Annotated in this window: 47 protein-coding genes (1 of these 47 running past the window's edge); 24 read left to right on the top strand and 23 right to left on the bottom strand. The window is 71.4% G+C overall.

The genetic code is table 11. The features are described 5' to 3' along the window. Positions 1 to 806, top strand: the 3' portion of a protein-coding gene (locus ABT053_RS26430; protein ID WP_350972248.1) for an alpha/beta fold hydrolase. Its footprint begins 13 nt before the window's first position; the window shows 806 of its 819 coding nt (coding positions 14–819); the start codon falls outside the window, past its left edge; its stop codon occupies positions 804 to 806. Beyond that, a complete protein-coding gene (locus ABT053_RS26425) occupies positions 806 to 1,519 on the top strand; it encodes a GntR family transcriptional regulator (protein WP_350972247.1) in 714 nt (237 codons plus the stop codon). Before ABT053_RS26430 ends, ABT053_RS26425 begins: the two co-directional genes overlap by 1 nt. Here the strand turns inward: ABT053_RS26425 and ABT053_RS26420 are convergent. Continuing rightward, positions 1,480 to 2,697, bottom strand: a complete 1,218-nt coding sequence (locus tag ABT053_RS26420; RefSeq protein WP_350972245.1) for a CaiB/BaiF CoA transferase family protein — start codon at positions 2,695 to 2,697, stop codon at positions 1,480 to 1,482. The two genes, ABT053_RS26425 and ABT053_RS26420, sit on opposite strands and share 40 nt — an antisense overlap. Next, positions 2,694 to 3,692, bottom strand: a complete 999-nt coding sequence (locus ABT053_RS26415) for an MBL fold metallo-hydrolase (protein ID WP_350972244.1) — start codon at positions 3,690 to 3,692, stop codon at positions 2,694 to 2,696. Before ABT053_RS26415 ends, ABT053_RS26420 begins: the two co-directional genes overlap by 4 nt. A 444-nt stretch (positions 3,693 to 4,136) precedes the next feature. Here ABT053_RS26415 and ABT053_RS26410 point away from each other — a divergent pair, with 444 nt between their 5' ends. The 3 genes from ABT053_RS26410 (at position 4,137) to ABT053_RS26400 (ending at position 11,412) form a co-directional block, all read left to right on the top strand. After that, the gene (locus ABT053_RS26410; RefSeq protein WP_350972243.1) at positions 4,137 to 6,461 is read left to right on the top strand and encodes a serine/threonine-protein kinase; all 2,325 of its coding nucleotides are present in this window, start codon (positions 4,137 to 4,139) and stop codon (positions 6,459 to 6,461) included. 1,283 nt (positions 6,462 to 7,744) lie between these two features. Continuing rightward, positions 7,745 to 9,910, top strand: a complete 2,166-nt coding sequence (gene recD2, locus ABT053_RS26405) for an SF1B family DNA helicase RecD2 (protein WP_350972242.1) — start codon at positions 7,745 to 7,747, stop codon at positions 9,908 to 9,910. 200 nt (positions 9,911 to 10,110) lie between these two features. After that, on the top strand, positions 10,111 to 11,412 hold the full coding sequence (locus ABT053_RS26400; RefSeq protein ID WP_350972240.1) for a ThuA domain-containing protein: 1,302 nt from the start codon (positions 10,111 to 10,113) through the stop codon (positions 11,410 to 11,412). A 181-nt stretch (positions 11,413 to 11,593) separates the two neighbouring features. Here ABT053_RS26400 and ABT053_RS26395 read toward each other — a convergent pair whose 3' ends face one another. Continuing rightward, a complete protein-coding gene (locus ABT053_RS26395) occupies positions 11,594 to 13,942 on the bottom strand; it encodes a galactose-binding domain-containing protein (RefSeq protein ID WP_350972238.1) in 2,349 nt (782 codons plus the stop codon). Between the two features lie 1,054 nt (positions 13,943 to 14,996). Here ABT053_RS26395 and ABT053_RS26390 point away from each other — a divergent pair. The 4 genes from ABT053_RS26390 (at position 14,997) to ABT053_RS26375 (ending at position 18,604) form a co-directional block, all read left to right on the top strand. Beyond that, positions 14,997 to 15,404 (top strand): TOBE domain-containing protein, encoded by a 408-nt coding sequence (locus ABT053_RS26390; protein WP_350972237.1) that lies wholly within the window; start codon positions 14,997 to 14,999, stop codon positions 15,402 to 15,404. A gap of 289 nt (positions 15,405 to 15,693) precedes the next feature. Further along, positions 15,694 to 16,428, top strand: coding sequence for an ABC transporter permease (locus ABT053_RS26385; RefSeq protein WP_350972571.1), 735 nt, complete (start codon positions 15,694 to 15,696; stop codon positions 16,426 to 16,428). Beyond that, positions 16,425 to 17,456, top strand: coding sequence for an ABC transporter ATP-binding protein (locus ABT053_RS26380; protein ID WP_350972235.1), 1,032 nt, complete (start codon positions 16,425 to 16,427; stop codon positions 17,454 to 17,456). Before ABT053_RS26385 ends, ABT053_RS26380 begins: the two co-directional genes overlap by 4 nt. 290 nt (positions 17,457 to 17,746) lie before the next feature. Then, positions 17,747 to 18,604: an NAD(P)-dependent oxidoreductase gene (locus ABT053_RS26375; RefSeq protein WP_350972233.1), complete on the top strand. Its 858-nt coding sequence runs from the start codon at positions 17,747 to 17,749 to the stop codon at positions 18,602 to 18,604. Between the two features lie 436 nt (positions 18,605 to 19,040). On the opposite strand, the gene ABT053_RS26370 is transcribed toward ABT053_RS26375, so the two are convergent. Both ABT053_RS26370 and ABT053_RS26365 read right to left on the bottom strand, forming a co-directional pair. Beyond that, positions 19,041 to 19,553 carry an anthrone oxygenase family protein gene (locus ABT053_RS26370; RefSeq protein ID WP_350972231.1) on the bottom strand — a complete coding sequence of 171 codons (513 nt, stop codon included), beginning with the start codon at positions 19,551 to 19,553 and terminating at the stop codon, positions 19,041 to 19,043. Between the two features lie 248 nt (positions 19,554 to 19,801). Then, complete coding sequence (locus ABT053_RS26365) at positions 19,802 to 20,638, bottom strand: NmrA family NAD(P)-binding protein (protein ID WP_350972229.1); 837 nt, start codon at positions 20,636 to 20,638, stop codon at positions 19,802 to 19,804. 80 nt (positions 20,639 to 20,718) lie between these two features. Here ABT053_RS26365 and ABT053_RS26360 point away from each other — a divergent pair, with 80 nt between their 5' ends. Then, positions 20,719 to 21,711 (top strand): AraC family transcriptional regulator, encoded by a 993-nt coding sequence (locus tag ABT053_RS26360; protein ID WP_350972228.1) that lies wholly within the window; start codon positions 20,719 to 20,721, stop codon positions 21,709 to 21,711. A gap of 79 nt (positions 21,712 to 21,790) precedes the next feature. On the opposite strand, the gene ABT053_RS26355 is transcribed toward ABT053_RS26360, so the two are convergent. Continuing rightward, the gene (locus ABT053_RS26355) at positions 21,791 to 22,618 is read right to left on the bottom strand and encodes a hypothetical protein (RefSeq protein ID WP_350972227.1); all 828 of its coding nucleotides are present in this window, start codon (positions 22,616 to 22,618) and stop codon (positions 21,791 to 21,793) included. A 534-nt stretch (positions 22,619 to 23,152) separates the two neighbouring features. Between ABT053_RS26355 and ABT053_RS26350 the strand changes: the two genes are divergently transcribed. Continuing rightward, positions 23,153 to 25,054 carry a glycoside hydrolase family 15 protein gene (locus ABT053_RS26350; protein ID WP_350972225.1) on the top strand — a complete coding sequence of 634 codons (1,902 nt, stop codon included), beginning with the start codon at positions 23,153 to 23,155 and terminating at the stop codon, positions 25,052 to 25,054. Between the two features lie 667 nt (positions 25,055 to 25,721). Here ABT053_RS26350 and ABT053_RS26345 read toward each other — a convergent pair. The 4 genes from ABT053_RS26345 to ABT053_RS26330 all read right to left on the bottom strand — a co-directional run bounded on the left by ABT053_RS26345 (position 25,722) and on the right by ABT053_RS26330 (position 28,522). Next, positions 25,722 to 25,994: a hypothetical protein gene (locus ABT053_RS26345; RefSeq protein WP_350972223.1), complete on the bottom strand. Its 273-nt coding sequence runs from the start codon at positions 25,992 to 25,994 to the stop codon at positions 25,722 to 25,724. 291 nt (positions 25,995 to 26,285) lie between these two features. After that, complete coding sequence (locus ABT053_RS26340) at positions 26,286 to 26,951, bottom strand: phosphatase PAP2 family protein (RefSeq protein ID WP_350972221.1); 666 nt, start codon at positions 26,949 to 26,951, stop codon at positions 26,286 to 26,288. Positions 26,952 to 26,991: 40 nt separating this feature from the next. Next, positions 26,992 to 27,684, bottom strand: a complete 693-nt coding sequence (locus ABT053_RS26335) for a phosphatase PAP2 family protein (RefSeq protein WP_350972220.1) — start codon at positions 27,682 to 27,684, stop codon at positions 26,992 to 26,994. 454 nt (positions 27,685 to 28,138) lie between these two features. Continuing rightward, on the bottom strand, positions 28,139 to 28,522 hold the full coding sequence (locus ABT053_RS26330; protein ID WP_350972218.1) for a hypothetical protein: 384 nt from the start codon (positions 28,520 to 28,522) through the stop codon (positions 28,139 to 28,141). A gap of 186 nt (positions 28,523 to 28,708) precedes the next feature. Between ABT053_RS26330 and ABT053_RS26325 the strand changes: the two genes are divergently transcribed. From ABT053_RS26325 to ABT053_RS26305, 5 genes are all read left to right on the top strand, one after another. Further along, positions 28,709 to 29,179: a GAF domain-containing protein gene (locus ABT053_RS26325; protein WP_350972217.1), complete on the top strand. Its 471-nt coding sequence runs from the start codon at positions 28,709 to 28,711 to the stop codon at positions 29,177 to 29,179. 45 nt (positions 29,180 to 29,224) lie between these two features. After that, complete coding sequence (locus tag ABT053_RS26320) at positions 29,225 to 29,932, top strand: GAF and ANTAR domain-containing protein (RefSeq protein ID WP_350972216.1); 708 nt, start codon at positions 29,225 to 29,227, stop codon at positions 29,930 to 29,932. Beyond that, complete coding sequence (locus ABT053_RS26315; protein ID WP_350972214.1) at positions 29,929 to 30,273, top strand: STAS domain-containing protein; 345 nt, start codon at positions 29,929 to 29,931, stop codon at positions 30,271 to 30,273. The genes ABT053_RS26320 and ABT053_RS26315 overlap by 4 nt, the downstream gene beginning before the upstream one ends. 11 nt (positions 30,274 to 30,284) lie before the next feature. Continuing rightward, complete coding sequence (locus tag ABT053_RS26310; protein ID WP_350972213.1) at positions 30,285 to 31,394, top strand: quinone-dependent dihydroorotate dehydrogenase; 1,110 nt, start codon at positions 30,285 to 30,287, stop codon at positions 31,392 to 31,394. Between the two features lie 445 nt (positions 31,395 to 31,839). Beyond that, a complete protein-coding gene (locus tag ABT053_RS26305) occupies positions 31,840 to 32,043 on the top strand; it encodes a heavy-metal-associated domain-containing protein (protein WP_350972211.1) in 204 nt (67 codons plus the stop codon). Positions 32,044 to 32,225: 182 nt separating this feature from the next. On the opposite strand, the gene ABT053_RS26300 is transcribed toward ABT053_RS26305, so the two are convergent. Further along, entirely contained in the window at positions 32,226 to 33,866 is a 1,641-nt protein-coding gene (locus tag ABT053_RS26300; protein ID WP_350972209.1) for a beta-N-acetylhexosaminidase, read from the bottom strand. Positions 33,867 to 33,997: 131 nt separating this feature from the next. On the opposite strand from ABT053_RS26300, the gene ABT053_RS26295 reads away from it, so the two are divergent. Next, positions 33,998 to 35,536: a N,N-dimethylformamidase beta subunit family domain-containing protein gene (locus tag ABT053_RS26295; protein WP_350972207.1), complete on the top strand. Its 1,539-nt coding sequence runs from the start codon at positions 33,998 to 34,000 to the stop codon at positions 35,534 to 35,536. A gap of 38 nt (positions 35,537 to 35,574) precedes the next feature. On the opposite strand, the gene ABT053_RS26290 is transcribed toward ABT053_RS26295, so the two are convergent. The 3 genes from ABT053_RS26290 to ABT053_RS26280 form a co-directional block, all read right to left on the bottom strand. After that, on the bottom strand, positions 35,575 to 36,507 hold the full coding sequence (locus tag ABT053_RS26290) for an N-acetylmuramoyl-L-alanine amidase (RefSeq protein WP_350972205.1): 933 nt from the start codon (positions 36,505 to 36,507) through the stop codon (positions 35,575 to 35,577). 61 nt (positions 36,508 to 36,568) lie between these two features. After that, positions 36,569 to 36,817, bottom strand: a complete 249-nt coding sequence (locus ABT053_RS26285) for a hypothetical protein (protein WP_350972203.1) — start codon at positions 36,815 to 36,817, stop codon at positions 36,569 to 36,571. Between the two features lie 127 nt (positions 36,818 to 36,944). Next, positions 36,945 to 37,925 (bottom strand): LacI family DNA-binding transcriptional regulator, encoded by a 981-nt coding sequence (locus tag ABT053_RS26280; RefSeq protein WP_350972201.1) that lies wholly within the window; start codon positions 37,923 to 37,925, stop codon positions 36,945 to 36,947. Between the two features lie 243 nt (positions 37,926 to 38,168). On the opposite strand from ABT053_RS26280, the gene ABT053_RS26275 reads away from it, so the two are divergent. Then, positions 38,169 to 38,894 (top strand): TetR/AcrR family transcriptional regulator, encoded by a 726-nt coding sequence (locus ABT053_RS26275; RefSeq protein WP_350972199.1) that lies wholly within the window; start codon positions 38,169 to 38,171, stop codon positions 38,892 to 38,894. A 396-nt stretch (positions 38,895 to 39,290) separates the two neighbouring features. Here ABT053_RS26275 and bldC read toward each other — a convergent pair whose 3' ends face one another. Beyond that, on the bottom strand, positions 39,291 to 39,494 hold the full coding sequence (gene bldC, locus ABT053_RS26270) for a developmental transcriptional regulator BldC (RefSeq protein ID WP_013133571.1): 204 nt from the start codon (positions 39,492 to 39,494) through the stop codon (positions 39,291 to 39,293). Positions 39,495 to 39,812: 318 nt separating this feature from the next. Then, positions 39,813 to 40,670: a DUF8083 family protein gene (locus ABT053_RS26265; protein ID WP_350972197.1), complete on the bottom strand. Its 858-nt coding sequence runs from the start codon at positions 40,668 to 40,670 to the stop codon at positions 39,813 to 39,815. A gap of 179 nt (positions 40,671 to 40,849) precedes the next feature. Here ABT053_RS26265 and ABT053_RS26260 point away from each other — a divergent pair, with 179 nt between their 5' ends. Continuing rightward, a complete protein-coding gene (locus ABT053_RS26260) occupies positions 40,850 to 41,953 on the top strand; it encodes a Leu/Phe/Val dehydrogenase (protein WP_350972194.1) in 1,104 nt (367 codons plus the stop codon). Positions 41,954 to 42,102: 149 nt separating this feature from the next. Beyond that, complete coding sequence (locus ABT053_RS26255) at positions 42,103 to 42,336, top strand: DUF3073 domain-containing protein (RefSeq protein WP_344747622.1); 234 nt, start codon at positions 42,103 to 42,105, stop codon at positions 42,334 to 42,336. Between the two features lie 382 nt (positions 42,337 to 42,718). On the opposite strand, the gene purM is transcribed toward ABT053_RS26255, so the two are convergent. Both purM and purF read right to left on the bottom strand, forming a co-directional pair. After that, positions 42,719 to 43,744: a phosphoribosylformylglycinamidine cyclo-ligase gene (gene purM, locus ABT053_RS26250; RefSeq protein ID WP_350972192.1), complete on the bottom strand. Its 1,026-nt coding sequence runs from the start codon at positions 43,742 to 43,744 to the stop codon at positions 42,719 to 42,721. A 28-nt stretch (positions 43,745 to 43,772) separates the two neighbouring features. Next, positions 43,773 to 45,218 (bottom strand): amidophosphoribosyltransferase, encoded by a 1,446-nt coding sequence (gene purF / locus ABT053_RS26245; protein WP_350972191.1) that lies wholly within the window; start codon positions 45,216 to 45,218, stop codon positions 43,773 to 43,775. Between the two features lie 160 nt (positions 45,219 to 45,378). On the opposite strand from purF, the gene ABT053_RS26240 reads away from it, so the two are divergent. Then, positions 45,379 to 47,202 (top strand): hypothetical protein, encoded by a 1,824-nt coding sequence (locus ABT053_RS26240; protein ID WP_350972189.1) that lies wholly within the window; start codon positions 45,379 to 45,381, stop codon positions 47,200 to 47,202. A gap of 96 nt (positions 47,203 to 47,298) precedes the next feature. On the opposite strand, the gene ABT053_RS26235 is transcribed toward ABT053_RS26240, so the two are convergent. Beyond that, positions 47,299 to 47,754 carry a sterol carrier family protein gene (locus ABT053_RS26235; RefSeq protein ID WP_350972188.1) on the bottom strand — a complete coding sequence of 152 codons (456 nt, stop codon included), beginning with the start codon at positions 47,752 to 47,754 and terminating at the stop codon, positions 47,299 to 47,301. 427 nt (positions 47,755 to 48,181) lie between these two features. Between ABT053_RS26235 and ABT053_RS26230 the strand changes: the two genes are divergently transcribed. Further along, positions 48,182 to 50,275, top strand: coding sequence for a PhoX family protein (locus ABT053_RS26230; protein ID WP_350972569.1), 2,094 nt, complete (start codon positions 48,182 to 48,184; stop codon positions 50,273 to 50,275). Positions 50,276 to 50,425: 150 nt separating this feature from the next. Here the strand turns inward: ABT053_RS26230 and ABT053_RS26225 are convergent, their stop codons facing one another. Further along, positions 50,426 to 51,862 carry an MFS transporter gene (locus ABT053_RS26225; protein WP_350972186.1) on the bottom strand — a complete coding sequence of 479 codons (1,437 nt, stop codon included), beginning with the start codon at positions 51,860 to 51,862 and terminating at the stop codon, positions 50,426 to 50,428. Positions 51,863 to 51,944: 82 nt separating this feature from the next. Here ABT053_RS26225 and ABT053_RS26220 point away from each other — a divergent pair, with 82 nt between their 5' ends. Beyond that, positions 51,945 to 52,610 (top strand): TetR/AcrR family transcriptional regulator, encoded by a 666-nt coding sequence (locus ABT053_RS26220; protein ID WP_350972567.1) that lies wholly within the window; start codon positions 51,945 to 51,947, stop codon positions 52,608 to 52,610. Here ABT053_RS26220 and ABT053_RS26215 read toward each other — a convergent pair. The 3 genes from ABT053_RS26215 to ABT053_RS26205 all read right to left on the bottom strand — a co-directional run bounded on the left by ABT053_RS26215 (position 52,596) and on the right by ABT053_RS26205 (position 57,040). Beyond that, the gene (locus ABT053_RS26215) at positions 52,596 to 54,089 is read right to left on the bottom strand and encodes an MFS transporter (protein ID WP_350972184.1); all 1,494 of its coding nucleotides are present in this window, start codon (positions 54,087 to 54,089) and stop codon (positions 52,596 to 52,598) included. The two genes, ABT053_RS26220 and ABT053_RS26215, sit on opposite strands and share 15 nt — an antisense overlap. A 173-nt stretch (positions 54,090 to 54,262) precedes the next feature. Beyond that, complete coding sequence (locus ABT053_RS26210) at positions 54,263 to 54,895, bottom strand: Crp/Fnr family transcriptional regulator (protein WP_350972182.1); 633 nt, start codon at positions 54,893 to 54,895, stop codon at positions 54,263 to 54,265. A 93-nt stretch (positions 54,896 to 54,988) separates the two neighbouring features. Further along, complete coding sequence (locus ABT053_RS26205) at positions 54,989 to 57,040, bottom strand: adenylate/guanylate cyclase domain-containing protein (protein ID WP_350972181.1); 2,052 nt, start codon at positions 57,038 to 57,040, stop codon at positions 54,989 to 54,991. A gap of 241 nt (positions 57,041 to 57,281) precedes the next feature. On the opposite strand from ABT053_RS26205, the gene ABT053_RS26200 reads away from it, so the two are divergent. Further along, on the top strand, positions 57,282 to 57,479 hold the full coding sequence (locus tag ABT053_RS26200; RefSeq protein ID WP_350972179.1) for a hypothetical protein: 198 nt from the start codon (positions 57,282 to 57,284) through the stop codon (positions 57,477 to 57,479). Positions 57,480 to 57,671: the final 192 nt, after the last annotated feature.

The following is a 57,671-nucleotide window of genomic DNA, read 5'->3' as shown; positions in this document are numbered from 1 at the left end:
CCAACCGTGTTCTGCTCCTGCACACCCTCGGAGGCAACGCCCGCACGTGGGCGCCGGTCGTGGGCGCGGGGAGCGATCCGGCGCGGTTCCTCGCGGTCGACCTGCCCGGCCACGGCGCGCACGGGGAGGACCCCTTCGACCTGCTCACCGCCCTGACCTCGGTCCACGCCGCGCTGGACGAGTGCGGCCCGGCACCGGCGCACCTCGTCGGCTCGGGTCTGGGAGCCCTCGTCGCGCTGCGGGTCCTCGCCGACGCGCCGCACCGCCTGGCCTCCCTGCTGCTCGCCGGTTTCCCGCCCGGCGGGGATCCGGGCCGGCTGCGCGCCACGGCCGAGGCGCTGCGCGAGAAGGGGATGGCCGGGTTCGCGGCCGACTACCTCGCCACCACGCTGGTGACCGGCGGCGGTCCAGGCGGCGGCTCCGGCAGTGCCCCCGGCAATGACATCGGCCTCGCGGAGCTGACCGCGTCGATGACGGGCATGCGGCCCGAGGCGTTCCTCGGCTCCCTGGAGGCGGCGCTCGGGTGGGAGACGCCGGTGTCGCCGGGCCCGGTGCCGTGCCGGGTGCTGCGCGGCGAGCACGACGTCCGGGTGACCGAGCAGGCGGCGCGATCACTCGCGACTCGTCTCGGTGCCGACTACATTGGTCTTCCCGGAGCCGGTCACATCGCGTACGTGGACGATCCCCGAGGTTTCCGTGAGCTGATGGACGCCTTTCATCGGGTCGTCGAGGCGCGCACGACCGTACCCGGCACTGTCAGTCCAGGCTCTCCTGCTGAGCCCGTTCTCTCGCAGGAAGGAACTTGATGGCCAAGCCCCCCTCGTCCGCCTCGTCAAGTGGACCCGCCGACAGTCCGCGCACCAAGCGCGACCGCATCGTCGCGGAGCTGCGCCGCATGATCGCGGAAGGTGAGCTGGCGCGTGGCAGCAGGATCAGGCAGGACGTGATCGCCGCCCGCTTCAAGACCAGCATCACCCCCGTACGCGAGGCGCTGCGGCTGCTGGAGGCGGAGGGAATGCTGGTCAGCGAGCCGCACCGGGGAGTCCGCGTCGCGGACGCCGACTACGAGCGGGTCAAGACGGTCTACCTGCTGAGAAGGCTGGTCGAGCCGTACGCCATGCGCCGGGCCGCCCGGCGTCTCTCCCCCAAGGACCTCGACCTCGCGCAGCGGCTCGTGGACGACATGGAACGCGTCGCGGCCGAGGGCGACCGGGCGACGCTGAACGAGAAGAACCGCGAGTTCCACTTCCTGTTCTACGACAGGACGGGCAACGAGGGGCTGACCGAGGAGGTGGCCCTCCTGTGGCAGCAGTTCCCGTGGGACGTGCTCCAGGTGATCGCCCACCGCGCAGACGAGGTGTCGCAGGAGCACCGGGCGATCCTCAAGGCCGCCCAGGACGGCGACCCCGACGCGCTCGCCCGCGCGACGGAGGAGCATCTGGCGAGCAGCTTCCTCGCGCTGGCCCGCCATCTCACCGGCTACGAGGTCACCGATCCCTTCGAGATCGACAACGACTGACGGCAGACTCCGGCGGCGAGCAGGCCGTCGATCTCGGTCTCGGGCACGCCGAGCTCGCGGAGCACCTCCACCGTGTGCTCCCCGAGGGCGGGCACGGCCCGCTCCTCCTCCTCGACGCGCGCGGGATGGAACGGCGACGTGACCACCGTCGCCGTCTCGCCGTCGGGCAGGATGGCCGACGACCACCGGCCCGTGGCCCGCGCCTGCGGATGCGCGAGGACCTCGGGGAGGCCGTTCAGCCTGGCGTGCGGCACGTCCGCCAGGTCGAGCCGGGAGACCAGCGTCTCCGTCGACAGCGCGCGCAGCGCCTCCTGGATCAGGGGCTCCAGCCGCGCCCGGTTGCGCAGGCGCTCGCCGTTCGAGGCGAAGTCCGGATCGGCCGCGAGGAGCGGGTCCTCGATCACCCCCGCGCACAGGCGGCGCCACTGCCCCTCGTTCTGGACGGCGATGAGCACCTGGTCCCCGTCGCCTGACAGGTAGGGGCCGTACGGGGCGATGCTCGCGTGGCTGAGGCCCGCGGGCTGGGGCGCCGTGCCCGCGTGCGACTGGGCGAGGAGCAGGGGGCTCATCCATTCGAGGAGGACGTCGAACATGGCGACGTCGATGCGCCGGCCGACGCCCGAGCGTTCCCGCGCGTAGAGCGCCGCGTTGATGGCGGCGAGGGCGTAGGTGCCCCCGGCCAGGTCCGCCAGGGACACCCCCGGCTTGGCCGGCTGCGCCGGGGTGCCGGTCGCCGTGACCGTGCCCGCCTCCCCCTGGATGAGCATGTCGTACGCCTTGCGGTGGGCGTAGGGTCCCTGCGTGCCGTAGCCGGACAGGAAGCACCGGATGAGCCGGGGGTTGAGCCCGACGAGGTCGTCGTCGGTGAAGATCCGCTCGAAGGCGCCGGGCGCCAGGTTGCACACCAGCACGTCCGCGGACCGCAGCAGCTCTCCCAGCAGCCGCTTGCCCTCGGACGTCTTGAGGTCCAGGGCGACGCTCCGCTTACCGCGGTTCAGCCAGACGAAATGGCTGGAGTGCCCCTGGACGAAGTCGTCGTAGTCGCGGGCGAAGTCGCCGCTGAGCCGTTCCACCTTGATGACGTCGGCCCCCAGGTCGGCGAGGTGGCGGGAGCACAGCGGGACGGCGACGGCCTGTTCCACGGCGACCACGCGCACGCCTCGAAGGTCGTCGGTCACCGCGCACCTCCGCCGAAGCGGAACACCGTGCCGACGGCGGGCTGGACGTAACGGTCGCTCAGCGACGCCGACATGTGCGCGTGCGAACGCAGCCCGCTGCAGTGCATGGGCACGACCGTGGCGACGTCGAGCTCCCGGAAGGCGTTCGCCGTGCGCTCGACGTTCTCCGCGGGGGTCGTCGGGAAGCCGAGGTGGAACCCGCCGATGACCGCCCTGATCGGCTTGTCGCCGCAGACCCGCCGGGCCTGCTCCAGGGTGTTGACCACACCGGCGTGCGCGCATCCCGTCAGCACGACCAGGCCCTCCCCCTTGACGTCGATGACGAGGCCCATCTCGTCGATCACCTCGTCCTGGCGCAGGTCGCCCTCCCGCGACACCTGGTACAGGCCGGGCGCTCCGCGCTCGAACGGCCGGGAGACCGACTCGAACGGCACGTTGCGCGGGATCTCGCCGGTCGTCCACACCCCCCAGCCCAGATCCAGCGGGTCCCTCGTCAGGACGGGCGCCCCGCCGGACGCCTCCACCTGCTCGAAGGTGAACGCGGAGTTGTAGACCGAGGACGTCCGCCCGTCGCCCATCACCGCGTAGCGCGGCAGCTCGGCGTCGTGGTGCGTGGCGACCGGGATCCGGCGCCCGGCCAGCCCCAGGAACCGGTGGACGCCCCCGAAGTGGTCGGGATGACCGTGGCTGATGACCACGTGGTCCATGCCGGACGGGTCGACGCCGAGCACCCTCATGTTGTGTTCGAGCACCGTGCCGGTCAGGCCCACGTCGAACAGCACGCGCAGGACGTGCCTGCCGCGGACGGCCTCGACCAGGAGACTGATCCCGTTCTCGGCCTGCGGCGGGACGCGCTTGCCGTCGAAGTGCTCGATCAGCCCGTAACGGCTGACGCAGTGGTCGTCGGACCCCAGTGGACTCGCCTGATCGGGCAGCAGCATGTCCACCCAGTTCTCCACGAGAACCGTGATCGTGACGGACTCGGCCTGGAACACGAGGCAGCTCCTTCCTTTGTACAACCAGGGGGTCACATTACATTAGAGAAGCAGATAATGCATCATATACAAGATCGTGTTTTATTTGCCAGGTTGATGTGAACGAGCAGGTCGCCGCGAGGGCCTGCCCGCGCGCCGGAACCGCCGATCACGGCGGTGGCGGAGGTGGTGGTGAAGGTGAGAGACGGAGGCCGGGGGGAGGCGATGGTGAACCGTGCCGTCCAGGACACTCCGGTGCCCGGTGTCCGGGGCTCGGTGGTTGTGGCGCGTGGCATACGTCGCGGGTGCGGGTGCGGGATTCTGGCCTGCGGGAAACTTCGGGAGGACGGGAGATTGCCGATGCGTGAATTGACGACCCGCGATCTCACAGCCCTGGGTCCTGCGGCTTCATCATTGAGTCGTTGACGGAACCGCGTTTCGCCCGGGCTTGGGAAGAGGTGGGCATTGCCTCGTACCGAGCCAGGTGATCCGGGTGACCTCGGGCGGGTGGGCGACTACCGGCTGACCGCCAGGATCGGGCACGGCGGCCAGGGTGAGGTCTACCGGGCCGTGACCCCCGCGGGCGCCGACGTCGCCGTCAAGGTGCTGCTCGCCCGGTTCTCCGAGGATCCCGACGCTCGCCGCCGGTTCTTCCGCGAGGTCGAGCTGGCCAGGCGGGTCGCCCCCTTCTGCACGGCGCGGGTGCTCGACATGGGCCTCCACGGCGAGCGGCCGTACATCGTGAGCGAGTTCGTCGCCGGCGCGTCACTGCAGCACGTCGTGCGGCAGGACGGTCCGCGGTCGGGCGGCGGGCTGGAGCGGCTCGCGGTCGCCACGGCGACCGCGCTGGCCGCGATCCACCGGGCCGGGATCGTGCACCGGGACTTCAAGCCGAGCAACGTCATCATGGGTCCCGAGGGCCCGGTGGTCATCGACTTCGGTATCTCGCGCGCCCTCGACAACACCGCCACGCAGACCGGGGCGATGGGCACACCCGGCTACATGGCGCCGGAGCAGATCGGTGCCGGGCCCGTCGGTCCGGCCGCGGACGTGTTCAGCTGGGCCGCCACGATGGTCTACGCGGCCACGGGCCGACCGGCCTTTCCCGGCGCGTCGGTTCCCGCGATGCTGTACGCGATCATGCACGGCACCGCGGACCTCTCGGGCCTGCCGGAAGGGCTGCGGTCCCTGGTGGCGGCGTGCCTGGCCAAGGATCCCGGCGGCCGTCCCACCGCGGCCGCCCTGGTCCGGACTTTGACCGGCGACGATCTCCCGAGCCCGGGTCCCGGCCTGAGCACCGGTTCCAGCCCGAGCCTCGGATCGAGCCCGGGGTCCGGCCCAGGCCCGAGTTCAAGTGCCCCGAGTTCAAGTCCGAGCCCAGGTTCGGGCGCGACTCCGGGGTTCGGTCCAGGCCCGAGTCTCGGTTCCGCTTCGAGTCCGGTCCCGGGACCGAGTCCGTACCCGGGACCGAGCCCGGCTCCGGGGGTGAGCGGTGACAGGCCCACCGGCCCCACCGGCCTTACCAGCCCTACCGGTCCTACCGGTCCTACCGGTCCTACCGGCTCGACCGGCTCCGGTCGGGTGACCGAGGCCCTGCCCGTACCGGGGACGCGCGTGATCCCGCGTCGTGCGCTGGTCGCGGCCGGGCTGGCGGTCCTCCTGGTGGCGGGAGTGCTGGCCGTGCGGTTCCTGCCGCGTACGGACGACGTCGGCGCGGACTCCTCCCGGACGACCACCACACTCACCAGCACACCGGGCACACCGGGTGCATCGAGCGCGCCGGGCACGCCGAGCGCCGCCCCGTCGTCCTCGGTGCCGTTCGGTGCCCCGGTCGGTGAGCCGATGACCGCCCACGCCAACGACGTACGGTCGGTGGCGGCCGGTGTGCTCGACGGCACCCCCGTGGTCGTGAGCGGATCCGACGACGAGAGCGCCCGCGTGCTGGACCTCGCCACCGGTGAGCAGCGGGGTCCGACCCTGTCCGGGCACACGGAGTGGGTCCGGGCGGTCGCGGTCGGCCGTCTCGACGGCGTCCCCATCGCGGTGACCGGCAGCGACGACGACACCGCCCGGGTCTGGAACCTGAGAACCGGGCGGCCGATCGGTCCCGTCCTCGCCGGGCACGCCGGTGACGTCAAGGCGGTGGCCGTGGGTGAGCTGGACGGTGTCCCCATCGCGATAACCGGTGGTGCCGACGAGCGCGCACGGGTGTGGGACCTGCGTACCGGCCAGGAGTCCGGCGCGCCCCTCGCCGGGCACAGGGGCACGGTGTGGGCGGTGGCCGTGGGCGAGCTCGACGGCTCACCGATCGCGGTCACCACCGGCGACGACGGTACCGTCCGCGTCTGGGACCTCACCACGAGGAAGCAGCTCGGCGACCCCCTGACCGGCCACACCGGATGGGTGCGGTCGGTGGCGCTCGGCGAGCTCGACGGAAGGCCCGTCGCCGTCACCGGCGGCGAGGACAGGACCGCCCGCGTCTGGGATCTCGCCGCCGGGAAGCAGCTCGGCGCTCCCCTGTCCGGCCACACCGGCTGGGTCTGGTCGGTGGCGTTCGGGGAGGTCGGCGGGAGGCCCGTCGCCGTCACCGGGAGCGAGGACAGGACCGTCCGCGTCTGGGATCTCGGCGCGCGAAAGCAACTCGGCGGACCTCTCTCCGGTCACACCGACTGCGTCTGGTCGGTGGCCGTCGGCGAGCTCGGCGGGCTGCCCGTCGCGGTCACCGGCAGCAGGGACGAGACGGTCCGGGTGTGGAGCCTCGGCCCGCCCCTGCCCGCGCCGAGGTCCTGAAGAGCCGTCCGCCGGGCCCGGGCCGGGACGCTCCGCCCGTACTTCAAGCCTGCCCGCGACCGTCGCCGTCCGACCTGCCCGCGGCCGTCGCCGTCCGACCTGTCCGCGACCGTCGGCGTCCGGCGATTCGAGCCGCCCGGTTCGTGACGGTGTCATGACCGCGCGGGCGGGTGGTCACCACCCCGGGTCCCGGATTCCCCGCGTGTTCGTACCGGGCCGACGGCTTCGGAAAAGGGGGTGAATCGGTCGATTCCATCGGTGCGACGGCGTCGGTACCCGGCTCTCGGCAAGCCATCCGACTTGCAGGGATCCAGTTTGCCGTTAGCAGGTAAGGCCGGTGCAAGCATCGTCGGAGAGTCAGAACCGATCATGACATCTGGGGGAAAAATGCTTCGAAAACTGGTCCTGGCCGCGGTCATCGCGGCGGGATCACCGGCTATCACGACCACGGCCTGGGCGGAGGGGGCGCCGTCCGTCGCGGCGGCCGAGCAGGTCACGAGCGCCGAGCGGGCGGCCGGTACGTGCAGTCCCGGTTCGCCGTGCGCGGCGGTCAACTGCGGGCCGGGCCGCGTCTGCGTCCCCTCGCCCAAGCAGTGCTTCACCACACCGTGCCCGCAGTACGACTGCGTGCCCGCGTCGGGTTACCCGGGCGGTTACCCCGGCGGCTATCCGGGTGGATACCCCGGTGGCTACCCGGGCGGTTACCCGGGGCAGTGGGATCCGCCGTACCCGGGCTGGCGGCCGCCGTACCCCGGCTGGCGCCCTCCCTACCCGGGCTGGCGTCCTCCGTACCCGAGCGGCTACCCGGGCTGGCGGCCCCCGTACCCGGAGTGGCGTCCGCCGTATCCCGGCGTGCGTCCTCCGTACCCGGGTCCGCGTCCTCCGTATCCCGGTGTGCGGCCTCCGTACCCCGGCGTGCGTCCTCCGTACCCGGGTCCGCGTCCTCCCGGGCCGGGTCCCAGGCCCCTGCCCGGATGGCGGGTGGCGAGCCAGCCGGGGATCGCCTCCACCGGGGGTTCCTGACCTCTGACGGCGGCGGGCGACCGCCTGGGCCGGGCGCGTGACCGCCCGGCCGTCACCTTGAGCCGGTGGCTCGCCCGCGCCGCCTGCCGTACGCCACGCCCACCGGCCCCGGCGTGCCCGGCACCGCTCACCGCCTCCCGGGACGCCACGGCGGCGGCCCGGGGGGCGGGCGAGCCGTCACAGCTTGTGGGGACACCGGTTGAGCTGGTCTGATGTGCGAAGGATGAGGTGAGGCCAGTACGGAGGGGTTGCTTTCTGCCGTGGAGGCATCTGTCGAGCAGCTGGTGTACGTCCGCGAGGACGAGTACACGATCGCGCGGATGAGCGCCGAGGGCGTGCCCGGCTTCGTCGCCTCCGGCCGGGCTCTGGGCGGGGTCCAGCCGGGGGAGACGCTCAGGCTCGTCGGGGAGTGGGGCGAGCACCCGCGTCACGGCAGGCGCTTCGAGGTCGTCGCGTGCGAGCGGCTGGTACCGGCCACGGTCCGGGCCATCCGCATCTATCTGGGCTCCGGCCTGATCCGCGGCATCGGCCCGAGGCTCGCCCACGCCATCGTGAGCCACTTCGGCGAGGCGACGCTGACGGTCATCGACACCGAGCCGGGACGGCTCACCGAGGTTGTCAACATCGGTCCCGCGCGGCAGGCCCAGATCGCCGACGCGTGGGAGGAGCAGAAGGCGATCGCCGAGCTCATGGTGGTCCTGCAGGGCTTCGGGATCAGCCCGCTGCTCGCGGCGAAGGTCTACCAGGTCTTCGGGGCCGACGCGGGGGACGTCCTCACCTCCGACCCGTACCGGCTCATCGGCAAGGTGAGGGGCATCGCGTTCGCCACGGCCGACAGGATCGCGCTGCGGTCGGGGGTCGCCGAGCACAGCCCGCAGCGGGTGAAGGCGGCGATCCTGGACAGGCTGGAGACGGCGGCGAGCCGCGACGGGCACTGCTACGTGCGGCTGGTCGCGCTGATCGCCCAGTCCGTGGAGCTGGTCGAGCAGGACCACGAACTCGTCGCCCGGATGGTCGACGCCCTCGTCGCCGACCGCCGCGTGGTCGTCGAGGCGTCGCCGGACGGCCAGGGGACGGCCGTGGTCTATCTGAAGGAGACGCACAGCCGGGAGCTCACGCTGACCGCCCAGCTGACCCGGCTCTGGGAGGCCGCCTCGACGCTGCCCATGCGGACGTTCCAGGAGGACCCCGGGCTGGACGAGGACCAGCGGGCGGCGGTGAACATGGCGCTGACCAGTACCGTGTCCATCCTCACCGGCGGTCCCGGCTGCGGGAAGAGCCACACCGTCAAGACCATCGCGGCGACCGTGCGGGCGATGGGCGGCACGGTGACCCTCACGGCGCCGACCGGCAAGGCGGCCAAGCGCCTGTCGGAGCTCACCGGCCTGCCCGCGATGACCGTGCACCGGATGCTGGCCCACCAGCCCGACCCCGACAGCGGCACGCTGTTCGAGCAGATGCCCGCGCAGGCCGACCTGATCGTGGTCGACGAGGCGTCCATGCTGGACCTGAACCTGGCCACCCGGCTCACCGCGGCCATCCCGCCCGGCAGCCACCTGCTGATCGTGGGCGACAGCGACCAGCTTCCCAGCATCGCCCCCGGGAGCGTGCTGGCCGACCTGCTGCGGGTCGAGGCGATCGCGCGGATGCGCCTGACGAAGGTCTTCCGCCAGGCGGAGGGCAGCGGAATCATCCGGGCCGCCCGCCGGGTCAGGGCGGGCGAGGTGCCCGCGCTCCCCGGCGGGGGAGGCTTCTGGTTCGAGGAGGTCGACGATCCCGGGCAGGTCGCCGAGCGCGTGATGCACCTGGCGACGGTGGCGATCCCGCGCAAGCAGGGGGTGAGCCCGGACCAGGTCCAGGTCCTGTGCCCGATGCGCAAGGGCCTGACGGGGACCGCCGAGCTCGGCCGCATGATCCAGGAACGGCTCAACCCGGCCCGCGAGGGGGTCGCCGAGCACTGGTCGGGCGCCTCCGCCTTCCGGGTCGGCGACCGTGTCATGCCGATCCGCAACAACTACGACAAGGGCGTCTTCAACGGCGACACCGGCACGGTCACCGCCATCACCCCCGAGGAACGGCTCGTCGAGATCCGCACCGACGACGGGCAGACGGTGAAGTACGGCTTCGGCGAGCTCGACGAGCTGACCCACACGTACGCCATCAGCGTCCACCGTTCCCAGGGCAGCGAGTACCCCTTCGTGGTCGCGCCGCTCGTCACCGAGTCCGGGGGCGTCATGCTGCGCCGCAAGCTGCTCTACACCCTGCTCACCCGGGCGCGGTCGTGGGTGGTCGTCGTCGGCGAGCGCAAGGCCCTGGAGATGGCCGTCAGCCGGCTGGACCACCGCCGCAACACGGGACTCGCCCGCAGGCTCGCGCTGAGCCTCGGCGCGGATCCGTACTACGAGCCCGCCCCCGCCGCCGGGTGATGGTTTCGTCGCGTACGGGGGGCTTGTCCGGCTTGGCGATCTTCTTGACATTTTTTCTTCACATAACTTGAATTAAGTCAGACAAGAACCGTCCTCGGCTTGCCGAAGTTGTTGGTAACGCCGGTCTCCGTTATGCCCGTGGGCGGGGCGGGCTTCGCCTTTGTCGTTCGTCAGTTCGTCGCGAGACAGAGGAAACACACATGACCAGGGAAAACATGGTCAACTCGGCGCGGACGTGGGTGCGGCTACTCGCCGTGCTCGCTCTCGCGCTCGGCCTCACCACCCTTCCGGCCGGAGGAGGCGCGCGGGCGTCGATCGCCCCGAGTTTCAAGGTGATCGCCTTCTACAACGGGACGTGGGACGCGGCCCACATCAACTTCGTCCAGGAGGCCAACCGTTGGTTCCCGCAGATCGCCGCGCAGAACAACTTCACCTACACCGCGACCAACAACTGGAGCCAGCTGAACGCGAGCAACCTCCAGCAGTACCAGGTGGTGCTCTTCCTGGACGACCTGCCGCAGAACGCCGCCCAGCGGTCGGCGTTCGAGCAGTACATGCGTAACGGCGGGGCGTGGATGGGCTTCCACGTGAGCGCGTTCAACACCAACGCCGCGAGCTGGTCGTGGTACCACAACGAGCTCCTCGGCACCGGCGCGTTCAGGTCCAACACCTGGGGGCCCACCTCGGTGGTCATGCGCACGGAGGGCGGGGCGCACCCCTCCACGGCGCGGCTGCCCGCCACCTTCACCTCGTCGGTCAGCGAGTGGTACAGCTGGACCAACGACCTGAGGAGCAACACGAACATCAGGATCCTCGGGTCCATCGACCCGTCGAGCTTCCCGGTCGGCACGGACCCCAACCAGACCTGGTACAGCGGCTACTACCCGCTCATGTGGACGAACCGCAACTACAAGATGCTGTACGCGAACTTCGGCCACAACGCCATGAACTACAACAACAACACCCCGCTGTCGTCCACGTTCGCCAGCGAGGTGCAGAACCGGTTCGTCATCGACGGCCTGCTGTGGCTGGGCGGCGGGAGCACCCCGCCTCCGGCGGACACCATCTCGCCGACCGCGTGGTACAGCCTCGCCAACCGCGCCAGCGGCAAGTGCGTGGACGCCCGCGCGGCCGCCTCGGCGAACGGCACCGCGATCCAGCAGTACACCTGCAACAACACCCTCGCCCAGCAGTTCCAGGTCCAGCCGACCAGCGGCGGCTTCGCGCGGCTCAACAACCGCACCAACAGCGCGCAGGTCATCGACGTGACCAACGTCTCCAGCGCCGACGGCGCCCTCCTGCAGCTGTGGGCGTACGGCGGCGGCAACAACCAGCAGTGGCAGGCGGTGTCGGAGGGCGGCGGATACTTCCACTTCGTCAGCCGTCTCAGCGGCAAGTGCCTGGGCGTGCCGGGCTCCTCGACGGCCGACAGCGTCCAGCTGGCGCAGAGCACCTGCAACGGCGGCGCCGCCCAGTCGTTCCGGATCGTCCAGCAGCCGTAGCCTCCCCGCGGCCCGCTCGCTCGCGCGGGAGGCGTTCCCCCTCTGATCAGGACGGGTGAGCGCCCGGCGAGCACATGACGGAGGCCCAGGCCGGTGATCCCGGCCTGGGCCTCTGTCGTCGTCCCGGATGTCGGTCGTCCCGGATGTCGGTCGTCCCGGATGTCGCGGGCTTCCGCTTCCGTCAGGAGGCGTAGACCTCGAACTCGGAGAGCTGCGCGGCGGGCCAGCCGGTGTTGGCGGTCACGTTGACCCGCAGGTAGCGCTGGCTGGTGGCGGGGAAGGTGATCGTCACGGTGTTGCCGGTGGCGGGGTTGAAGACGCGGGGAGCGGACGCGGCCAGCGTGGTGAAGGCGGAGCCGTTGGTGCTGCCCTGGATGGAGAGGGTCTGGGTGCGGGTGGCCCAGGCGGCCGCGGGCGGCAGCTTGAGGGTGACCTTGCCGACGCTGGTGGCGGCGCCGAGGTCGACGGTGGCCCACTGCGGGAAGGCGTTGTTGGTGCTCTCCCAGTAGGTGTTGGCATTGCCGTCGACGACGTTGCCGGAGCCGTAGGACTGGGTGTGGCCGCTCTCGGTGGTGTTCTTGCCCCGGGCCAGGTTGCCGGTCGGGGGCGTGACCGTCGGGGTCGGGGTCGGGGTCGGGGTGACGGTGGGGGGCGGCGAGGGGTTGCCGCCACCGCCCGGGTAGATGTAGTTCGGCGGCGGCCAGGTGCCGGTGCAGACCTGGTCAGTGGGGCTCCAGCCGGTGTTTCCGGCGCCCGTGGTGATCGCGAAGGCAGCGCCGGTGCAGTTGTGGATCGCCCTGCCCGCGCCGAGGTGCGCGGCCCTGACGTTGGTGAACGACACGTTCGCGCCCGCCTGCGCCTGGATCATGTACGTGCCGGTGCCGTCGATGTTCACGTTGTTGAAGTTGACGGTCCTGGTGGTGCCCTCGATGAAGTGGATCGCGGCGTACGAGCTGTCCAGGATGTCGGTGTCGGTGACGTTGATGGTGGCGTTGACGCCCTCGTTGAGCCCGCTGAACCAGATGGCGCCGACGCCGAAGTTCCAGTTGAAGTCGGAGTTGCCCGCGCGGATCAGGGTGTTGCGGGCGACGGTGTGGGTCCCGGCGACCGCGGTGCCCTGCCCGGAGTTGACGCCCGGGTAGCGGTTGGCGATGTGGATGCCGCCGCCGTTGGTCACGCTGTCGGCCACCACGTTGTCGGTGATCTGGATGTCCCGGCCGCCGTACGTGACCAGGTGGTTGGCGAGCAGCGTGACGCCGATGGTGTTGAACGTGAATTTGTTGCCGACGTTCTGCACCCGCTCGGCCCACATGGCGAGGGCGTCGTCACCGGTGTTGCGGACGAAGGTGTTCGTCACGGTCGAGTTGGTGACCCCGATGTGGAAGTTCACCCCGTCGGCGGTCTGGTCGAGGATGCGGCTGTTCTTGATGGTGAAGTTGTTCATCGGGCCGTCCATCCAGGCGCCGACCTTGGTGTGCTGCATCCACACGTTGTCCACGGTGGAGTTGCTCATCGCGCCGCCGATGGCGTTGACCTGGTCGTTGTCGACGCGCTCCATGATCTCGCCGATGATGGCGAAGTCCCTGAGGTTGACGTTGACGCTCGGGCCGCCCTCACCGACGTACTTGCCGTAGACGCCGACGGCCTTGTTGCGCTGCGTGGGGTGGCGCCCGCCGAGCACGCTGTACCAGGGACCGGCCCCGCGCAGGGTCACGCCGTCCACGATCACGTGGTCGTAGAGGTTGTACGTCCCCTCGGGGATGTACACCTCCTTGCCCTGGGCCTTTCCGGCGTTGACCGCGGCCTGGAAGGCGGCCGTGTTGTCGACGCCGGTGTTGTTCTTGACGGCGCCGAAGTCGTCGACCGACAGGGACCCGGCCGGGCGGCCGATCGGGGCGCCGACGAGCTCGAAGTCGGCCAGGTCCACGGTGATGGAGTTGGTGACGGCGGTGGTGGAGACCTGGATGCGGACCTTGGTCCCGGCGGGGACCGTCGAGCCGAACATGGTCCGGGCCTCGTCGTAGAAGTGGTGCGGGTTGCTGCCGCCGGGGGTGTTGTTGAACGGGTAGCCGCCGTAGTACCAGCCGTACTTGGACGTGAAGCTCATGTCCTTGAGGTGGGAACCGTTGATGCGGAGGCTGACGGGGGTGGTGAGGCCCGTTCCCGAGGCGTTGTCCGGCACGCTGTAGCGCACGGTGACCGCGTTCGCGGGCTTGGTCAGCGTGAACTCGACGTACTCGCCCACGGTGTCCAGCTTCACGGCCCTGCGTCCCGAGGCCTCGGAGGGGAGGCGGCCGTAGATGCGGTCCGGCCCGATGACCTGGCCGTTCGTGGTGGCGTGGGCCGGGTCCTCGGCCTCGAACTCGGTGAACGGGACGGTCGCCCCGCGGCCGGGGATGTCGAAGATCGAGTCGACCGCCACCGCGGCCGAGGCTCCCGATGTCATCGCGGCGGGGACTGCCAGTGCCCCCGCGGCCAGTGCCAGGGCCGTGGCCATCGGCCAGCCGCGTAACCTGCCGGTTTTCCTCATCGGATGACCCTTCATGGGGGAAGAGCCGGACCTCGTCACGGTCGGGGGCGCGCTGACCGCCGCTTGCCCGGCAGAACTGCCCACACCATAAGATGACTAACAGGTTGCCGCAATGTTTCAACGAAAACATGCAAGGTAACGACTGAGTTACGGCATTTTGTGAGCCGCTGCGGGCCAGGTCGGCGCCGGATGGGCGGCTGTGCCGGGGCGCGAGGGCCTCGGCGGGCTTGACAGTTCCCTTTACCCTGGATGGTCATCCGGGGATGGTTGCAGTCAAGTCGTGTGTTCGAGGGGGCATCAGCAGTCAAGGCCGGGGAGGGGTGGGTGCGCTTCACGCCGGAGGTTCGCGGTCGGTCTCGCCGTGCCGATCGTTGTGTGAGGAGGGGTGTCCGGCCTTGACCGGTGAATTGTGCGCGTAGGGGGCTCGCAATTCGATGCGTCTGTGCGATAAATACGGCGATTTTCTTTCATGAGAATGTCTTTATTTTGCAGCGATCGTGGCCGGTGTATTGCGGACCGGTTTTGGCGGGCCGTTGCTTATGGGAGCTGTTCCCGTGGCCTCGGGGCGTCGTCCTTCCCTCCTGGTGGAGATCTATGAGGATCGGGATCGGGTTCTCCTCCGTGACGGGGTCGGCCGCACGTTGTGGGCCACCTCCGGGAAAGGGTGTCGGTCCTCGGGTGCCCATCCTGAAATACGGCGAAATGCGGCAAAGGATTCAGTGTGCCCAGGATCCGCGCCTCGCGATCCGGTTTCCGGTTTCCGGGGTGGGCCGTTCCCTCCTCCGAGGCCGGACGGAGCGGGCCGGTTCCGGGTACGGCGGCGTTCCGTGCTGTGCTGCTCCGGTGTCGCGGTGTCGCGCCGCATCGGTGTCCGGTGTCCGGTGTCCGGCGTTCCGGTGTGAACGTGTCTCGGGTGAGGGGAAAGATCCTCCAGGTCGTCCACGCTCGTAGGAACAGTGACTCGCAGGAGCGGTGTCGAGGTGGCGAATCCCGGTGCGGCTGCCACAGGGCAGGGGCGTATGGATACGAATATGCGAAGGTAAGGTGATTGTTCGTGACGACGTTTCGGATCAGCGAGGCCGCCGCCCTGCTCGGGGTGAGCCCCGACACGGTCCGCCGGTGGGTGGACGCCGGGCGGCTCGCGGCCCGGCGGGACGAGCACGGCCATCGGATGGTGGAGGGCACCGACCTGGCGGCCTTCGCCCGCGCCCGGATCGAGTCCGAGAACGGTACGGGGCACTCCTCGGCCAGGAACCGCCTTCGCGGGATCGTGACCGAAGTGATCAAGGACGCGGTGATGGCCCAGGTGGAGATCGCCGCGGGACCGTACCGGGTGGTGTCGTTGATGAGCCGCCAGGCCGCCGACGAGATGGGCCTGGAGGTGGGGGTGATGGCGATCGCCGTGATCAAGTCCACCAACGTGGTCGTGGAGATCGCCGACCACGCCCGTACGACGGGCTGACGACACCGTGAGCGGTCCGTCCGACGGCGCGACGGGTGACCCGTCCGGCGGTGTGCCGGACGGCGGCGGGCCGCGCGGCGCCGTGAGCGGTGCGTCCGGCGGTACGAAGGGTGGCCTGTCTGGTGCTGTGCCGGACGGTGGCGGGTCGCGCGGCGCTGTGAGCGGCGCGTCGGGTGGCCTGTCCGGTGTCGTGCCGGGCGGTGGCGGGTCGCGCGGCACCGTGAGCGGTGCGTCGGGCGGGGTGGCGGGTCGCCTGCCCTGGGTGCTGGTGCTGCCCGCCGTGGCGGGCATGCTCTTCCTCACGCTGCCACTGGCCGGGCTGCTGATCCGCGCCCCCTGGTCCACCCTGGCCGAGAGGCTCGGCGAGCCGCAGGTGCTGGAGGCGCTGCGCCTGTCGCTGGTGACCGCGACCGTGGCCACGCTGGTGTGCCTGCTGCTCGGCGTACCGCTGGCGTGGTTGCTGGCCCGTGTCGCCTTCCCCGGCCGCCGCCTGGTGCGGGCGCTGGTCACCGTCCCCCTCGTGCTGCCCCCGGTGGTCGGCGGGGTCGCCCTGCTGCTCGTCCTGGGGAGGCGCGGCCTGGTGGGCCAGTGGCTCGACACCACCTTCGGCGTCACCCTGCCCTTCACCACGGCCGGAGTCGTCGTCGCCGAGACGTTCGTCGCGATGCCGTTCCTGGTCATCAGCGTCGAGGGCGCGCTGCGCGCCGCCGACCTGCGCTTCGAGGAGGCCGCCGCGACGCTGGGCGCCTCCCGCTGGATCATCTTCCGCCGCGTCACCCTGCCGCTCATCGCCCCCGGCATCGTCGCGGGCGCCGTGCTGTGCTGGGCGCGCGCGCTGGGCGAGTTCGGGGCCACCATCACCTTCGCCGGCAACTTCCCCGGCCAGACCCAGACCATGCCGCTGGCCGTGTACCTCGCCCTGGAGACCGAGCCGGAGGCCGCGATCGTGCTCAGCCTCGTCCTGCTCGCCGTCTCGGTGATCATCCTGGCCAGCCTGCGCGACCGGTGGGTGAGCGGCCCGTGACCCTGAACGCCCACCTCGTCGTCACCCGGCCCCGCTTCCACCTGGACATCGAACTGGAGGTCGCCGCGGGCCAGGTCGTCGCCCTCCTCGGCCCCAACGGCGCGGGCAAGACGACGGCGCTGCGCGCGCTGGCCGGGCTCACCGCCCTGTCCGGAGGGTGGATCCTCCTGGACGGCGAGGCGCTGCACACCCTGGCGTCCGAACGTCGCCCGATCGGCATGGTCTTCCAGGACTACCTGCTCTTTCCGCACCTGTCGGCCCTGGACAACGTCGCCTTCGGGCCTCGCTGCCGAGGCGCCTCCAGGGCGGAGGCGCGGCGCGGTGCCGCCGCCTGGCTGGAGCGCGTCGGCCTGGCCGGGTACGTCGCGGCGAAGCCCCGGCAGTTGTCGGGCGGCCAGGCCCAGCGCGTCGCCCTGGCCCGCGCCCTCGCCGTGGGACCCCGCCTGCTGCTGCTGGACGAGCCGCTGGCCGCCCTCGACGCCCACACCCGCCTGGAGATCCGTTCCCAGCTCCGCCGCCACCTGGCCGACTTCGACGGCGCGACCGTCCTGGTCACCCACGATCCGCTGGACGCCATGGTGCTCGCCGACCAGCTGGTCGTCATCGAGAACGGCGCCGTCGTGCAGCGCGGCACCCCCGCCGAGGTCGCCCGGCGCCCGCGCACCGACTACGTCGCCCGCCTGGTCGGCCTCAATCTCTACCGGGGGCTCGCCACGGGACGGCGGGTCACCGTCGGCGAGGTGGGCTTCAGCGTCGCCGAGCACTTGGAAGGTCCCGCGTTCGTCGCCTTCAGGCCCAGCGCGGTCGCGCTCTACCGGACCCGCCCGGACGGCACCCCGCGCAACCTCTGGGAGGCGACGATCGAGGGCATCGAGCGGCACGGCGACAACGTCCGCGTCCACCTGGAAGGGCCGATCACCGCCTCGGCCGATGTCACCCCCGCCGCCGTCGCGGACCTCGACCTCACCTCGGGGCAGCGGATCTGGGCGGCCGTCAAGGCCACCGAGACCCACGCCTACCCGGCGTGAGTTCCCCTGAGCGGCGTTCACCCGGCGTGGGCTTCCGGGACGCGTGTTTGCCCGGCTTGAGGTTTCGGAACGCGCGTTTGTCCGGCGTGAATTCCTGTGACCGGTGTTCGCGTGGCTTGAGCCTTGTGACCCGTGCCCGCCTGGCTTGAAGTCTCGTGACCCGTGCCCGTCCGGCTCGAACCCCGTGACGTCGCTCGCCCGTACGGCCACCGTGATGCCGCAGGTCACCCGCGTGGCGGCCCGGGTCGTCCGGACCCTCGGGGGCACAATGGCGTGAGGGGGGATGATCTATGCACGTCGCTGTACTCGGGATGGGCATGATGGGGCGGGCGATGGCCCGGCGGCTGCTGGCGCGCGGCTTCCCGGTCACGGTGTGGAACCGCACACCGGGCCGGGCGGAGGAGCTGGTCGGCCTCGGCGCCGTCGAGGCGGCCTCGCCGGCCGAGGCCGCGCGAAAGGCCGAAGGGGTGCTGCTGTCACTCGCCGACGACCGGGCGGTTCGCGAGGTGATGTCCCAGCTGACCGGAATCGGTTCCGACGGGCCCGTCGTGGCCGACATGAGCACCGTCGCCCCGGACACGTCCCGTGCGCTGCGGGACATGGCGCCCGGAGGCCGGTTCGTGGCCGCGCCCGTCATCGGCTGGCCGCCGGCCGTCGCCGAGGGACAGGCCTCGGTCCTGGTGGGCGGCGAGCGTGAGGTCGCCGACGTACTGAAGCCGGTGTGGTCGGAGGTGTTCGCCTCCCACTCCTACTGCGGCCGGGATCCCGGCGCGGCGCTCGCCTTCAAGCTGCTGAACAACTACCTGCTGATGGCCGGGATCGCCGCGCTCTCGGAGGCGACCGCCACGGGGCTGGCGGTGGGCCTCGACGAGACGTTGCTGCACGACTTCCTGCTCACCTGGCCCACCGTCGCGCCCGCCCTGCACAACCGGGTCGACGACATCCTGGGCGGCGACCACCGGGGGTGGTTCACGACCAGGCTCGCCGCCAAGGACGTGCGGCTCGCCATCGACCTGGCGGGATCGGCCGGTCTCGACCTGCCGATCGCCCGGCTGGTCGAGCGGCGCTACGAGGAGGCGGCCGAGCGCGGCTGGGGCGACGAGGACATCGGCGCGGTCGTCGAGCTGCTGCGCGAGAAGCCGCGCTAGCGTCGTCCGTCGCGTTGTCCGTCATGGCGTCTGTCGTGGCGTCCGTCGCGTCGTCCGTCGTGGCGTCCGTCACGTCGTCCGTCGTGGCATTCGTCACGTCGTCCGTCGCTGTGCTCGTCATGGCGTTCGTTGCGTCGTCCGTCGCGTTGTCCGTCATGGCGTTCGTCGCCGTGCTCGTGCCGTGCTCGGGCCGCGTTCGTCGCTGTGTCCGGCCCTGGTGTGTTACCGCGCCCGGTACCTCTATATGTGTCCCACCGGGGCTGCCGGCCCCTGCGACGGCAGCCCCGGCGAGTCTTCGGGTGACGAGGTCCGAGGGGAAGCCGGGGATCGGGCGGACGCGTCAGGAGTACGGGGTGGCCGGAGCACGCGCACGCGTCACCGGCCGCCCGTCCCGATCCAGCGCCCGTCCCGGCCCAGGTGGTCAGGACCTCCGCGGTCATGACCCGTTCGGCAGGCCGGTGCGCCCGTACACGACGAGGGCCCAGGTGATGCAGCCGAAGGCGGCCACGCACACCAGCGTGCGGACGAGGTTCCAGCGGACCCACGCCCCCTCGAACCGCTCGCGCACCGCCGCGAGGTCGGTGATGCGGTCGGGGTCCCCGGCCGCGTTGAGCGCGTTGTTGAGCGGCACGTTGATCCCCATCGTGATGACGAGCATCACCACGTACAGGACGAGCGCGGCCACGATCCAGGGCAGTACGGGCCGCCCGTCCGCCTGGAGGTGGAGTATCGCGGCGAGGACGGTCAGCACCAGCGCGCCGCCGAAGCAGGCGGCGAACCAGCCGTTGAGGATCGCCACGTTGATCCGCTGCATCGCGCCGACGAAGGTCCGGTCGTCCGTCCGGGCCAGGCCGGGCATGACGGAGCAGGTGTAGGCGTAGAAGAGACCCGCTACGAGTCCCGTCGTGATGGCCGCCGCGATCAGCGCGACGCCTCGGAACATCAACATCACATTCTCCTGGGCTGTCGGGGAGATCCCGGCGCCGGGATCGGACATGCTCATCGCCGGGTGCTCGGGTGCTCGGGTGCTCGGGTGCTCGGGTGCTCGGGTGCTCGGGTGCTCGGGTGCTCGGGTGCTCGGGTGCTCGGGTGCTCGGGTGCTCGGGTGCTCGGGTGTGCGGGTGCTCGCGACGGAGGTGGAGTAGGGAGCGGGATGCGCGTGTGTACGCGTTTCCCGCTGTCCGCATGCTCCCGCCGTCAGCCCCAGACCCCGGTGGCGGCGGTCTCGCGCGCGTAGTCGCCGAAGTCGCGGGGCTCACGGCCCAGGGCGCGCCGGACCCCGTCGGTCAGGTGGGCGTTGCGGCCGTCCAGCACGGTGGTGAACAGCTCCGCCAGCTGCGTGGCGAACTCGGCCGGTACGCCGTGCTCGACCGCCCCGGTCACGTACTCCTCGGCGGAGACCGGTACGTAGCCGACCTCCCTGCCGGTCGCCTTGGAGATCTCCGCGGCGGCGTCGGCGAACGTCAGCAACCGGGGGCCGGTCAGCTCGTAGAGTTCGCCCCCGTGCCCGTCCTCCGTCAGCGCCGCGACCACGACGTCCGCGATGTCGTCGGCGTCGACGAACGGCTCGGCCACGTCCCTCGCCGGGAGCGCGATCTCGCCGGAGAGGACCGGCTCCAGCAGGTAGTCCTCGCTGAAGTTCTGCGAGAACCAGGCCGTCCGCACGATCGTCCACTCGGCCCCGGACTCCCGGACCGTCCGCTCGCTCACCTCGGCCTCCTCCTCGCCGCGGCCGGACAGAAGGACCAGCCGCCGGACGCCGCTCCCGACCGCCAGCGAGACGAACGAGCGGACCGTCTCCACTGCCCCGGGGAAGGCCAGGTCCGGGTAGTAGACGACGTACACCGACGCCACGTCCCGCAGCGCGTTCGCCCACGTCGCCCGGTCGTCCCAGTCGAACGGCGGTTCCCCCGAACGGGAGCCGACACGCACCGGCAGGCCCCGCGCGGTGAGCCGCTCCACCACGCGGCGGCCGGTCTTGCCCGTGCCGCCGAGGACCAGCGTCGTGTTCCGCTCACTGATGTTTTCTGTCATGGGACCAGTGAACCGGCCAGGGATGAGACGGGCCATGGTCGAGAAGCGCATCTCCATGTTTCAGCGTCTACAGTGAGGTCGTGGACGCGCTCACCGACTTCCTTGACGGTCCGAGGGCCAGGGGAGCGTTCCTGCTCCGCTCCGTCCTTGACCCGCCCTGGTCCCTGCGGATCCAGGACCGGGCGCCGCTCGCCCTGGCGGCCATGGTGCGGGGTGAGGCGTGGGTGGTCCCCGACGACGGCGACCCGGTGCGCATGGGGCCGGGGGACGTCGCGATCATCCTTGGCCCGGACCCCTACACGGTCGCCGACGATCCGGCCACGCCGCCCGATGTGGTGATCCATCCGGGACAGCATTGCACGACCCTCGACGGGCGAAGCCTGGCCCAGGAGATGAACCTGGGCGTCCGCACCTGGGGCAACAATCCCGACGGGTCGACGGTGCTCCTCACCGGCGCCTACCAGATGCGCGGAGAGATCAGCCGCCGTCTGCTGGAGGCGCTGCCCCCGCTGCTGGTCCTCCCGGAGGACGCCTGGGACTGCCCGATCATCCCGCTGCTCGGCGACGAGATCGTCAAGGACGAGCCGGGGCAGGAGGCCGTTCTCGACCGGTTGCTCGACCTGCTGCTCATCGCCGTCCTGCGGGCCTGGTTCTCCCGTCCGGAGGCCGGTGCCCCCGCCTGGTACCGCGCCCACAGCGACCCCGTGGTGGGCAAGGCCCTGCGCATGCTGCACGGCGACCCGGCGCATCCCTGGACGGTGGCCACGCTGGCCGCGAAGACCGGTGTCTCCCGCGCGGCCCTGGCCCGCCGCTTCACCGAGCTGGTGGGCGAGCCGCCCATGACGTTCCTCACCGGCTGGCGGCTGGCGATGGCCGCCGACCTGCTGCGCGAGACCGACGACACCGTCGGCGCGGTGGCCACGCGGGTCGGCTACGGCAGCGCGTTCGCGCTCAGCGCCGCCTTCAAGCGCGAACGCGGCATCAGCCCCCAGGAACACCGCGCCGGGGCGCATCGCTCCCAGTGGCCCCAGCCTCCCCGGAGCGACCACGCCCCCGGCACGCTCACGCCGTAGGTCTCGGCGGGCGTGACGGTACGAGTCCCGGCGCGCCCGGAGACGCGGGCGCGCCGCCGTGCCCCGGAGGCGTGGACGGTCAGAACAGCCAGTCGAGAAGGCCGCCCCGGCCGCCGCCGCCCGAGTCGTCGTTCGACCCGGTGTCCTGCGGCGGCGGTGCCGTCGTCGGCTGCTGGGTCGGGGTGGCGCTCTCCGTGGGAGCCTGGCTCGTCGGCGAGGGCGCGGGCTCGGAGGTGATCCGCGAGCTCGGGCCCGGGTTCGTCTGGGAGGTCTCCTCCTGCTCGGCGTCCTCGGAGGACGTCGTCGGGCGGGTCTCCTTCCGCGGGGTGCTGCGGGTCGGCGACGGACGGCTGGAGGGTTCCCGGGTCCGGGGAGCCTTGCTGGGCGCGGCGGTCGTGGGTTCGTCGGCCGTGGACGGTTCGTCGGACGGTTCCGCCGTCTCCTCCTCGGGCCGGGGTGCCGGCGTCTCCGAGGGCATCTTCGGCAGGTCGGCCACCGAGCACCGCACGCCGGGCGAGCACGTGGTGCCGGTCTTCCCCTCCAGGGAGGAGGAGAGCATCCAGCCGCCCGCGACCCCGGCGATCACGACGCCGCCCACGACCGCGAGCAGGGCCCTGCTCTTGCTCCTGCCCTTGCGGCGGCGCTCCTCGTAGGGATCGGGGTCCTCGCGCCAGCCCGACCCCAGGAAGCCGCGCGAGGGCGTCACGTCGTCCTCGTCGCGGTAGAGGGGACCGTCGGACGTGACGTCGGTGTCCCCTATCTCGCGACGCTCGTTGAGGTAGACCATCTCCCGGGACCCGTCGGCTCGGAGGATCTCCCGGGACCCGTCGACGTGGACGATCACCTGGGACCCGTCGCCCGGCGTGAGCTCCGGAAGGTCGATCTCGCTCCATCCGTCCGACAACACGTCGCCGGCGGGACGTTCGGGTTCGTACTGCGCCGGTCCGAGGGGACCGGTCTGCTCGCGAGGATCTTCCTCGTACGATCCTTGGATATCGTCGCGCCCCACGATGACCCTCTCTGACGTAAACCTTGGTCGGGCATCTTGATAGCAGATTCGACACTGACTTGTCCGAAAAGTTCACATACAGCTGGGAATAATGTGACTTATGGGGTCGCGCTGGGAACCGATGATGGACCGCGCCATTCCCCGCTGAGCGGCGGATATCCGTAGGCGTCTCCAGGCACCCAGAGGTATCCGGAGGCGGGAGGCGGCTCCCGTACCTACAGGGAATCCCGCACCGTGGCGGAGTACGGTCCCGTCACGGGAGGAGCGGTAGGAGCGGGAGGAGTCGCAGAAGGAGCCGCGCAGGACGGAGAGTGCGCGAGGACGCGCCCGGATCGGGTGGAAGACGTGCTTGATCCCGCCACCCGGGGTAGGAAGGGCGCCTGACCTTCTTCTCCGCTGGAAGACGGAGGTCCCCACGCTCAAGGAGGGCCGATGACACCGAATCCGACGGCGGACGCGCTACCGGGCCCTTCCCCCTTCCCGCCCATCGCCGACTACGGGTTCCTGTCCGACTGCGAGGTCACCGCCCTGGTCGCCCCGAGCGGGAACGTCGAGTGGCTCTGCCTGCCGCGCATGGACTCTCCCAGCGTCTTCGCCGCCATCCTCGACCGGGGCGCGGGGGGTTTCCGGATCGGCCCCGCCGACCTGCGGGTGCCCGCCGCGCGGCGCTACCTGCCCGGGACCATGATCCTGGAGACGAGCTGGGGCACCCCCACCGGCTGGATCATCGTGCGCGACCTGCTGCTCATGGGGCCCTGGCACCACCACGAAGAGCTCTCCCGCACACACAGGAGGGCGCCGACCGACTACGACGCCTCCCACGTGCTGCTCCGCACGGTGCGCTGCGTCAGCGGGGAGGTGCAGGTCACGCTCGACTGCGAGCCGATCTTCGATTACGGCCGCAGGCCCGCCCACTGGTCGTACACCGACAGGGGTTACCACCAGGGCGTCGCGACGGCCGAGGGGGAGACGCTGGAGCTGCGGCTCACCACGGACATGCTGCTGGGGTTCGAGGGAGGGCGCGCGACGGCGCGCACCCTCCTCAAGGAGGGCGACACGCGTTTCTGCGCGCTGTCGTGGACCCCGCACGAGCCGCCGTACACCTTCCAGGACGCCTACGAGCGGCTCGTGTGGACCGCACACCACTGGCAGCACTGGCTCGCCAGGGGCGCCTTCCCCGACCATCCCTGGCGGAGATACCTGGAGCGCAGCGCCCTCACCCTCAAGGGCCTGACCTTCGCCCCCACGGGCGCCCTCATCGCGGCGGCGACCACCTCCCTGCCCGAGACCCCGGGCGGCGACCGCAACTGGGACTACCGCTACGCCTGGATCAGGGACTCGACCTTCGCCCTCTGGGGCCTGTACACCCTGGGCTTCGACTGGGAGGCCGACGACTTCTTCTGGTTCATCGCCGACGTGGCGGAGCGGGACGAGGACCTCCAGGTCATGTACGGCATCGACGGCGAGCGCGAGCTGGACGAGCACATCCTCGACCACCTCCACGGGTACGAGGGCGCCAAGCCCGTCAGGGTCGGCAACGCCGCGTACCGCCACCGCCAGAACGACGTCTGGGGCGCCGTCCTCGACTCCTTCTACATCCACACCCGGTCGCGGGACCGCCTGGACGAGCGGATCTGGCCCATCCTGAAGCGGCAGGTCGAGTCCGCCATCAGGAACTGGCGGGAGCCCGACCGCGGCATCTGGGAGGTACGCGGAGAGCCCCGGCACTTCACCTCCTCGAAGGTCATGTGCTGGGTGGCGACCGACAGGGGCGCCAGGCTCGCCCGGCTCAGGGAGGAGCCGGAGCTGGCCGCGCGCTGGCAGGCGGTCGCCGACGAGATCCACGCCGACGTGTGCGCCCACGGCGTCAGCGAGAACGGGATCTTCAGGCAGCACTACGACACCGACGTCCTCGACGCGTCGCTCCTGCTCATCCCGCTGGTGCGCTTCCTGCCGCCCGACGACCCCAGGGTCCGCGCCACCGTGCTGGCCATCGCCGACGATCTCACCGCCGACGACCTGGTCCTGCGCTACGAGACGAAGAACACCGACGACGGCCTGAGCGGGGAGGAGGGCACCTTCGCGATCTGCTCGTTCTGGCTCGTCTCGGCGATGACGGAGATCGGGGAGCACACCCGCGCCCGCAGGCTCTGCGAGAGGGTCCTCTCCTTCGCCAGCGCCCTTGGGCTCTACGCCGAGGAGATCGACCCGGTGACCGGGCGCCACCTCGGCAACTTCCCACAGGCGTTCACCCACCTGGCGCTCATCAACGCGGTCATCCACATCATCCGCGCCGAGAGCGGGCAGGCCTCCCCGACCAGGTGGCCGTCGTGACCTCGCGGTCCCTCTTCCGTGCCGCCGCGTTTCTCGTCCAGCGCTCCGCGCGCGCCGGCGTGCGGGACCACCCGGATGCCTGGCTAGGCTTCCTGGTATGAACCGTCGGGTGATTGCCATCGTGGTGCTCGTCGGCCTGCTCGCGACGAGTGGTCTGTCCGTGGTGCTGGCCTGGGGGCTGAGCGGCTGACCGCCGCCTGGATGTCCCGCGTGATGTCGCGGTGAGCCCCGTGGCCGGTCCTGTGAACGCGCCGGGATCCGTGAGCGCGCCGGGATCCGTGAGCGCGTCGGGATCCGTGAGCGCGTCGGGATCCGGGAATGCGCCGGATGCGAAAGTGCGCCGGGATTCGGGAATGCGCCGGGATGCGAGAGTGCGGCGGGATCCGGAGGGGCGCCTGATCGGTGAGTGCGCCGGGGTCCGGAAGGGCGGCTGATCGGTGAGCGCGTCCGGAGCGGTCCGGAAAATTGGATGATCGAAGAGGTGTGTCCGGATCCAGAGGGTGGACGACCGGAGAGGCGTCCGGATCCGTGACAGCCGCTGATCGGCGAATATGACCAGATCAGTCAGGGGGGACGACCCACGGAGGCCCGGAGGCGGCGCGGGGTCGTCGAGGAGCCGAGCCGTCGCGTACGCCCCCCGACGTCGCGACCGCTCCCCGAGATGCCGCTAGGCGACCACCATCGAGTTCTGGCCCGCGGGCGCGCCCTGCTGCTGGGAGTGGGTGGGCTGCCGGTGCGAGACGGGCTGCTCCATGACGGGCTGAGGGTGCTGGGGGTGCTGCTGCCGCTGGACGACCTGCTCCACGGGGGCCTGCTCCGCGGGGCAGGTGCAGTAACCGTTGGTGAGGATCAGGCGCCCGCGCTGCGCCGTGTAGGTGCGGGAATCCGTGGCGAGGAGAACGCCCGAGCATTTCTGGCAGACAACGGATTGGCGATCCATGGTCGGCTTCCTTCCTTGAGGGTAGCCGTCGAACGTCTCTCGGTCCGCCGGCTGGCTGCTAGTGCCCCGACGGGAAGACTTGAATCTCCCCAGCGGAGTTTCCATCTTACTTCGTAGCGCATTGTGATCTTTGAGCCACGCGAGGTGACAGATGTGAACCTTGGTGGTGCTGCTTCACAACGGTCTCATGTGAAGCGACCCGGCGGGTGGCGAATGTCCCTCTCTCGCCCCCGCCGATCCTCGTTCCGGCGATCTCCGCGACCTCCGGACCCCCGGTGCGGGCGGGGGCCGCTACGTGCTCAGGACTTTTTTCCTTTTCTCCGTGATCACGGACCGGAACAGCAGCGCGTTGGCCGCCACCGCGATGCAGACCACACCGAGCAGGAAGCCCCAGCTCACGTCGCTCAGGTGGTGCATGCCGCGATACATGCGCGAGAAGGCGATGCCCAGGGGGATACCGAGGCCGATCACCCACCACAGCACGTTCAGGATCTTGAAGCGGTGGGTGTGGATGGTGAGCACCAGAGCGACGCCGCAGTAGAAGGCGACCGCGGCGCTGGTGTGCCCCGAGGGGAAGCTGGAGGTGGGCGGAGCGGGGTCGAGGTGCTCGACGGCGGGCCGCTTGCGCTCGGCGAAGACGGTCGCCAGCAGGAAGATCGCCGACTGCGAGAAGACCGCCAGCGCGAGGAAGATCGACTCGTTCCAGCGCTTGAAGACGAGCCGGAAGACGATGACCAGCAGCGCGGTGGCGGTGATGATCACCGGCGTGTCGGACAGGCCCGACACCACGTCGGTGATCGAACTCCAGTAGGCCGTACGGTCCCCGGCCAGCTGCTCGTTGACCCCCTCGTCGTTCGCGATGAGGGTCGTCGTCTGCAGGACCTTAGTGATGAGCAGCCCGACGCCGATCGTCAGTACGGCCATGATGGCCAGTGGCGCCAGGATGAGGCGCGTCACGCCTTTGAAATCCACCGACATTTTCGACATGGCGCGCCAGCTACCCCGAATGACCTTCTCGGAACGCCTCGGGTTCGACGCCTTCCATGTGCGGTCCGGAGGGCGTGCGCCCCTCTCCCCGGCGCCACGTCTCGAACCCCGCCGCCGCGCCGACCACGAACGCCACGCCCAGCGCGACCCCCGCGATCACGTCGCTGGTCCAGTGGACGCCGAGCGCCACCCGGCTGTACGCGACGAACACCGTGATGGCCGCCGCGACGACCCAGAGGGTGATCCGCGCGGCCATGGTCCGCAGGAGGGGCAGCAGGATGAGCACGAGGATGCACGCGCCCAGCGCCGCTCCCATCGCGTGCCCGGAGGGGAAGGACGCGCCGGGCGCCCAGGCCACGGGATTCGGCAGGGCGGGCCTGGCGCGGTCGACGATCCCCTTGACGGCGAGGTTCAGCAGGCCGCCGAAGGTGATCGTGGCGATCGCCCAGACCGCCAGGCGCGGCGCGCCCCGGTACCAGAGCCAGGCGGCGGTCAGCACCACCAGCACACGCCACGGCCAGGGACCGAACACCTCGGTCGCCACCCTGAGGAAGGCGGTGTAGCCGGGGTTCTCCAGCGCGTGGGCGTGCAGGCTCAGGGCGATGCCCTCGTCGAGGGCCGTGAGCCGGGAGGAAGAGGTCCTCACCAGCACGAGCAGGATGACGAACGGCACCGTGAAGATCGCCACTGCCGCCATCGCCATCGTCAGGCGTACACCCAACCGCAGGTCAGCGGCATGATCGTCGGAGTTTCCGTGAGGTGGGGGTTTACCCTCGACAAATCTGACCATCGTTCATGGCTACCCGATCCCTCGCGAATATTCCCCGCACGATACGTGGGGGACCGGCGCGGCGGGGCCCCGAACGCGCGAAATCCAGGGGTCCGGAGGCCACGAACCCCCGGAATCCCGGGCCGCGCGTCGCGTCCTCTCGGGCCGCGCGTCGCGCCCTCCGGACCGCGCGTCGCGTCCTCTCGGACCGCGCGTCGCGTCCTTCCGGGCCGCGCGCCACGTTCTCTCGGGCCGCGCACCGCATCCGCTCAGGCCGCGCGCCGAGGTCCTTTCGAAGATGCGTACCGGGTCTCCAGGAGCGCCCGAAGGCGCGTACAGGGTCTCCCGGACCGCGCGCCGGGGTTCTTACCGGGGGCGCGGGGCCATCTCAGGCCGCGTGGCGGGGTTCGCGGCGGGTCGTCCAGCGCAGGACGTCGCAGTGCCGCCGCTCGGCCTCGGCGAGCGCCGCGTCGTCCGTGTAGGCGTCGAGGACGGCCCGCAGCCACGGCATCTGCTCGGTGACGTCGTCCCACGCCTGGGAGGGGTCGTCGAGGCCCAGCTCGATCAGCGCGTCCAGGTGCGCGGCGTAGGCCGTCCACCACTGGCGGCTCAGCTCTGCGAGGAACCCGCCCAGCCCGCCGAACTCCCGCTGGATCTCCTCGTCCCACCAGGTGGGGACGGTGACGTCACCCGTGTCGGCGAGGTCGCGGAGCACGAGATTCGCCAGGGTACGGCGGCGCCGGGCGATGGCCGAACGTGACAGGATGCTCATAACGCCCACCCTGCCAATCCTCGTTTGCCGAATGCTTAACGATGTATTGACGGTGATGTCCGGCCCTGGCCGTGTGGCCGAGAGGTGAACCGCTTGGCCGGAGTCGCCGGGCAGCACTAGGCTCTGCTCCGCAGATCATTCCGCCTTGTGTCCGCGGAGCTACCTCGACATGGAGGAAGCCCGCCCATGACCCAGGTTCTTGAATTCTCCCGGCTCGTCGACCGTACCCTGAGCGCCCTCGCCGACGTCCTCGGCTCCGACGGGGCGGCACTCATGCTGATAGACGACCACGACCGGCTGCGCGCGGTCGGAGGGTCCGACGACCAGGGCCGGCGGCTGGAGCTGATCCAGGAGCAGATCGGGGCCGGACCGGCCATCGAGGCCCTGACCCGGGGCGCGGACGTCGCCGTCGACGACCTGAGGGCGGCCAGGCCCTTCGGGTTCCCCGGGGTGGCCGCGCGGGTCTCGGACGTCCGGGCGGTGCTCTCCGTGCCCCTGCGGGCGGAGGAGCGGTTGATCGGCACCCTGAATTTCTACGACCGGACGAGCCATGAATGGCAGCCCGCGAAAGTCCGGACGGGAGAACGCCTCGGCGAGCTCATGGTGATGGTCCTCCAGGCCATGGCCCATAGAACTCCTTTCCCGGGGAAGCCGTAGTGTGCACGTCAAGTAACCAGGTCGACGCTGAAAGGCGCCACACGTATGACTCACATTGATCCGGAAGCGCTGGTCGCGAGCCTGAGAAGGCTTCAGACGACCTCGTCCACCACAGGCATAGTTCATCAGTTGGAGCGTGCCGTGGATGTGGTGAACTCGCTGTTCGGATATGCGGGTGCGGGGCTGATGTTTGCCGAAGAAGGTAAAGATCTCCGCTATTTGGTCGCCACCGATGAACGGGGGCGCAGCCTTGAGGGCGCACAACTCCATCTGGGTCAGGGGCCGTGTGTTTCCGCGTACGAGGAGAATTCCGCGGTGACCTCAAGCGACGTGCACGTCGACCCGCGCTGGCCGAAGCTCGCCGACCGGCTGCACCCGGAGGTGCGGGCGGTGGCCGGGGTGCCGGTGCGTCTTGGAGGCGAGCCCGTGGGCACGCTGAACGTCTACCAGGCCGATTTTTACGATTGGGACGAGTCGGACGTCCAGGCGCTCTACGGCTACGCGGACGTGATCGAGCAGCTTCTCACCGCCGCGATGGCCGCCGAGGAGAAGAGCGCCCTGGCCGACCAGCTCCAGTACGCCCTCGACTACCGCGTGGTCATCGAGCGGGCGATCGGCTACCTGATGGGCAAGCACGACCTGACCGCCACCCAGGCCTTCACCGGCCTGCGCAAGCAGGCCCGCGACACCCGGCGCCGCGTCGCCGACCTGGCGGCCGAGGTGCTCGGTGAGGGGGCGGGCGAAATACGGTGATCCTGCTCACGTCGCCCGAGCCCGCCGAGGACAGGGCCGAGGTCGCCGTTCGCGGTGATCTCGACGCCGTCGAGGGCGCCGAACTGCGGCGCCTTCTCGGCGGTCTCACCGTGGCGACGGTCGAGCTCGACCTGGCCCGGGTGGGCTTCATCGACTGCGCGGGCGCGCGGACCCTGCTCAGGGCCGACGAGCACCTGCGCGGCCTCGGCCAGGAGCTGATCATCGTGCGGCCCTCGGGCCCGGTGCTCCGGTTGCTGCGGCTGCTGGGCTTCGACCGTCATCTCCTGATCAGGCACCCCGGAGACGCGGTCGGCGCGAGCCGCACCCCACCGGGGCACTAACCTGATCGGTGATGTATCGATTCGTCTTCTCGCAGGTCCTCCGCCGCCTCGACCCCGAGGACGCGCACCACATGGCGGTGCGCGCTCTCCGCGTCCTCTCGGTGACCCCCGTGGTCAGGCGGCTGGTCCACCGCCGCCTCGCGCCACGCGACCCCGCGCTGCGGGTGCAGGCCTTCGGCGTGCACTTCCCCGGCCCGTTCGGGCTGGCGGCCGGTTTCGACAAGGACGCCGGCTGTGTCGAGGCCGTGTCCGCGCTCGGCTTCGGCCACGTCGAGGTCGGCACGATCACCGCGCACGCCCAGCCGGGCAACGCCAGGCCCCGGATGTTCCGCCTCGTGGGGAACCGGGCGATCATCAACCGGATGGGCTTCAACAACGCGGGCGCGTCCGCCGCGGCCCGCTCGCTGGCCAGGCCCCGGGGCGTCCCCGCGATCGTCGGCGTCAACATCGGCAAGACGAAGGTCGTGCCCGAGTCGGGGGCCGTCGCCGACTACGTGGCCAGCGCCAGGGAGCTCGCCCCCCTGGCCGACTACCTGGTCGTCAACGTCAGCTCGCCCAACACCCCGGGCCTGCGCGACCTCCAGGCCGTGGAGCTGCTGGGCCCGCTGCTGCGCGCGGTGAAGGAGGTCGCCGATGCCACGCCCAAGCGCACCCCGCTGCTGGTCAAGATCGCCCCCGACCTGGCGGACACAGACGTGGACGCGGTCGCCGACCTGGCCCTGGACCTCGGGCTCGACGGCGTCATCGCCACCAACACCACGATCGGCAGGCAGGCGCTGGCCGCGGCGGAGCCCGCGGGCCGCGACCACAGCCGCGAGAGCGGCGGTCTGTCGGGGCGCCCGCTGAAGGCCCGGTCCCTGGAGGTCCTGCGCAGGCTCCGCGCCCGGGTGGGCGACCGCCTGGTGCTCGTCTCCGTCGGCGGCGTCGAGGACGTGGACGACGTCTGGGAGCGCCTGCTCGCCGGGGCCACACTCGTCCAGGGTTACAGCGCGCTGGTCTACGAGGGGCCCCTCTGGGCGTACCGCGTGAACCGCGACCTCTCCCGCCGCCTCCGCCGTCACGGCGTGACCGACCTCCGCCAGATCATCGGCCGCACCGCGAGCCGGAACACCACGGCCTGATCCGGCCGAGCCTCGACGCGGCCTGACCCGCCGCGGCCTGACACGGCCTGACCCGCCGCGGTACGGCGCGATCCGAAGCGACCGCGGTGAAGCGACGGCGGTGAAGCGACCGCGGTACGGCGCGGCCCGACCCGGCCGCGGGTCGAACCGCGAACCGCGACCCGCGACCCGCGACCCGCGACCTGATCAGGCCGTGATCACGAGCTGATCATGAGCTGATCACGGCCTGACCCGCCCGCGCGGCGATCCGGCCCCGGTTCGACCAGGCCCTCGGCCTGATCCCGGCCTGGCCGAGTCCCGCCCGCTCCAGTCCGATTCGGTCGCGACGCGGCCGGAATCGTCGCGGTACGAACCTTTGTGGCGGGTCCCGATTCGTCACCCCATCGGGCCGGAAGGCGGCCGACGGTATACCCTGGGTGGGTAACCTCAGGACATGGGAGGCACGATGAGCACGACCACATACACCGTCACCGGTATGACCTGCGGCCACTGCGTGAGTTCGGTCAAGGAGGAGGTCGGCGAGGTCACGGGTGTCACCGGTGTCGACGTCGACCTGGAGACCGGCAGGGTCGACGTCTCGGGAGACTCCTTCGACGACGCGGCCGTCCGCGCCGCCGTCAAGGAAGCGGGCTACGAGGTTCTCGTCTGACGGGGAGGCGACGCGGGACACCGCTCCTTCCCCGTACCTCCGTCATCCGCGTCGGCCCGGCCCCCCAAAGGGCCGGGCCACCACCACCGCCATCACGGGGCCGGGAGACCGGCCCAGCCCTTCAAGAAGCCGGGAAAACCCCTTCGGGGCCGGGAGACCGCTCTGTCCCGGCCACCGAAGGGTCACATGCTGGGACGGGTCGAGTCGGCCACGTGGGTCAGCTCCTCCAGGTGCTTCATGACCTCGTCCACCTTGACGGCCCCCGGGCGGTGGCGCCGGTGGCCGGCCCCGCCCAGCTGCCAGGGGCGCGGGCCGGTCAGCGGCCGGTACTCGACCCCGAGCGCGTCGAGGCGGCCCAGGTGCGTCTCCAGCCGGGCGCCGAACCCGTCCCCGGCCGAGCCCGACCAGGCGACCTCGGCCAGCGCGCATCCCCGGGGCCAGGCGCGGTAGTCCACCGCGCGCCCGTCGGGCAGCCGCTCGCTCCACAGCTGGAACTGCGCCCCGAGCACGTGCTCCCGCTCCCCATCCGTCCACGCCTCCGGCGCCGGGACGAAGGCCGCGACGTCCGAGACGGTGATCGCGTCGCCGATCGCCACCGGCTCCTCCTCGGAGGAGGCCTCGGCGTAGTCGAAGTACAGCGGGAAGACCGGGGTCTGCACCACGTCGTGCCCGGCGGCGGCGGCGCGCCTGGCCACCCCCTGCCCGCGCCAGGGCATCACGATCGTGTCGGGCCTGAGCATGCCGCTGACGAACGCCTCGTCCCACACCACCGCCCTGCTGCCGCGTTCGGCCAGCGCGTCGGCCAGCCTGCGCAGGAACCAGGCGTGCAGGTCGCTCACGCTCTCCAGCCCCAGCTCCGCCTGGAACGCGACGATCTCGGGGGAGGCGGCCCAGTCGTCGAGCACGCACTCGTCCCCGCCGATGTGGACGTACGGGGTCTCGCCCAGCGCCCCGGTGATCTCCTCGATCACGCCGGTCAGGAAGCCGACCGTCTCCGGCAGCGGGGACAGGATCGCGGGGGAGATGCCCCAGCGGTCCAGCACGGTGAAGGGCTCGGGCCGGCGGCCCCCGGTGGCGCGGGCGTCGAACTCGGGGTAGGCGGCGAGGATCGCCGAGGCGTGCCCCGGTACGTCGATCTCAGGCACGACCGTCACGGCACGGGCCCGCGCGTAGGCGCCGATCTCGGCGAGGTCCTCCAGCGTGTAGTAGCCGCCGTGCGGCACGCCGTCGAAGGCCGGCTCCTCCCGGTAGTAGCTGGTGATCGTACGCGGGCGGTGCGCGCCCACCTCGTGCAGCCGGGGGTGCCGGAGGCTCTCGACCCGCCACCCCTGGTCGTCCACCAGGTGCAGGTGGAGGCGGTTCAGCTTGTGGGCCGCCATGACGTCGACCATCCTGAACACCTCGCGCTTGGGCATGAAGTGCCGCGCCACGTCCAGGTGCACCCCGCGCCAGGAGAACCGGGGCGCGTCCCGCACCCGGCCGAGGGGGACGCTCCAGCCCGTCCCCGTGCCCGCCACCGCGCGGAACGCCGCGACGGGCAGCAGCTGCCGCAGCGTCTGGCCCGCGTAGAAGGCCCCGGCCCGGTCTCCGGCCGCGATCCGTACGCCCCCGTCCGTCACGTCCAGGAGGTACGCCTCGGCGCCGAGCGAGGCGTCGGGCTCCACCGTGATCGTCCCCGCCTCGCCGGGGCGCGGGTCGAGCACGGCGAGCGCCAGGCGCACGGCGTCCACCAGTTCGGCGGGGCCGGAGACGACGACTCCGTGGGGAAGGCCGAGGGAACCGCTGGCAGGGGCGAGAGCGGAGGGAAGCGGCAGGAGGTCCATGGCTTAAATCATGCCAAATCACCAGAGAAATCCGCCCTTTACCCTGGCGACCCCGGACATGAGGCCAAGAACCGCCCAAGTACCGCGCGGGAGGGCCTGAGGAGGCCCCTCGCCCGGACATGCTGCTGCTCATGTTCCAAGCGTCCAGGCACCCGGCCCGCACACCGCTGACGGTCCTGGTGGCGATACCGGTGGCGATCGTGCTGGCCGCCGGCTGTTCGGCCACCGTCGAGGACCCCGTCGCCCCGCCCTCGCCCACTGCCACGGCGCCCTCCTCCCCGGCGCGGAGCGCCGAGGGGGCCGGCGCCACCGCGGCGGAGAACGCCAGGGAGGGCGACCACCGCTGGCGGCTGCGCGGGCGCGGCGCCGAGCACGAGATCGAGGGCTTCGCCGACCGGGTGAGCGTGCTGCCCGGAGAGCGTTTCCGGCTGTACGTCTCGACCACCGCCGGCCGCTACACCGCCAGGGCCTTCCGGATGGGCTGGTACGGCGGGGCGGGGGCCAGGCAGGTCTGGCGGGAGGCCGGGCTGCCCGGCAGGAGGCAGGCGCCGCCCAGGACGATCGCCGCCACCGGGACGGTGACCGCCGCCCACTGGAGGCCCGGCCCCAAGGTGGACACCTCCGGCTGGCCCGAGGGCTCCTACCTGATCAGGCTGGACGCCGCCACCGGGGGACGGCGCTTCGTCCCCCTCACCGTCAGGTCCGCCTCCACCAGGGGGCGCCTGGTCGTCGTCAACGCGGTCACCACCTGGCAGGCCTACAACGGCTGGGGCGGGCGCAGCCTCTACGAGGGCCCCGGCGGCTTCGAGGGCAGGTCCCGGGCGGTCAGCTTCGACCGCCCGTACGACGCCTCTGGGGCGCGGCTCTTCATGGACATGGAACGCGACGCCATCGAGCTCGCCGAGCGCCAAGGCGTACCGCTCGCCTACGTCACGAGCCTTGATCTGGACCGCGACCCGCGCATTCTCGACGGGGCGAGGGGACTGGTGTCGCTGGGGCACGACGAGTACTGGTCGGCGGGCATGCGCCGCACCGTCGAGGCCGCCAGGGACCGCGGCACCAACCTCGCCTTCCTGGGCGCCAACGCCGTCTACTGGCGGGTCAGGTTCGCCGCGACGCCCCTGGGCCCGCGCCGCCTGGTCGTCTGCCACAAGGACGCGGCCGAGGACCCGGGGACGATCCTGTGGCGCGCCGCCGGCAGGCCGGAGAGCTCGCTGACCGGCCCGATGTACGACTGCTTCCCCTCCGAGTCGGCCTACGTGGTGAGACGTCCGAAGAACTGGATCTTCGAGGGGACCGGGGTGCGGCGCGGCACCACCTTCCCCGGGATGGTGGGCGTGGAGACCGACAGGGTCGGCGCGGACGTGCCGCGCCCGATGGAGGTCCTGTCGGTGTCCCCGGTGGACTGCGGGGGACGCGCCACGGTCGCGCACAGCGCCTACTACACCGTGCCGAGCGGCGCCGCCGTGTTCAGCTCGGGCACGATGCGCTGGGTGTGCGCCATGCGGGGCGCCCGCTGCGGCCACGGCGTCACGGCGCGGGCCGGGGCCTTCGTCCGCAGGGCGACGGGGAACATCCTGCGGGCCTTCGCCGAGGGCCCGGCCGCGCGCCGCCACCCGGCCCGCGACAACCTCCGCCCCCTGGGCCTGGCCGGCCCCCCGGGCCGCTGACACGCGTTGTCACGGCCCGGTACGTTACCGCCGGGGTCCTACCGCCCGAGGTACTGCTGCAGCCCGTTCGCCAGGGAGAGCGCGATCCTCTGCCGGAACGCGGGCTGCTGGAACTTCGCCGCCTCGGCGGGGTTCTTCATGTTCCCCGACTCGATGAAGATCTTGGGAACCGTGGAGAGGTTCAGGCCGCCGAGGTCGTTCCGGTAGTCGAGGGCGTTCCTGCCGATGTAGGTGGAGTACGACAGGCCGGTGCCGCGCCTGAAGGCGTTCCGCACGTCCAGGCCGAGCTTCCTGGAGGCCGCGACCACCGGGTCGACCGGGCCGCCGATCTTCTCCGGCATGATCACGTGGAAGCCGTGGTTGGCGGTGCTCGACCCGTCGGCGTGGACCGAGATCGCCGCGTCCGCCTTCGCCCTGTTGCCGATCGCGGCCCGCTGGGTGATGCACGGCCCGACGCCGGAGTTGCCGTCGCGGGTGAGCTTCACCGTCGCGCCGCGGCTCCTGAGGATCTTGGCCAGGCGCTGGGAGACGTCCCAGGTGAAGGCCGCCTCGCTGTAGCCGTTCGCGGTGGCGGTGCCCGTGGTGTCGCAGGCCTTCCACTGGGTCAGGACGTTGACCTTCTTGTTGATCTCCGCGGGGTGGCGGTAGTTCTGGCCGTTGTGGCCGGGGTCGATGACCACGATCTTGCCGCTGAGCGGCTCGCGGCCCTCGCCGCTCCGCCCGGTGGCGGGGGTCGCGGTGGGGTCGGCCGCCGCGCCGGTGAGAGCGCCGGCCGCGCCGTCGGAAGCCGTGCCGCCGGCGGCTGTGCTGTCGGCGGCCGCGGCCGCCGCGGGAGGGACGGGCCCGCGCTCCCGCGCGAGGTCCGCGTCCGCGGCGGTCCCGCCGCAGGCGGCGACGCCGAGCCCGCACAGGACAAGGGTCGTCGCGAGTGCTTTACCGGTCACGCTCATCGCCCCCAAGGAAGTCGTCAACCACCCAACCTACGTGGCTTGAGGGCGTGACTCAGCCGTTGTCGCGATATGTACCGGCCCGTCACCAGGCGTGCTCGCCGGCCTCCGGCTTCTGCAGGAGCGAGGCGAGCTCCCTGGCGTCCTCGGCGTCCAGCCCGAGGACCACGCGCGGCCGTCCCCAGGGGTGGTCGATCGAGTGGGCCACGTAACTGGCCACGGACTCAGCCCCGGCGTCGCCGTTGCGGCCCCGGGCGGCCCGCCAGTGCGCCCACGCCCGTTCGAGCTCGGCGGCGGCCCGCTGGGCGCACGACACCAGTTCCGGATCACGCATTGTTACCCCCCTTGTCTGCCTTGACCAGAGTCAACACCGGCGGCGCGCCGTCGTCCGCGATGTTGACCTGGTTTTGGGGAGGTCATGGAGCCTGCCTGGACGCGCTGTAACGCTCCAGGCAGGCTCTTTAGCGTTCGGTGGAGCTCGTGCTGTTGCGTACGACCAGCTGCGGCGCGACCTGGCGCAGGCGCGAGGCCTTGCCGGGGTCGCCGATCCGGTCGTTCAGCAGCGCGGCGGCGGAGCGGCCCATCGCGCGGCGCGGCTGGTCCACGGTGGTCAGCGAGATCGGCTGGGTCCCGGCGCGGTGGATGTTGTCGTACCCCACCACGGACAGGTCCTCGGGGACCCGCAGGCCCAGCTCGGCGGCCGCGGAGAGCACGCCCATGGCGACCAGGTCGTTGGCGGCGAAGATCGCCGTGGGGCGGGGATCGCGCGTGAGCAGGCTGCGGGCCGCACGCGCGCCACCCTCCTCACTGGACTCGCCCTCTTCGACCATGATGTACGGCGCCAGTGAGTGCCTGCGCATCGCGACCAGGTAGCCCTCGCACCGGAAACGCCCGGAGGAGATGCCCGAGGCCTCGATGTGGGCGATCCTGCGGTGACCGAGCCCCACGAGGTGGTCGACGGCGAGGCGGGCACCGAGCTGGTCGTCGTCGACGACGATGTCCACGCCGCCGAGGTCGATGTCGCGCTCGCCCACCACCACGGTCGGCGTGTAGCCGGTGGCCTCGATGAGCGTCCCGCTGGTGGGCGCGATGCCGAGCAGGACGAGCCCGTCGACGCGCAGTTCGAGGAACGCCTCGACCGCCTCGTCCTCGAAGGCCGGGTCCCACTGGCTGTTGCCGATGAGAAGCCTCAGCCCGTCGCCGTGCAGGCTCTCCTGGAGGCCGTCCAGGAACTCGGCGTAGAACGGGTTGTGCAGGTCGGCGACGAGCGCCCCGACCAGGTGGGTACGGCCTTCGACCAGGCTGCGCGCGACCGCGTTGGGCCGGTAGCCGAGGTCTCTGGCCGCCTGGAGCACGGCCTGCCGGCGATGCTCGCTGACGTGGGGCGATCCGCGCAGGACGAGCGAGACCAGTGATTTGGAGACACCGGCCCTTTCGGCCACATTACGGATCGTGGGTCTCGGGCGTGGCCCGGCGCCCCCGTCGGACATGACGGGTTCGGCGAACCCGCGGGCTCGGGTGACGGTGGTGTTGACCGGCGGTCCTGACATGGCTCTCCCCCGCGATGGTGGATGGGCACCTGTCACTCAAAACGATCGAGTTCCGAATGGGGTACGGCTTGCGCGGAAGGGAACTCCGATCTTGACCCCGTCGCCGCGCGGATCGGCTCCGATAGGCTGCGCGGTGTGGGGTCGACATCCGGAGCCGCCGAGCGGGCGAAACCCGTCTCGGGGGGCGCGCGCCCGGCGCGGCGCAGGCTCACCGTCGACCGGCGCCGCGAGGAGCTCATGGCGGCGGCCCTGGAGCTGTTCAGCAGGCACGACGCCGAATACGTCTCGATCGACGACGTGGCCTCCGCGGCCGGCGCGTCGCGGGCCCTCGTCTACCACTACTTCGGCGGCAAGCAGGAGCTCTACGTCGCCGCGCTGAGGAGCGCCGCGGCCCAGCTGGAGGCGAGGCTCGCACCCCAGAGCGGCGGACGCCCGCTGGACGAGCTGGCCGGGGGGCTCACCCGATACTTCGACTTCGTCGAGGAGCACGCGGCGGGCTTCGCCGCGCTGCTCAAGGGCGGCCCGGCCAACAGCAGCGGCGAGATCGGGGAGGTCGTCGACGCGGTCAGGCACCGCCTGCTCAAGCTGATCATGAAGCGGATGCGGGTCGAGGAGCCGGGCCCGGTGCTCCGCGTCACGCTGCGCTCGTGGATCGCCTCCGTCGAGACCGCGGGCCTCGACTGGCTGGAGCGCCACGACATCGAGCGCCCGGCGCTGGAGCGCATGCTGGTCGGTCAGATGGTGGCGCTGCTCGGCGTGGCGGCCGAGCACGACGCGCAGGTCGGCGAGTTGCTGGACAACCTGGTCAACGGCCAGGCGAGCCGCCCCGCGGACCAGGAGAGACCCGGGACGGACGGCTGAGGAGGGTCCCTCCGGCCGGGGAAGGCCTCCACGGCTGAGCAAGGTCCTGCGGAACGGCCGAGAAGGGTTTCCACAGGCGGGAAAGGCCCCACGGCCCGAGAAGATCCCAGGCCCGGGAAGGGTTCCACGGCCGGAAAAGGTCCTGCGGCACGCTGAGAGACGTCCCGCGGTCGGGGAGGTCCCCGCGGCCGGGAAGTCCCGGGCCACCGCCGAGTCGTTCGGGAGCACGTGCCCGGCCGTTCGGAACACGCGCCTGGAGGGCGGCACGTGCCGGTGGGCGGGGCATGTGCTGGGGCGGCGCCGGGCGGGCGACGCCGCTCCCCACAAACCCGTGTGGCCTACACGCTCAAAGGGTGAGCGCGCACCAATCCCCCTAGGTCAGTGACGGCCCCCGTCTTACTCTGAGCGCTGCTGCGGAATCCCCGCCAGCAGCGCGCGAACCTCAGTCTCCCGGTACCGGCGGTGTCCACCCAGGGTGCGGATGGACGTCAACTTGCCCGCCTTCGCCCACCGGGTCACGGTCTTGGGATCGACGCGGAACATGGTTGCGACCTCCGCCGGGGTGAGCAGCGGCTCTGCCTCGGGTGTACGAGCTGACATTTGTGCGGCCTCTCCTCCATGTGGACCGGCGACAGCGATCCTGCGACTTGACGCTTGTCACGGATGTCCGCCTATGGCCCTTGCGTGCGGCTGTTTGGGCCATATGCGGCATCACCCGATGTGACCATACAGCCACGTAGAGCGATTGGCGAGCCTTTGAGCGACTCATCTCTCTTGTGCACGTGTTGTTGTCACGCTCGGTGATTCTAGCGACACGTTTCGTGGTATCGCAGTGAAAACGGCAAACTACTCAGTTCGTAGGTGCATCCCCGGTCATCGACGGACCTACTTACGCAGGTCGCAGGGTTGATTTGCGACTCAGTTTGCCGATTCGAGAAGTTGTATTGATCGCCAGCGGAGGATGACGCGCTGGTACATGGCGAACGCCAGTTCTTCCTCGCCTTTTTCCAGACCTGTCAGCGCCGCCGCGAGTTCCGCCACGGATTCGTCGGCCTGGAGTGTCTCGTCGTCCATGAGGTTGACGATGCCGCCGTAGTCGAGCTCGACCAGCGAGTGCGGGTGGAACTCCTCCAGCCAGCGCGCCACGTCCTCGACCTCGGCGGTGACCGAGACCTCGCCCACCTGCCTCCTGATGATCTGCAGGGCGCGGGCGCTGCGGCGCCTGGCGTGGGCCATGGACGTGACGTAGATCAGGTTGCGCGTGGTGGTCGTGCCCCCCGTGCCCTCGTCGCCGTCGATGACCAGCCAGCGCTCGTTGCCGTCGAAGGGGACGAACCACGAGGTCGGAACGTGCCAGGTGGAGCCGCGGATGTGCGTGCGCAGGGCGGCGGAGTCGGTGCGGCGCTTGAACCGGTCGAAGTCGTCGGCCGTCTGCGCCGCGACGGCGGGCGGGACGAAACGCTCCATCAGCTTGGGCGGGGTCGACCCGCGGAAGCGCGAGAAGGCGAGCCAGGACCTCAGCCTGCTCTGCCACGGGCAGACGTACAGGACCTCCTCCACGCGCCTCAGATAGGCGTTGGGGCTCTCCTGGGCGGGTGCCGGAGCCGGTGGCACCCCCAGGAGGCGCCGCACCGCCTCGCCGTGTTCGGCGTGCAGGGCGCTCGCTCGGCGCGGTCGGTCGGCCGCCTCGGCGTAGGCGGCCCACGAGACGCGCTCCGCCGGGGTGAACGCGACCAGCGGTTCGTAGACGCGGAGGTACGCGGCATAGGGCAGCACGACCGCATCGTGTCACGAAGGACCGGTCGTTGTCCGTAGCGGACCGGCTTCCGCGGTGGTCGTCTCGGTCACTGAGATGGGACGTTCTCGCACGTCGTGCCTTTACGGACATGTGGTTACGCTGAGGGTGATCTCCGCCGCAACGGTGCGGCGGGAACGGACGACTGGGAGTCACCACAGTGACCGACGTCTTCGGGCTGTCCCACAAGGACGCGGGCCCGGCAACCGGCCAGGCGAGACACGAGCAGGTCGTCTTCTGCTCCGACGAGCGCAGCGGCCTCCACGCGATCATCGCCATCCACAACACCGCGCTGGGCCCCGGCCTGGGCGGCACCAGGTTCTATCCCTACGAGAGCGAGCAGGCCGCGCTGGCCGACGTGCTCAACCTCTCGCGGGCGATGGCCTACAAGAACGCCCTGGCGGGACTCGACCTCGGTGGCGGCAAGGCCGTCATCATCGGCGACCCGGCGAAGGACAAGAGCGAGGCGCTGCTGCGCGCCTACGGCAGGTTCGTCCAGTCGCTCGGTGGCCGCTACTACACGGCGTGCGACGTGGGCACCTACAGCGAGGACATGGACATCGTGGCCCGCGAGTGCTCCTACGTGACCGGCCGCACGCTGGCCAACGGCGGGGCCGGCGACTCGTCGATCCTGACCGCCCTCGGCGTGTTCCAGGGCATGCGCGCCGCGGCCGAGCACGCGTACGGGACGCCGACACTGCGCGGCAGGCGCGTCGGGGTCGAGGGCGTGGGCAAGGTCGGCCACCGCCTGGTCGGCCACCTGATCGAGGACGGCGCCGAGGTCGTGGTCTGCGACGTGAGCGAGCGGGCCGTGGAACGGCTGCGGCGGGTCCACCCCGGGGTCGAGGTCGTCGCCGACCGGCTGGAGCTCACCGCCGCCGACATCGACGTCTACGCGCCGTGCGCCCTCGGCGGGGCGCTGGACGACGAGACGGTGGCCCGCCTGCGCGCCACGATCGTCTGCGGCGGGGCCAACAACCAGCTGGGCCACCCCGGCGTGGAGAAGCAGCTCGCCGACCGGGGGATCCTCTACGCGCCCGACTACGTGGTCAACTCCGGCGGCGTGATCCAGGTCGCGGACGAGATCAGGGGATTCAACATGGAGCGGGCCCAGGCAAAGGCCATCCAGATCTTCGACACGACTCTCAAGATCTTCTCCAGTGCGGCGGAGGATGGCGTCCCTCCGGCGGTCGCAGCCGATAGGCTGGCTGAGCGCAGAATGTCGGAAGTCGGGCGAATTAGGGGCATTTGGCTGGGCCACTAGCCCCACACGCCCATACGACGTACCGAGCCGGGCGTAAAACGGGTACGGTTGTAGGCGAACGAGAGCTGACGCCTAAGTCAGGTGGCGTCAGTGCGTGGTGCGTTAGCGACGAGGGGTCGGGCACGACCCCACACGAGGGGGTCGAGCCAATGGGGCGCGGCCGAGCAAAGGCCAAGCAGGTCAAGGTTGCTCGCCAGCTGAAGTACAACAGCGGTGGCACTGATCTTGAGCGTCTGCGCGACGAGCTCGGAGTCAGAGACGACTCCAACCACAATGACGACTCCAACGACGCCTACGACGAGCTGGCGGATCGGTACGCCGATTACGCCGATGACTTCGGCTCCGGAGATGACCGCGACGACGGGACATCCGGCCGCCGCTAGGCGGATTTCAGGTTGACGTGAGCAGGACACCCGGTGGTGATGCACAGGCCACCGGGTGTTCTTCTCGCTACGAGTCGACGATATGCGGCGCTCCGGTGGTCCGGAGCGCTTTTCGCCGTACCCGCCGCGGATCCGGTGCTTCCGCCCGGCCTGCGATCAGGAGCGCTTCCCGGTGGCCGCCGGTGATCAAGAGCACTTCCCGGTGGCCGCCGACGATCAAGAGTGCTTCCCGGTGACCAAGAGCGCTTTCACGGTGCTTCCATGCTTTCGTCCGGCGCTTCCGCCCGGCCGACGACCCGCTCCGGCGCCTGCCCTCCCGGCCGGTGACACCGGCCGGGAGAAGCGGGACCGCGGGGTCGCCTCCGGCGGGAAGGCGCGCGGATCAGCGGAAACGTGCCTGGCCCGAGCCCTCGACGACCTCGCCGAGCACCCATGCGGGAAGGCCGCGCTCCCCGAGCAGCGCCAGGGCCGGGTCCACGGCCTCGGCGGGGACGACCGCGGCCATGCCCACCCCGAGGTTGAACGTCCGGTCCATGTCGGCCTGGGCCACCCCGCCGTGTCCCGCGAGCACCTCGAAGACGGCGGGCGGGGTCCACGACGAGCGGTCGAGCAGCGCGTCCAGGCCGGGAGGCAGCGAGCGGGACAGGTTGCCCGCCAGGCCGCCGCCGGTGATGTGGGCGTACGCGTGGACGTCGACCGCGCGGGCCAGCTCCAGGCAGTCGAGGGAGTAGATCCTGGTCGGCTCCAGCAGCTCCTCGCCCAGCGTCCGCCCCAGCTCGGGCAGCTCGGCCTCCAGGGAGAGCCCCGCCCGGTCGATGATGTGCCTGACCAGCGAGTAACCGTTGGAGTGCACGCCCGAGGAGGCCAGCGCGAGGACCACGTCGCCCGCCCTGACCCGGTCGCGGCCGAGCATCCTGTCGGCCTCCACCACCCCGGTGGCGGCGCCCGCGAGGTCGTACTCGCCGGCGTCCATCGCCCCGGGGTGCTCGGCGGTCTCCCCGCCGATGAGGGCGCAGCCCGCGAGGCGGCAGCCCTCGGCGACGCCGCCCACGATCTCGGCGATCCGCTCGGGGACCACCTTGCCGCAGGCGATGTAGTCGGTCATGAACAGCGGCTCGGCGCCGCAGACCACCAGGTCGTCGACGACCATGCCGACCAGGTCGATCCCGATCGTGTCGTGCTTGTCGAGCCGCTGGGCCAGCATGACCTTGGTGCCGACGCCGTCGGTCGACGTGGTGAGCAGCGGCCGGCGGTACGACAGCAGGGCCGAGGCGTCGAAGAGGCCGGCGAAGCCGCTGGCGTCGTCGACGACCTCGGGCCTGCGCGCCCGCGCGACCTTCGACTTCATCAGCTCGACGGCGCGCTCGCCCGCGTCGATGTCCACTCCGGCGGCCGCGTAGCTGGTCATGAAGCCTCTCTCCGCGCGTCGGGCCCGCTCAACGCTTGGCCTCCAGCACGTATTTGCCCACGTTGTCCTGGTCGATCGGGATCGGGTAGTCGCCGTCGAAGCAGGCACGGCAGAGCCGGTCGGCGGGGATCGTGGTGGCCGCGGTCAGGCCCTCCAGCGAGATGTAGCCGAGCGAGTCGGCGCCGAGCGAGGCGCGGATCTCCTCCACGCTGAGCGAACCGGCGATCAGCTCGGCCCGGGTGGCGAAGTCGATGCCGTAGAAGCACGGCCAGCTGACCGGCGGGGAGGAGATCCGGACGTGGACCTCCCTGGCGCCCGCCTCGCGCAGCATCTTGACGATCGCCCGCTGGGTGTTGCCCCGCACGATCGAGTCGTCCACGACCACCAGGCGCTTGCCCGCGACGACCTCCTTCAGCGGGTTGAGCTTCAGCCGGATGCCCAGCTGGCGGATCGTCTGGGACGGCTGGATGAAGGTCCGGCCCACGTAGGAATTCTTGACGAGACCTTGACCGTAGGGGATCCCGCTCTCCTCGGCGTAGCCGACGGCGGCGGGGGTGCCCGACTCGGGGGTCGGGATGACCAGGTCGGCCTCGACGGGGTGCTCGCGGGCCAGCACGCGGCCGACCTCGACGCGCGTGGTCTGCACGCCGCGCCCGGCGATCGTGGTGTCGGGGCGGGCCAGGTAGACGTACTCGAACAGGCAGCCCTTGGGCTCGGCGAGCGCGAACCTGCGCGAGCGCACGCCGCGCTCGTCGATGGTGATCAGCTCGCCCGGCTCGATCTCGCGGACGAACGTGGCGCCCACGATGTCCAGCGCCGCGGTCTCCGAGGCGACCACCCAGCCGCGCTCCAGGCGTCCCAGGACCAGCGGGCGGACGCCCTGCGGGTCGCGGGCCGCGTAGAGGGTCTTCTCGTCCATGAAGACGAGCGAGTAGGCGCCCCTGACCTGCGGGAGCAGCTCGGCGGCGGCGTCGTCGATGGGCTGGCCGCGGTCCTGGGCCAGCAGCGTGGTCAGCACCTCGGTGTCGGTGGTGGCCCGGGTGGCCCCGGGGGCCAGGCGCTTGGACAGCTCCGGGGTGTTGATCAGGTTGCCGTTGTGGGCGAGCGCGAGCCCGCCGGACTCGGTGGAGCTGAGCGTCGGCTGCGCGTTCTCCCAGACGCTCGACCCGGTCGTCGAGTAGCGGCAGTGGCCGATCGCCAGGTGGCCGCGGAGGGTCCCGAGCACGGACTCGTCGAAGACCTGGGCCACCAGGCCCATGTCCTTGTAGACGAGGATCCTGCTGCCCTCGCTGACCGCGATGCCCGCGGACTCCTGGCCGCGGTGCTGTAGCGCGTACAGCCCGTAGTAGGTGAGTTTGGAGACTTCCTCCCCGGGGGCCCACACCCCGAAGACGCCACATGCGTCCTTCGGAGGCCGGTCGCGGGGGTCAAGGTCATGGCTCAGATGGCCGTCGCCCTTCAGCACATGCTTCATTCTAGGTCGGCTTCTTCCCTGCTCGCACCCCGGGTCCGTTCCGTGGCATGTCGCACCCTGACCGAACGATCATCGGTGTTTTGCCGTGTCAGCCTGTTTCGCCGATGGCTGACAGGGGAGTGTGAGATATCCGGCATGCCCGAGCGTCGGGAGAAGAGACGTGACAACACCTGTGGACCCGAACCAGCCCGACCCGCGACGAGTGCCGCGGGACAGGCGCTCCGACGAGGAAGGGTCCGGCTCGGAGGAGCCGAAGGGCACCTCCGAGTCCGAGGAGGCGGCAGTCCCCGGCGAGCACGAGCCCGCCGTCCCGGAAACGGCCGCCTGGCCCGTCCCGCCCTCGAACGAACCTCCCACGTGGCGGCAGCCCCCCACCCCGGCGGGCGAGCCCACCGGGTGGACCGACCCGTCCGGCGGTACGGGGTCCTCCGGCGGCGCCGGGCTCCCCGGTTCCGGCGAGTCTTCCGGCGGGGCTGGGCCGACGGGGTGGACGGAGATCCCCGGCCGGGCCGAGCCGGTGGGCCGGGAGTCCGGGGAGAGCGCCGTGTGGGGGTCGGGAGCGTCGACGCCCTCGGCGTCCTCGACACCCTCGACGTCCTCGATGTCACAGCCGCCCTCGACGCCGCAGCCGCCTTCCACGCCGTCGACCCCGGAGCCGTGGAAGGAGCCGGATCCCGAGACACCCGTGCCCGATCCCGACGACCCCTCGGCCTGGCCGCCGTCCACGATTCCCGCCGAACCACGGGTTCCGCCGCATCCGGACACACCGTCCGCGCCGGAGGTGCCCCCGCCCGACCAGGCGGGCGGCCGGCACACCGCGCCGGAGTACCCGGAGTACCCGGAGTACTCGGGCTATCCCGGGTACGAGGGGTCGGCCGGGGGGCGGGCGCAGGGGTCATCGGGCGGCTCGCCGTTCGAGGGGGTGCCTGGCGAGAGGACCGAGGCGACACCCGGGGAGAGGACCGGGGGAGCGCCCGAGGGAACTCGTGAGGGAGCGCCCGAGGGGACCCGCCAGGGAGCGGCCGAGGGAACCCGTGAGGGGGCACCCGAGGGGACCCGCGAGCGAGCGGCCGAAGGGACTCGCGATGGAGCGGCCGAAGGGCCGTCACACACGGTGCCGGGTACCACGCCGTCCGCCTACCCCGGCTGGGAGAGCGCCTCGGAGACCCCCGGAGGGTCCGGCGGTCCCGGGACGGACCATCCCGGGACACCGGCCGCCCCCACCCCGCCCTCGCGATACGAGCAGCCGTCGTCCGCCGAGGAACCGGCGGCCTCGCAGCGGCCCACCGGGTCCACCGGGTCCACCGGGTCCACCGAGCCCGCAGGAGCGGCCGGGCTGGCCGGAGCCGCGGGAGCCACCGGGGCCGCCGGGCTGGCCGGGGCCGCAGGACTGGCCGGGGCAGCCGGTGGTTTCCAGGCGGACCGGCCACCGGCTCCGGGCACCCCGGGAGAGTCCCGGCCGGACCAGCCACGGCACACCGCTCAGCAGGGCTACGGGGAACGGCCCACGTACGGGGAGGCGCAGCAGGCCGGGCAGCCGTACGGCGGTCCCGGCGTGCAGCCGTCACCCGCGGCCGGTCCCTCCCAGCAGTACCAGGGCGGCACGCCGTACCCGGCCCCTCCGGGCGGTTATCCGCCCGCCGCGCCCTACCCGGCGTACCCGGACGAGGGACGCAGGCCCGGCGGAGGGCTGGGCACCGCCGCGCTCGTGCTCGGGATCGTCGCGATCGTGACGCTCGTCATCTGCGGCCTCGGCGTGCTGGTGGCGATCGTCGGGCTGATCGTCGGCATCGTCGCGCTCGCCAAGAAGTCCAGGCCGGGCCGGGCCTGGGTGGGGATCGCGCTAAGCCTTCTCACCCTGGTGGTCGCCGCGGTCTTCCTGAGCTGGATCTACAGCAAGGTCGGCGACTGCGTCAACCTGCCCCCCGAGCTGCAGCGGCGCTGCATCGAGGACAGGTTCGGCGTCCAGGTGCCGACCCCGTGACAGAGGCGGTCCAGGTACCGGCCCCCGGAGCGGTCCGGCTGCCGGCCTCCTGACGGAGGGCGGAGCTCACGGCCCGCCCGGGGCGGCTGCCGACGGTCATCGGAGAGGAAGGTGGCCGGACAGGTCGGCGCGGGCCCCGCTCGCCGCGATCTTCCCGGCGGCCGTCGCCTCGGACCAGGTCAGGGCGCCGGTGGCGAGCTCCAGCCAGGTGCGCGCGTCGGTCTCCACCACGTTGGGCGGGGTGCCGCGGGTGTGGCGGGGGCCCTCGACGCACTGCACCGCCGCGTAGGGCGGGACCCGCACCTCGACGGTCCGGCCGGGCGCGGCCGTCGCCAGCTCGTCCAGCAGGTGCCGTACGGCGAAGCGAGTGATCTCCCGTTCCGGGCGGACCCCCCGCTCGAAGGCGCGCAGCACCACGCTCACGCAGGCGCCCAGCAGCGCCGCGAGCCCTCCGGGTCCGTCGTAGGGCGGCTCGTCGAGAGCGCTCAGCTGGGTGTCGAGGGCGGCGCGGACCTTGGTCGCGTCGGGCTTGTGAGGTGGCACGCGACCCATCATGCCCGCCGGAGCCGCATCCGGGGACGGCGCCGTCCCCGCGCCGCTGAACCGTGCTCCGGGACGGTGCTCTCCCTGACGCCGGAGTCGCGTCCCAAGACTGTGCCGGTTCTGACCCGCCCACCGAAGTCGTGTCCGGGGACAGTGTCGTCCCCGCGCCGCTGGAACCGCGTCCCAGGAGTGCCCGTCTCGACGCCGCCGGAGCCGCGTCAGGGGACAGCGCCAGCGTTCCCGGGGGTGGTGCCTTCCACGATCTTCCCGATGTCCCTCGGAACCCTGATCGGGGACGGCACGACTCCCGTCAGAGTGGCCCATTCCGGTAAACGGTTCACCAGCTGGGCAAACGTCGTTCACCTTGAGGTCTTCCGGTCCGCGTAGCGTCCGGCCTGGAAGACCTCGCCCCTTTTTGGAGGACCCTGTGGCGAACATGTCGCCGCGCCGACTGCTCCCCCTGCTCACGAGCCCTCACAAGGGTGGACGCAGCGCGCTCACCTGCCGGTTCCGCTGCGGTGACCAGTGCGCCCACGATGTGACGAACACCAGCGACAACACCTACTTCGGCGACGTGGTCGCCGAGGCGATGACCCGTCGCGGCATGCTGCGCGCAGGCGCCCTGGGCGCCATCGTCGCCGGAGTCGGGATCGGTACGGCGCTCCCCGCCCTCGCCGACCCGGACGTCGACGCGAAGACCTCCGGCGGCCACGGTCACGGGAACGGTCACGGGAACGGCCACGGGCAGAAGAGCGGCCTCCGCTTCACCGCCATCGCGCCGAACACCGACGACAAGGTGACGGTCCCCTCCGGCTACCTGTCGGCGGCCGTGGTGCGCTGGGGCGACCCGGTGCTGCCCGGCGCCCCCGCCTTCGACTTCGAGAACCAGACGGCCGCCGCGCAGGCGAAGCAGTTCGGCTACAACTGCGACTACGTCACCCTCTTCCCGATGGGGCAGAACCGGGGCCTGCTCTGGGTCAACCACGAGTACACCGACGAGAACCTGATGTTCCGCGGTTACACGGACGGCACCGCCGCGACGGAGGAGCAGATCAAGATCGCGCTGGCCGCGCACGGCGGCTCGGTGGTCGAGATCGAGCGGGTGGGCCGCACCGGCCAGTGGAAGCTGGTCACCCGGGGTTCCCGCCGCTACAACCGTCGTATCACCGTGCACACCCCCATGAAGTTCACCGGCCCGGCGGCCGGCAGCGCGCTGCTGAAGACCGCCGCCGACCCCAGGGGCACCACGCCGATCGGCATGCTGAACAACTGCGCGGGCGGCACCACGCCGTGGGGCACGGTGCTCAGCGGCGAGGAGAACTTCAACCAGTACTTCGTCAACGGCACCGCCGTGCCCGAGGCGCAGAAGCCGTACCTCGCCCGGTACGCCGTGAACATCACGGCGGGCGTGCCGAGCGGCAACCGCAGGTTCGACCGGGTCGACGAGCGTTTCGACCTGGCCAAGCACCCGAACGAGGTCAACCGCACCGGCTGGATCGTGGAGATCGACCCGTTCGACCCCGACTCCACCCCGATCAAGCGCACCGCCCTGGGCAGGATGGCCCACGAGGGCGCCACCACCTCCCTCGCCGCCGACGGCCGGGTGGTGGCCTACATGGGCGACGACTCCCGGTTCGAGTACGTCTACAAGTTCGTCTCCCGGCAGCGCTACATCCGGGGCTTCGACCGGCACAACCGGACCCTGCTGGACGACGGCACGCTGTTCGTGGCGAAGTTCACCGGCGACAGCCCGGCCACCGAGATCGACGGCACCGGCAAGCTCCCCGCCGACGGGCAGTTCGACGGCTCGGGCGAGTGGATCCCGCTGGTCACCGGCAAGGTCTCGCACGTTCCCGGGATGACGGCCGCCGAGGTGCTCGTCTACACCCGTATTGCGGCCGACAAGGTCGGGGCGACCAAGATGGACCGTCCCGAGGACGTGGAGCGCAACCCCGTCACCGGCGGCGTCTACGTGGCCCTGACCAACAACACCAACCGGACCCCGGCCCAGGTGGACGAGGCCAACCCGCGTCCGGCCAACAAGCACGGCCACGTCCTGGAGATCGTCGAGCGGCGCAACGACGCCGGGGCCACGACCTTCGCCTGGTCCCTGCCCCTGGTCTGCGGCGACCCGGACGACCCGGCGACCTACTTCGCCGGGTTCGACAAGACGAAGGTCTCGGCGATCTCCTGCCCGGACAACGTCGCCTTCGACGCCGACGGCAACCTCTGGATCTCCACCGACGGCAGCCAGCTCGGCGCCCACGACGGCCTGTTCGCCATGCCGGTGCGCGGTCCCGAGCGCGGCTACCTGAAGCAGTTCCTGAGCATGCCGGTCGGCGCGGAGACCTGCGGCCCGCTGGTCAGCGCGGACCAGCGCAGCGTCTTCGTGGCCGTGCAGCACCCCGGTGAGACCACCGGCGCCACCCCCGAGGCACCCACGAGCCACTGGCCCGACGGCGGGACCTCCCAGCCCCGCCCGTCCGTGGTGGTCGCCTGGCACGCCAAGGGCGGCAAGATCGGCTCCTGACCCGGCGGCCGGCTCGCGTCCGCGAGCCGGCCACGGAGCCGGTGTCCAGATAACCGGACACCGGCCCGCCCCCGCCCCCGCCCCCGCTCCCGGCACCGGCCCGCGTCCCGCTCACGGGGCGCGGGCCGGTGCCGTTCCGCGTCCGGGGCCCTAGCCCACCGGTACGGCGGGACGCTCCTCGGTGACCACCGGCGGCCCTGCGGCCCGGGAGGCCCGCAGTGACAGCAGGCTCACCGGCACGCCCACCAGCACGATGGCCGCGGCGACGACCAGCGTGTACCGGTACGCGTCCAGGAAGGCGGTCAGCTGCCCGGCGCCCTCCGCCAGGAGCGAGGACTGCCGCGCGCCGAGGATCGCCCCCAGGACCGTGATGCCGAGCAGGCCGAAGACCTCACGCGAGACGTTCAGCACGCCCGAGGCGACCCCCGTCCTGCCCGCGGGGAGCGCGCCGACGATCGCCGTGGTGAGCGGCACCAGCATGCCGCCGCCCACCCCGTAGACCAGGAACCACGGCAGCAGGTCGCCGAACGACCCGCCCTCCCCGACGAACGAGATCCCGAACACCGACACGGCCATCAGCAGGAGCCCGGCCGCCACGGTCCGCGCGGTGCCCAGGGCCCGGTCCAGCCTCGGGGCGAGGGCGGCGCTGACGGCCATCACCAGGGCCATCGGCACGAACGCCGACCCGGCCTCGATCGGCGAGAAGCCGAGGGCGTTCTGCAGGTACAGCGCGGTGAAGAAGTAGATGCCGAACACCCCGAAGGACCACAGGCCCATCGACAGCGTGCCCCCGCTGAACACCCGCGACCGGAACAGCGACAGGTCGATCATCGGCTCCCGGCTCCGGCGCTCGATCGTGACGAAGGCGAGCGCCGACAGGGCCGCGATCCCGAAGGCGCCCAGGATCTCCGGGGAGGTCCATCCGGCCCCCGCGCCCTCGATGAGCGCGTACGTCAGCGCGAACAGCGTCAGGCTCGACGTCACCAGGCCCGGGACGTCCAGGCCGCGCCGTACTTTCTCCTGGGGGGCCGTCCTGATCGCCCACAGTCCGAGGCCGAGCGTCGCGATCCCGATCGGCACGTTGATCAGGTAGATCCAGCCCCAGTGCCAGCGCTCGCTGATCAACCCCCCGGTCAGCGGGCCGAGGGCGAGGGCGAGCGCGCCGACCGCGCTCCACAGGCCGACCGCCGTCGCGCGTTCCCTGGCGTCGGGGAAGATCGAGGTGAGCAGGGCCAGCGCCGTCGGGGTGAGGAACGCCGCCCCCACGCCCTGCACCGCCCGGGTGGCGATCAGCACGCCGCCGTCGGTGGCCATCCCGGCCGCGAACGACGCCGCGGTGAACACGACCAGGCCGATCAGGAAGACGCGCCGCCGCCCGAAGACGTCGGCCAGGCGCCCGCCGACGAGCATCAGCCCGGCGAACACCAGGATGTAGCCGCTCACGATCCATTCCAGCCCGGAAATGCTCAGCCCGAGGTCCCGCTGGATCGTGGGCAGCGCCACGTTCACCACGTTGTTGTCGAGATATGTCATGAAGGTGGCCAGCGAGATCGCTCCCAGCGCCCACCACCTGCGGGTGTCCGTCATTCCCCGTCCTCTACGTTGTACTTATACGACGTACATGTACGGTGCACAGTGGAACCCGTACGGCGTATAGTTGTCAAGCGTGATGGGGAAACTGACCCGCGAGGCGGTCGTCGAGCAGGCGCTGGAGATCGGCGACGCCGAGGGGCTGGCGGCGGTGACCATCCGGAGGCTCGCCCAGGAGCTGGGCGTCACCCCGATGGCGCTCTACTGGCACTTCAAGAACAAGGAGCAGCTGACCGCCGGCATGGCGGGCCACCTGATCGAGGGCTTCGTGATCGAGGGGGGTTACACGGGCCCGTGGCAGGAGGGGCTCCGCGAGCTCGTCGCGGGCCTGGTCAGGGTGCTGCGGCGCCACCCGTGCGCGACGGACGTGCTGGGCGCGGTGGACCACATCGAGGTGCCCGCCTACCTGGAGGTCTGGGACACGGCCCTCGGCCTCGCCAAGCGCGGCGGCTTCTCCGGTGACGAGAGCTGCATGATCTCCCAGTACCTGCTCAGCGGCGCGATCGCGCTGGCGGCGGGCCCGAGGAAGCACTGCCCCGTCGGTCTCTCCGAGCAGGAGGCGGCCGAGCGGACGCGCCTCAAGCGGCTCAGGCTCCAGTCGCTGCCGCCGGACGTCTACCCGCACATCGTGGAGATGGCCGTGCCCCTGTCCGAGGGCGGTGCCCCCGACCTCTACGACGTCTTCGGCGTCGACCTCCTCATGGCCGGGATCGAGACGCTCTCCGCCCGCTCAGAAGGGCGCTGACCCCGCGTGACCGGAGCGCCCGGAGCGGCGGGGACGGGCGAGGGCGGCCGTCAGGGCGCCGGTGAGCGCGACGGCGAACAGGACGGCGTAGGTCCGTTGGAAGCCGGTCATCAGGTGCTCGACGGCGACGGGGGAGACGCGTGACAGCGTGCCCGCGTACACCTGCCCGCGCAGCTCGGCGCTGACCGAGCCGGTCAGGACGCTGAGCGTGAGGGCGACGCTCAGCACGATCCCGACGTTCATGATCATGAGCCGGAAGCCGTTCACCACGCCCAGGCTCCCGGCGGGCAGGGCGGACATGACCTGGGTCGTGTTGCCGGTCATGAAGGTGCCGCTGCCGCAGCCGCACAGGAACAGGCCCGCCGCGATGATCCAGTACGGCGTGACGGGGTCGGTGGTCAGCAGCAGGACGCCCAGCCCGGTCGCGCTCATCAGGGCGCCGCCCACCGACAGCGCGTACGGCCTGACGCGGCGGCCGAGGGCGCCCGCGACGGGGGAGGCGAGGGCCATGCCGATCGGGACCGGGAGCACGCCCAGGGCCGCGGTGACGGCGTCGACGCCCCTGGCGGCCTGGAAGTAGAGGGCGACCAGCAGGATCAGCGCGGAGCGCGCCAGCGCGCTGCAGAAGGAGGCGACGTTGGCGAAGGCCAGCGTGCGCTCGCCGAACAGCCGCAGGTCGAGTACGGGGTGCGAGGCTCGGCGCTCCACCACGACCAGCACCGGCACCAGCACCGCCGCGATCGCCGCGCCGACGATCACCACGGGGCTCGACAGGCCGCGCGAGCCCGCCTCGGACAGCGCGATCAGCGCGGCGGAGAGGGCGGCGAACACGATCAGGTTGCCGAGCGCGTCCACCGGCTTGCGCGCTCCCCGCGAGACGCGGCGCAGCGTGAACGCGCCCCAGGTGAGGGCGATCAACCCCGCGGGCACGTTCATCCAGAAGATCCACTGCCAGCCGGCCGTCTCGGCGATGAGACCGCCCAGCGTGGGACCGGTGAGCTGGGCGACCGAGAGGGTGCCGATGTAGACGCCCATGCCCTGGCTGAGCCGGTCGGGAGGGAAGGCGTCGGTGATGATCACGGTCCCGTTGGCGAGGATCATCGCGGCGCCGACCGCCTGCACCGCGCGCATCGCGATCAGGAACCAGATGCCCGGCGAGAGCCCGGCCAGCAACGACCCGACGGTGAACAGGACGAACCCCGCCAGATAGATCTCCCGGCGGCCGAGCAGGTCGGCCACCCGGCCGAAGAACACCAGCGTCGCGGTGTTGACGAGCAGGAAGGCGAGCAGGACCCAGCCCGCGGAGAACGCGTCCGCGTGGAAGTGCCTGACCACGGTGGGAAGCGCCACGTTCAGGGTGCTGCCGGAGATGCCGATCATGACCAGGCCGAGGCTGGTGACCGAGCAGACCCGCCACGCGTAGCGGAGTTTTGACAGGTATTCGGGGGATCCGGGCAGGTCTTGGGGGATTGCGACCATGGCTCTCAGTCTGACCTACGTTGTACGCCAACCGCGGTTCAGCACTTTCCCCGAAGCGCGTCCCGAGGGCGTGCCCTCACGGGAGGCACGCCCTTCCTCCGGTCTCCGCACAGCCGGTCACCCGGTGCGGTCACACCGCGCGGCCGTACGGCAGCCGGTTGTGCGGCGCGCCCTCAGCGGGCCCGTTTGCGCAGGCCCTCCATGTCGTGGATGATCACGCGGCGCCGGCCCGTCTCGATCAGCCCGCGATCGCGCAGGGAGCGCAGCGCCTTGCTGACCGCCTCGCGGGAGGCCCCGGTCCAGCCGGCCAGCTCGTCCTGGGAGAGGGGCAGCGCCACCCGCACCCCGCCGTTGTCCGGCTCGCCGTACCGCTCGGCCAGCTCGACCAGCCGGGTGGCCACGCGGCCCGTGGTGTCGAACGCGCCGTACTCGATGCGCTTGCGGTCGGAGTCGCGCATCTTGCCGGTCACCATCTGCATCAGCAGTACGGCGACTCTCCCATTGGCCTGCAGGTACGAGGAGAAGTCGCGGACCGTGATCCCTTCCACCGGTTCGAGGGCGGTGACCGTCGCGGACCTGGGCAGCCCGTCGATCGCCGCGAACTCGCCGAGCAGCGCCCCCGGCCCCCGCACCGCGAGGACCACCTCGGTGCCGGCCGCGGTGTGCGAGGACACCTTGACGCGGCCGGAGGTGAGGACGAGCACCCAGTCGCTCACGTCACCCTCGGTGAACATCGTCGCGCCCCTGTCCCAGCGCCGGGGCCGCCCGGCGGCGTACAGGGCCTTTACCTCGTCTTCCGTGAGCAATGTAATGAATTCGCCCGGTTCGGGGGAAGAAGTCATAACCACCTCCTGGCGATCTCGATTGTGTTCGTACGGCTCCCGCGGCGAAAGGTACTTTTACGAGAGTCCAGACAGCACGTAGGCATGGACGGGTTGTTCCCTACCCTTGAGGTTGAGCCAGCCCAGGGACTGGGTCTTGGCCTGGGGGCCGATCAGGTCGAGGGTGGTCTGGCCGATCACGACGCTGCCGGGATCCGCGATCCCCTCCAGCCGGGCGGCCACGTTGACGCAGTCGCCCATCGCGTTGAACCCGCGCAGCTCCGGGCTGCCGATGTTTCCGACGAGCGCCTCACCGGTGTTGATGCCGATCCTGAAGCGAGGGTATCCGGGCATTCCCGCCGCGATCTCCTCGGCCGCCTCCTGCATCGCCAGGCCCGCCCGCACCGCGGCGAGGGCGTGGTCCTCCTGCCTGGCGGGGGCGTTGAACAGCGCGAGCAGCGCGTCGCCCACGAACTGCACGATCGTGCCGCCGTTGCCGAGCACGATGGGCACGGCCGCGGTGTGGTAGCGGTTCAGCATCTCGACGATCTCGCCGGGCGCCACCCGCTCGGAGAAGCTCGTGAAGCCCTTCAGGTCGGCGAAGAGCGCGGTCAGCTCCACCAGCTCGCCGCCGAGCGCGGCGGTCTGCGGGTCGGCGAGCAGCGACTGGGCGACGTCCGGCGACATGTACTGCCGGAAGAGGGTCTCCAGCTCGCTGTAGAGCCGGGCGTTCTCCAGGGAGATGGACATCTGCCCGGCCAGCGTGGCGGCGAGCGCCTCGTCCTGCGGGGTCCTGCCGATCGGCACCTCCAGCGCCCCGGCGAGCCTGCCCTTCACCGTCAGCGGGTGCAGGAGCTTGCCCTCCAGGCGGATCGGCCGGTCCTCGGGGAAGTCGTGCTGGCCGTACTCCCTGGAGTTCACGGTGACCCGGCCGTTGTCGACGAGCTTGATCCGGACGTCCCCGTACGCCTGCCGCACGCGGTCGAGGCCCTGGGCCAGCATCTCCTTCTCCGGCAGGCCCACGCGGGCCTGCCTGCCGATGTCGGCGAGCGCCGCGAGCCGGTCGCTCAGCTCCCGCTCGTTGGCGAGCGCCTCGCCCGCCCGGTCGAGCACCGCCACCTGCGCGTCGGTGAGCCCGAACTTGCCCGCCAGCCTGTTCGCGATCGGGACCCTGCTCTCCTCCCTGCGCCGCAGGTGGCCGACGAGCTCCTCCAGGGCGGCCTCGTAGTCGGCCCTGATCCTGCGGACCGTCGCCGACAGCGCCACCGAGTCGAACAGCCCCGCGCTCGTGCCCTCGCGCCGGAACTGCAGGTAGGCGCTGTAGGCGACGAAGACGAACGCGGTGGTCAGCAGCACGTGCCACAGCCACCACGACAGGTGCCAGTTGCGGTGGGACAGCCCCGCGATCAGCGCCTCGGCGAGCAGCGCGTACGCGGTGACCAGGCTGATCAGCACGACCGCCGGGCGCCTGCGGTGCAGCTGGAACATCATCGCCGACGCCGCCGCGAACAGGGCCACCCCGACCCACTCCACGCCGCCCAGGCCCGTCTCCTTGGGAGGGAGCTCGCTGAGCGGGGTCAGGCCGGGCACCAGGCAGGCCACCCCCCACAGGACGATCAGGGCCGCGAGGCCGGCGCGCAGCCACATCTGGTTCCTCAGCACGATCCCGGCCGCCCGCTCGCCCAGGGGCAGGGCCGACGCGAACGCGAACACCGAGGCCAGCAGGAGCCCGACCGGGTGTGAGAGATCGAAGCCGTAGGTCGCGTCGCCGCCCAGGATGACCCCCGGCGTGGTCAGCCCGTGCACCAGGAACGAGCCCGCGCCGCTCATGAAGACCAGCGAGACCAGCAGCAGGCGGGCGTCCGCCCGGCGGGCCGACGCCTCGCCGACCATGAGGCCCAGGACCAGGTTGATCCCGGCGATGGTGATGATCAGCCAGAAGTGGCTGGGATTGTCATGCCAGATGAGGTTCAGGTCGGGTTCGGCCAGCAGGAGCCAGAGGCCGAGCAGCGGCATCGCCAGATGCAGCACCCACACCACGGTGCGGATCGGCTGGGTCGCCGGTGGTAAGTACGGTTCCCGTCCAGCCCGGTCCTCGGTGACCGGGTCTGTCGGGTTGATGGTCGGCACGGTGGCCTCCGCGTCTGGAGAACCTTCTCGGTTCCCTGTCTTGTTCGTCCACGCCCAGCGGGCGGGTTCCCCCGAACGGTCCGATTATCCCGTACGGGGCGGGTGCCGGCAGGCGAGTTAACCGCTGGCTTCCGACACCGAAGTGTGATGTTTCAGGTGCCAACCGCTGGAACGGTTGAAACGTGTACTACGCGTACCACTCCCATCACACCAGGCTCTGGTGTCGCAGAGAGGAAGCCCAGTGGCCACCACGTTGCCGGGCGGACGCACGCTCGCCGCAGTGACCGTCGGCACGCCTGCCAAAACGTCGTCCACCGCGAGCGGTGACGCCGACACCGGTGCCACCACCGCCCCGGCCGGTCAGGCCGCCGGGACCGGTGGCGGGGGAGGAAACAGCGGGACCCGGGGCGTCGCGCGCGTGATCCGCGCGGCCGCCTGATCGTTCGACCCTTTCGCGGGAACGCGACGGGCGGGCGACGCGGCGGGGGCCCACCGTCCTCGCCGCGCCGTCCCCCGGCGCCGACCGTGTGATCCATATAGACGGGCCCGGCCCCCCCCCCGCAGATGTGGGGGGGGGGGGGGGGCCCCAAAAAGAACGCCCCCCCCGCCCGGGGGGGGGGGGGCGCGCGAA

The sequence above is a fragment of the Streptosporangium sp. NPDC002524 genome, from assembly GCF_040295985.1.
In the GTDB taxonomy this organism is placed as follows: domain Bacteria; phylum Actinomycetota; class Actinomycetes; order Streptosporangiales; family Streptosporangiaceae; genus Streptosporangium.
The sequence above is the reverse complement of the archived record's forward strand: the minus strand, read 5'-3'. Positions and strand labels throughout refer to the sequence as shown.

What these genes read in the sequence shown, in the direction of transcription:
- ABT053_RS26425 (WP_350972247.1), top strand. Translation starts at nt 806, where the DNA reads ATGGCCAAGCCCCCCTCGTCCGCCTCGTCAAGTGGACCCGCCGACAGT.
- ABT053_RS26400 (WP_350972240.1), top strand. Translation starts at nt 10,111, where the DNA reads ATGACCAGGGAAAACATGGTCAACTCGGCGCGGACGTGGGTGCGGCTA.
- ABT053_RS26395 (WP_350972238.1), bottom strand. Translation starts at nt 13,942, where the DNA reads ATGAGGAAAACCGGCAGGTTACGCGGCTGGCCGATGGCCACGGCCCTG.
- ABT053_RS26385 (WP_350972571.1), top strand. Translation starts at nt 15,694, where the DNA reads ATGCTCTTCCTCACGCTGCCACTGGCCGGGCTGCTGATCCGCGCCCCC.
- ABT053_RS26375 (WP_350972233.1), top strand. Translation starts at nt 17,747, where the DNA reads ATGCACGTCGCTGTACTCGGGATGGGCATGATGGGGCGGGCGATGGCC.
- ABT053_RS26370 (WP_350972231.1), bottom strand. Translation starts at nt 19,553, where the DNA reads ATGTTGATGTTCCGAGGCGTCGCGCTGATCGCGGCGGCCATCACGACG.
- ABT053_RS26365 (WP_350972229.1), bottom strand. Translation starts at nt 20,638, where the DNA reads ATGACAGAAAACATCAGTGAGCGGAACACGACGCTGGTCCTCGGCGGC.
- ABT053_RS26350 (WP_350972225.1), top strand. Translation starts at nt 23,153, where the DNA reads ATGACACCGAATCCGACGGCGGACGCGCTACCGGGCCCTTCCCCCTTC.
- ABT053_RS26345 (WP_350972223.1), bottom strand. Translation starts at nt 25,994, where the DNA reads ATGGATCGCCAATCCGTTGTCTGCCAGAAATGCTCGGGCGTTCTCCTC.
- ABT053_RS26335 (WP_350972220.1), bottom strand. Translation starts at nt 27,684, where the DNA reads ATGGCGATGGCGGCAGTGGCGATCTTCACGGTGCCGTTCGTCATCCTG.
- ABT053_RS26330 (WP_350972218.1), bottom strand. Translation starts at nt 28,522, where the DNA reads ATGAGCATCCTGTCACGTTCGGCCATCGCCCGGCGCCGCCGTACCCTG.
- ABT053_RS26325 (WP_350972217.1), top strand. Translation starts at nt 28,709, where the DNA reads ATGACCCAGGTTCTTGAATTCTCCCGGCTCGTCGACCGTACCCTGAGC.
- ABT053_RS26320 (WP_350972216.1), top strand. Translation starts at nt 29,225, where the DNA reads ATGACTCACATTGATCCGGAAGCGCTGGTCGCGAGCCTGAGAAGGCTT.
- ABT053_RS26310 (WP_350972213.1), top strand. Translation starts at nt 30,285, where the DNA reads ATGTATCGATTCGTCTTCTCGCAGGTCCTCCGCCGCCTCGACCCCGAG.
- ABT053_RS26305 (WP_350972211.1), top strand. Translation starts at nt 31,840, where the DNA reads ATGAGCACGACCACATACACCGTCACCGGTATGACCTGCGGCCACTGC.
- ABT053_RS26300 (WP_350972209.1), bottom strand. Translation starts at nt 33,866, where the DNA reads ATGGACCTCCTGCCGCTTCCCTCCGCTCTCGCCCCTGCCAGCGGTTCC.
- ABT053_RS26295 (WP_350972207.1), top strand. Translation starts at nt 33,998, where the DNA reads ATGTTCCAAGCGTCCAGGCACCCGGCCCGCACACCGCTGACGGTCCTG.
- ABT053_RS26285 (WP_350972203.1), bottom strand. Translation starts at nt 36,817, where the DNA reads ATGCGTGATCCGGAACTGGTGTCGTGCGCCCAGCGGGCCGCCGCCGAG.
- bldC (WP_013133571.1), bottom strand. Translation starts at nt 39,494, where the DNA reads ATGTCAGCTCGTACACCCGAGGCAGAGCCGCTGCTCACCCCGGCGGAG.
- ABT053_RS26255 (WP_344747622.1), top strand. Translation starts at nt 42,103, where the DNA reads ATGGGGCGCGGCCGAGCAAAGGCCAAGCAGGTCAAGGTTGCTCGCCAG.
- purM (WP_350972192.1), bottom strand. Translation starts at nt 43,744, where the DNA reads ATGACCAGCTACGCGGCCGCCGGAGTGGACATCGACGCGGGCGAGCGC.
- purF (WP_350972191.1), bottom strand. Translation starts at nt 45,218, where the DNA reads ATGAAGCATGTGCTGAAGGGCGACGGCCATCTGAGCCATGACCTTGAC.
- ABT053_RS26235 (WP_350972188.1), bottom strand. Translation starts at nt 47,754, where the DNA reads ATGGGTCGCGTGCCACCTCACAAGCCCGACGCGACCAAGGTCCGCGCC.
- ABT053_RS26230 (WP_350972569.1), top strand. Translation starts at nt 48,182, where the DNA reads ATGTCGCCGCGCCGACTGCTCCCCCTGCTCACGAGCCCTCACAAGGGT.
- ABT053_RS26225 (WP_350972186.1), bottom strand. Translation starts at nt 51,862, where the DNA reads ATGACGGACACCCGCAGGTGGTGGGCGCTGGGAGCGATCTCGCTGGCC.
- ABT053_RS26220 (WP_350972567.1), top strand. Translation starts at nt 51,945, where the DNA reads ATGGGGAAACTGACCCGCGAGGCGGTCGTCGAGCAGGCGCTGGAGATC.
- ABT053_RS26215 (WP_350972184.1), bottom strand. Translation starts at nt 54,089, where the DNA reads ATGGTCGCAATCCCCCAAGACCTGCCCGGATCCCCCGAATACCTGTCA.